This is a genomic window from Microbacterium sp. AC145 (assembly GCF_979258505.1).
In genome coordinates, this window is sequence record NZ_OZ409859.1 from 1 (window position 1) to 57,671 (window position 57,671).

The window sequence follows — 57,671 nt, forward strand, 5'->3', positions numbered from 1 at the left end:
GCGTAACTTATTACTTGTTCGCCCCACAGGGAAGCGGAGAGGCCGAGAGCCTTACCCCCCTCAAGCGGAGAACCACCTCCACTCGATCAGCTCCTCGGAGAAGATCGCAGACATACTTCTGTCTGACCTGGAGCATCCACATCGGAGCGGCAGTCGATTTGACAGCCACTGCGAAACGGATAAGCTAGTGAAGTTGCCTCGGCGGCCTTGAGCCCCGAGCTGCAGATCTGGTTCTGAGCCTCACGGCGTGTCGATTTGACAGGCTGAAAAGCACAGATAAGATAGAGAAGTTGCCCTTCGGGCCTGGTTGTGATGACTGGGTCGTGGGAGCATCCGATCCTTGAGAACTCAACAGCGTGCACTTGTCAAATGCCAAATAACCTCGATTCAGCTTCGGCTGGATGAGATTCCTTTGGATCAAAGACCAACCTCCTTGTGGGGTTGGCAACGGATAAAGTCAGCAATGATTTGTCTCTTTGGTCAGCATCAAACTCGCTGCGTCACCGTTTTCCCGGTGTCGTATGCATTTCTTTTTTACGGAGAGTTTGATCCTGGCTCAGGATGAACGCTGGCGGCGTGCTTAACACATGCAAGTCGAACGGTGAAGCCCAGCTTGCTGGGTGGATCAGTGGCGAACGGGTGAGTAACACGTGAGCAACCTGCCCCTGACTCTGGGATAAGCGCTGGAAACGGCGTCTAATACTGGATACGAACCACGAAGGCATCTTCAGTGGTTGGAAAGATTTATTGGTTGGGGATGGGCTCGCGGCCTATCAGCTTGTTGGTGAGGTAATGGCTCACCAAGGCGTCGACGGGTAGCCGGCCTGAGAGGGTGACCGGCCACACTGGGACTGAGACACGGCCCAGACTCCTACGGGAGGCAGCAGTGGGGAATATTGCACAATGGGCGCAAGCCTGATGCAGCAACGCCGCGTGAGGGATGACGGCCTTCGGGTTGTAAACCTCTTTTAGCAGGGAAGAAGCGAAAGTGACGGTACCTGCAGAAAAAGCGCCGGCTAACTACGTGCCAGCAGCCGCGGTAATACGTAGGGCGCAAGCGTTATCCGGAATTATTGGGCGTAAAGAGCTCGTAGGCGGTTTGTCGCGTCTGCTGTGAAATCCGGAGGCTCAACCTCCGGCCTGCAGTGGGTACGGGCAGACTAGAGTGCGGTAGGGGAGATTGGAATTCCTGGTGTAGCGGTGGAATGCGCAGATATCAGGAGGAACACCGATGGCGAAGGCAGATCTCTGGGCCGTAACTGACGCTGAGGAGCGAAAGGGTGGGGAGCAAACAGGCTTAGATACCCTGGTAGTCCACCCCGTAAACGTTGGGAACTAGTTGTGGGGTCCATTCCACGGATTCCGTGACGCAGCTAACGCATTAAGTTCCCCGCCTGGGGAGTACGGCCGCAAGGCTAAAACTCAAAGGAATTGACGGGGACCCGCACAAGCGGCGGAGCATGCGGATTAATTCGATGCAACGCGAAGAACCTTACCAAGGCTTGACATATACGAGAACGGGCCAGAAATGGTCAACTCTTTGGACACTCGTAAACAGGTGGTGCATGGTTGTCGTCAGCTCGTGTCGTGAGATGTTGGGTTAAGTCCCGCAACGAGCGCAACCCTCGTTCTATGTTGCCAGCACGTAATGGTGGGAACTCATGGGATACTGCCGGGGTCAACTCGGAGGAAGGTGGGGATGACGTCAAATCATCATGCCCCTTATGTCTTGGGCTTCACGCATGCTACAATGGCCGGTACAAAGGGCTGCAATACCGCGAGGTGGAGCGAATCCCAAAAAGCCGGTCCCAGTTCGGATTGAGGTCTGCAACTCGACCTCATGAAGTCGGAGTCGCTAGTAATCGCAGATCAGCAACGCTGCGGTGAATACGTTCCCGGGTCTTGTACACACCGCCCGTCAAGTCATGAAAGTCGGTAACACCTGAAGCCGGTGGCCTAACCCTTGTGGAGGGAGCCGTCGAAGGTGGGATCGGTAATTAGGACTAAGTCGTAACAAGGTAGCCGTACCGGAAGGTGCGGCTGGATCACCTCCTTTCTAAGGAGCATCTGACTCTTCGGAGTCCAGAACCCAGTTCGAAGGCATACGTTCTTCGCTGGGAGCTCATGGGTGGAACATTTGACATGACATCGAGATCTGATCTTGGAGCTAGTACGCAACTTCGGTTGTTGGAATGGTCTGGGGTTGGGGGCCGGTGTCTGCACGCTGTTGGGTCCTGAGGGACCGGATGCGAATCCTTTGGATTCGTTTCTGTACCTCTGGGCCTCTTGTTGTTTCCCCCGTGTGGGGTTGCGAGAAGGGGTACCGCCCGTACTTTGAGAACTACACAGTGGACGCGAGCATCTTGCAGCCGGCTTCGGTCGGTTGCACAAGATGATCTTAAAGATCATTAGTCAATTTCATGCCAGGCTTCGGCCTGGTGTCGATTCTGATTCAAACTCATGTGATTTCAAGTCTTTAAGAGCAAACGGTGGATGCCTTGGCATCTGGAGCCGAAGAAGGACGTAGCAATCTGCGATAAGCCTCGGGGAACTGATAAGCAAGTTTTGATCCGAGGGTGTCCGAATGGGGAAACCCCGCTGGGCGGCGTGCCGACCTAGTGACTCCCGCCTGAATATATAGGGCGGGTAGAGGGAACGTGGGGAAGTGAAACATCTCAGTACCCACAGGAAGAGAAAGCAACCGCGATTCCGTTAGTAGTGGCGAGCGAAACCGGAACAGGCTAAACCTAGCGTGTGTGATAGCCGGCAGGCGTTGCACGTTGGGGGTTGTGGGACTTTTCAGTCATCTCTGCCGAGATGGCGGCGTTACACGATGGTATAGACGAACGGTCTTGAAAGGCCGGTCATAGAGGGTGCCAACCCCGTAGTCGAAATGCCAACCGTGGCGCGAAGAGTATCCCAAGTAGCACGGGGCCCGTGAAATCCCGTGTGAATCTGTCAGGACCACCTGATAAGCCTAAATACTCCCAGATGACCGATAGCGGACAAGTACCGTGAGGGAAAGGTGAAAAGTACCCCGGGAGGGGAGTGAAATAGTACCTGAAACCGTTTGCTTACAAACCGTTGGAGCAGCCTTAGTAGCTGTGACAGCGTGCCTTTTGAAGAATGAGCCTGCGAGTTAGCGATATGTGGCGAGGTTAACCCGTGTGGGGTAGCCGTAGCGAAAGCGAGTCTGAATAGGGCGATTCAGTCGCATGTCCTAGACCCGAAGCGAAGTGATCTATCCATGGCCAGGTTGAAGCGACGGTAAGACGTCGTGGAGGACCGAACCCACTTAGGTTGAAAACTGAGGGGATGAGCTGTGGATAGGGGTGAAAGGCCAATCAAACTTCGTGATAGCTGGTTCTCTCCGAAATGCATTTAGGTGCAGCGTTGCGTGTTTCTTGCCGGAGGTAGAGCTACTGGATGGCCGATGGGCCCTACAAGGTTACTGACGTCAGCCAAACTCCGAATGCCGGTAAGTGAGAGCGCAGCAGTGAGACTGTGGGGGATAAGCTTCATAGTCGAGAGGGAAACAACCCAGACCACCAACTAAGGTCCCAAAGCGCGTGCTAAGTGGGAAAGGATGTGGAGTTGCCTTGACAACCAGGAGGTTGGCTTAGAAGCAGCCACCCTTGAAAGAGTGCGTAATAGCTCACTGGTCAAGTGATTCCGCGCCGACAATGTAACGGGGCTCAAGCACGCCACCGAAGTTGTGGCATTGACATTATTGGTAGGCCTTCGTGGTCCAGCCGTGTTGATGGGTAGGAGAGCGTCGTGTGGCCAGCGAAGCGGCGGTGTAAACCAGCCGTGGAGGCTACACGAGTGAGAATGCAGGCATGAGTAGCGAAAGACGTGTGAGAAACACGTCCTCCGAAAGACCAAGGGTTCCAGGGTCAAGCTAATCTTCCCTGGGTAAGTCGGGACCTAAGGCGAGGCCGACAGGCGTAGTCGATGGACAACGGGTTGATATTCCCGTACCGGCGAAGAACCGCCCAAGCTAATCCAGTAGTGCTAAGTGTCTGAATCCCACTGACTGATCCCTTCGGGGTGACGCGGTGGGCCTAGCGCACGACCCCATTCTGGTGCGGTTAGCGTATTAACAGGTGTGACGCAGGAAGGTAGCCCAAGCCAGGCGATGGTTGTCCTGGTGCAAGTGCGTAGGCCGAACGGTAGGCAAATCCGCCGTTCATACAGGCTGAGACACGATGCGGATAAAAAGTGGGTGATCCTATGCTGCCAAGAAAAGCATCGACGCGAGGTTCTAGCCGCCCGTACCCCAAACCGACTCAGGTGGTCAGGTAGAGAATACCAAGGAGATCGAGAGAATCGTGGTTAAGGAACTCGGCAAAATGCCCCCGTAACTTCGGGAGAAGGGGGGCCATCCACTTATACGGACTTGCTCCGAAAAGGGTGTGGTGGCCGCAGAGACTAGTGGGTAGCGACTGTTTACTAAAAACACAGGTCCGTGCCAAGTCGCAAGACGATGTATACGGACTGACGCCTGCCCGGTGCTGGAAGGTTAAGAGGACCGGTTAGCCGCAAGGCGAAGCTGAGAATTTAAGCCCCAGTAAACGGCGGTGGTAACTATAACCATCCTAAGGTAGCGAAATTCCTTGTCGGGTAAGTTCCGACCTGCACGAATGGCGTAACGACTTCCCAACTGTCTCAACCGCGAACTCGGCGAAATTGCATTACGAGTAAAGATGCTCGTTACGCGCAGCAGGACGGAAAGACCCCGTGACCTTTACTACAGCTTGGTATTGGTGTTCGGTGTGGCTTGTGTAGGATAGGTGGGAGACTGTGAAGCATGGACGCCAGTTCATGTGGAGTCATTGTTGAAATACCACTCTGGTCACTCTGGATATCTAACTTCGAACCGTAATCCGGTTCAGGGACAGTGCCTGGTGGGTAGTTTAACTGGGGCGGTTGCCTCCCAAAAAGTAACGGAGGCGCCCAAAGGTTCCCTCAACCTGGTTGGCAATCAGGTGTCGAGTGTAAGTGCACAAGGGAGCTTGACTGTGAGACTGACAGGTCGAGCAGGGACGAAAGTCGGGACTAGTGATCCGGCAGTGGCTTGTGGAAGCGCTGTCGCTCAACGGATAAAAGGTACCTCGGGGATAACAGGCTGATCTTGCCCAAGAGTCCATATCGACGGCATGGTTTGGCACCTCGATGTCGGCTCGTCGCATCCTGGGGCTGGAGTAGGTCCCAAGGGTTGGGCTGTTCGCCCATTAAAGCGGTACGCGAGCTGGGTTTAGAACGTCGTGAGACAGTTCGGTCCCTATCCGCTGCGCGCGTAGGAAATTTGAGAGGATCTGACCCTAGTACGAGAGGACCGGGTTGGACGAACCTCTGGTGTGTCAGTTGTTCCGCCAGGAGCACCGCTGATTAGCTACGTTCGGGATGGATAACCGCTGAAAGCATCTAAGCGGGAAGCCGGCCTCAAGATGAGATTTCCATACCTTCGGGTGAGAGGCTCCCAGCCAGACTACTGGGTTGATAGGCCAGATGTGGAAGTGCAGCAATGCATGCAGCTGACTGGTACTAATAAGCCGATGACTTGATAACACACCGTTTGTTGGTGCTACGCGTCCACTGAGTGGTTCTCGATGTACGGTCGAGAACCGCATGACAATGACTTTGTTATGTGTTTGATTGAAACATCAATAGTGTTTCGGCGGCCATAGCGTGAGGGAAACGCCCGGTTACATTCCGAACCCGGAAGCTAAGCCTCACAGCGCCGATGGTACTGCAGGGGGGACCCTGTGGGAGAGTAGGACACCGCCGGACTTCTTTTAAACAGAAAAGCCACCCAATGTTGGGTGGCTTTTCTGCGTTAACGCGATCGCGAGCGTCGTCGCGACGACAGCGAAAGGGCCCTTCCTCTGATGAGGAAGGGCCCTTCTGTGTATCTGAGGGTCAGCAGGTCACGAAGCGTTACGTCGTGCTTCCCAGCCGGTACGCACCATCTCGTCCACCGAGTAACGCATCTTCCAGTCGAGGTCGCGTGCAGCGAGCTCGCCGGTGGCGACGATGCGGTCAGGGTCACCCGCACGGCGGGGGCCGATCTCGGGCGTGAAGTCGATACCCGTCACTCGGGCGACGGCATCCATGATCTGCTTCACGCTGAGGCCGTCTCCGGAGCCGAGGTTGTACGCCGGCTCGATGGGCTCTCCGGCGGCAAGGCGCTGTGCGGCCGCCACGTGCGCTGCGGCGATGTCACCGACGTGCACGTAGTCGCGCACGTTCGTACCGTCTTCGGTGTCGTAGTCGTCGCCGTTGATGCGCGGGGTCTTGCCGGCCAGCAGCGCCTCGAACACGATCGGGAAGAGATTGTGCGGGCTCACGTCGTAGACCGTCGGGTCGGCGGAGCCCACCACGTTGAAGTAGCGCAGCGACGTGTGGCGCAGCGGCCGGGCGCTGTCGGCCGTGGCGACCGCCTGATCGCGGAGCAGCCACTCTCCGATGAGCTTCGACTCACCGTAGGGGCTGGCAGGCTTCTTCTCAGTGCTTTCGACGACGAGAGCCACGTCGGGGGTGCCGAACACCGCGGCCGACGACGAGAAGACGAGGTTCGTGACGCCTGCGGCATCCATCGCCTCGAGGATCACGCGGGTGCCCTCGACGTTCTGCGCGTAGGTGTGCAGCGGCCTCTGCACCGAGACGCCTGCGTACTTGAAGCCCGCGACGTGGATCACGCCTTCGGCGTCGTGGTCGCGCAGGGTCTTCTCGACGAGTTCGCGGTCGAGGATGCTGCCGTTCACGAAGGGCACGCCTTCGGGAATGAACGACGCGACTCCGCTGGAGAGGTCATCGAGGATTACGGGTGAGAGCCCCGCATCCGCCAGTGCACGAACGACGTGCGATCCGATGTAGCCGGCGCCGCCGGTGACGATCCAGGACATGGTGCTCCTCAGGTGTTTGAGAGTTCAGTATCTCAGGGGGCTCGGGAGGCGGCTGTACGAACGACGGACGCCGTCCCGATTTGCGTACTCATCCCGTGGATCAGTCCGCGAATCGGAACGACGTCCGCAGATCGGGGCCGCACTGGTTTGGGGGACAGCCGCCATGAAGGCGACAGGTCGACCGTCAGTTATCGCGGTGCGCGCCTGCCGCAGGCGTGACGGTGAAGATGACCGGCTCGGCGAATCCCTGGTCGGCGAACGCGGCGGTGACCGCATCCGACACCTGCTGAACGGCATCCTGCTCGACCAGCGCGATCGCGGCGCCGCCGAAGCCGCCACCGGTCATGCGTGCGCCGATCGCGCCGGATGCGAGTGCGGTCTCGACTGCGGTGTCGAGCTCGGGCACGGAGATCTCGAAATCATCACGCATGGATGCGTGAGAGGCGACGAGAAGATCGCCGATCGCGCGCGCTCCCTGCTCGCGAAGAACCCGAACCGTGTCGAGCACGCGCTGGTTCTCGGTCACGACATGGCGCACGCGGCGGAAGGTCACGTCGTCCATGAGTCCTTCGGCGCGAGCAAGGTCGTCGACCGATACGTCGCGCAGGCTCGGCACACCCATGATCGCTGCGCCGCGTTCACAGGCCGCGCGCCGCTCGCCGTAGCCGCCGGTGGAGTGCGCGTGCTTGACGCGCGTGTCCATCACGAGGATCGCGAGTCCGGCCTCCGCGATGCCCACGGGCACCAGCGAAGCGTCGAGCGAACGGCAGTCGAGGAAGATGGCGGCGTCGGGCTCACCCAGCATCGACGCCATCTGGTCCATGATGCCGGTGGGGGCGCCGACGGCTTCGTTCTCGGCGCGGCGGCCGATGCGTGCGAGTGCGATTCGATCGAGCCCGGCATCCCAGAGGTCGTTGAGCGCGGTGGCGGTGGCGCCCTCGATCGCCGCCGACGACGAGAGGCCGGCGCCCACGGGCACGTCGGAGGCGATCGCGATGTCGACGCCTGATCCTGTGATTCCCGACTGGCGCAGAGCCCACGCGACTCCCAGAGGGTATGCGGCCCACTCGGGCACCGCCGGGTGCGCGCCGGTCGCCGTCGGGAAGAGGTCGTCGAGCTCGTCGAGCGAGACCTCCACCGCCTCGTCGGCGAACGTCGATGCGACCCGGATGCGAGCATCCTCGCGGGTTCCCACGGCAGCCACGGTGCGGTGCGGGATGGCGAACGGCAGCACGAAGCCGTCGTTGTAGTCGGTGTGCTCGCCGATGAGGTTCACGCGACCGGGTGCTGACCAGACCCCGACCGGGGCGTTGCCCGTCAGATCGGTGAAGAGCGTCGTGGCGGTGTGCTGGGTGGTGGCGGTGGTCATGCGGATGCCTCTTCTGCGGTGGTGTCGGCGGTGACGCCTGTGATGTCGGTGCTGGTCACGACGGAGCCGGCGGCGTCTGCCTTAGCGATGGCCTCGCGGATGCGCGCGGCACCCTGCTCGGGGGTGACCTCGGCGGCCCACGCCCACATGGCGGCCTCGGAGCCGGCGAGGAACTTGAGTTTGTCGGCTGCACGCCGGGGGCTCGTGAGCTGCAGGTGCAGGCGCACGCTCTCGCGCCCGACGTTGACCGGAGCCTGGTGCCAGGCGGCGATGTACGGCGTCGGGGTGTCGTAGAGCGCGTCGACGCTCCGCAGTAGACGCAGGTAGAGGGGGGCGAGCTCGTCGCGCTCGGCATCCGTCGTCGCGGCGAAGTCGGGCACGTGACGGTGCGGCATCAGGTGAACCTCGAGAGGCCAACGAGCAGCGAACGGCACGAACGCCGTCCAGTGCTCACCGCGGAAGACGACACGATCAGAGCCCTGTTCGAACTCGAGGATGCGCTGGAAGAGATCCGGTGCGGTGCGGTCGATCGAATCGAGCACGCGGGTCGTGCGGGGCGTCACGTACGGGTAGGCGTAGATCTGACCGTGCGGATGCGGCAGGGTGACGCCGATGGCCTCGCCTCGGTTCTCGAACGGGAAGATCTGCTCGATACCCGGAAGCTTCGAGAGGGCGGCGGTGCGGTCGGCCCATGCCTCGATCACGGTGCGCGCACGAGTGACGGACTGAGTGCCGAAGGATCCGGTGTGCTCGGGACTGAAGCAGACGACCTCGCAGCGCCCGACAGATGTGCGGGCGCGGCCGAGACCGAGGGCCGCCAGATCGTCGAGCCCGCGCGGGGGGTTGCTCGCGGCCGGGGCGATGCCGACGGCCTCGGCGAGTGCGGGGCCGAAGGCCGGGGAGCGGTTCTCGAACACCGCCACGTCGTACCGCGACGGTACCTCGGAAGGGTTGGTGGGCGACTGCGGAGCGAGCGGGTCGGCATCGGCGCTCGGCATCATGACGCGGTTCTGCCGGTTCGCGGCCACCGTGATCCAGTCACCGGTCAGCACATCGAGACGCATCGAGGCGGTCTCGCCCCGCGGGTCGAGCGTGCGGACGTCCACCCCGCGCTCGTCTCCGAGCGTCGTGTCGGGGTCGTCGAAGTAGAAGAGCTCCCGACCGTCGGCGAGCGTCGTCGCTCGCTTGACCACTCCGGCCGTCAGGGTTTCGGTTCGCAACTCAGCAGCATCATGCGTGTTCACGTAAACATGGTACGCAGACCGCCGTGGTAACGTCAACACTGCCGAGTCGTGAACGCGTCTACTACTCCGGCCGGGGAGAGATGGAGGAGCCGATGACCGACGATCTTCTCTCCGGTTCCACACCCCGCTCGCCGCGTCGGGGGCGCCCGGCATCAGGACGCGTCTCGATGGCGATGGTCGCCGCACGCGCCGGAGTCTCGGGGCAGACCGTGTCGCGCGTCGTCAACGACAGCCCGCGCGTCGACCCCGCCACTCGCGAACGCGTCGAGCAGGCCATGGCCGAGCTCGGCTACCGGCCGCACCGCGCGGCGAGGGCACTCCGCACGGGCCGCTCCCAGACCATCGGGCTCGTGGTCACGACCCTCGCGACGGTCGGAAATTCTCGGATGCTGCAGGCCACCGCCGAGGCGGCCGCCGAGAGAGGGTACGCCCTCACCCTCGTGACGGCGGGCGAGAGCGTCGCCGGCGCATTCGAGCGATTGGCCGAGCAGGAGGTCGACGGGGCGATCGTGCTCAACGAGGCTTCGGCACTGGTGCCCGCGGCGCAGCGTCCGCCCGGGCTGCGACTCGTCGTGGTCGATGCGCCGGGCTCGGCAGGCCTCGCCGTCGTGCACAGCGACCATGTCGGCGGCGCTGCGGCGGCGACAGCGCACCTGCTCGGCAGCGGGCACGAGATCGTGCACCACCTCGCGGGTCCGGCCGACTCCTTCGCCGCCGCCGAGCGCGAACGCGGGTGGCGAGACACTCTCGTCGCCGCGGGCATCGAGCCCCCGCCCGTCGTGCGCGGTGACTGGAGTGCCGAAGCAGGACATGTCGCAGGGCTGGCGCTGCGCGACGCATCCGCCGTCTTCTGCGCCAACGATCAGATGGCGCTCGGCCTGCTGCGCGCGCTCGCCGAAGCCGGTCGGCGGGTGCCCGAAGACGTCAGCGTGGTCGGCTTCGATGACGTCCCGGACGCCGCCAACTTCCGGCCGCCGCTCACGACCATCCGCCAGGACTTCGCGACCCTGGCCCACCGTGCCGTCGATCTGCTCGTCGCCGAGATCGAAGGAACGCCGGAGGGCGAAGCATCCGCTGTGGTGCCGACGACTCTGGTCGCGCGCTCGAGCACGCGCTGAATCGGTCCCCTTCGCTGCCGCGCCCGCGCGCCGCCGCGCCGCGGCACCACGGGCTCGAGCGTGCGGCGGGCCTGTGCGGGGTCGAAATCGCACCGGGTGTGCGGTGCGGGGTCAGTTCGATATCGGAATCGGCTGTTTCGGATGCGGAAGTGGCCCCGCCTGGCGGGCGGGTGCGGAAGTGGCCCCGGCTGGCGGGCGGATGGATGCGGATGCGGAAGTGGCCCCGGCTGGCGGGCGGGCGGATTCCGAAGTGGCCCCGCCCCGCCCCGAACCGCGCCGCCGGGTCAGGCGGGAGGTGCCGAAGACTCCCTGGCGTGCATCGTCGGGCTCAGCGAGACTCGATGCACCGGACGCGTCGGGTCGGCGATGCGCCTGGCGAGGAGGTCGATCGCTGCGGCCCCCACGGCGGCGCGCGGCGGGCTGACCGCGCTGAGGGCGGGCGTGAAGAGCTGAGCGACCTCGTCGTCGTATGCGACGACCGAGAGATCCTCCGGGATCGAGAGTCCTCGGTTGAGGGCGATGTCGATGAACGCCATCGCCTCGGGGTCGGAGTGGATGAGCAGACCCGTGACGCCCGCATCGAGCGCCTTGTCGATGGCCGCGTTGACGGCCTTCGCGAAGCCGGGCCCGTTGCGATCGGGGAAGAGGCTCTCGAAGTGTTCGGACGGTGCGAGCCCGAGCTCTTCGCAGGCCGCCGCCCACCCGGTGACGATCTTGCGGCCGGTGGGCGACTCCCGCGACAGGATGAGGCCGATCCGCCGATGGCCGAGGCCGGCGAGGTGTCGCGCGGCGAGCACGGCGCCCAGGGCATGGTCGGTGGTGACGTTCTCGACGGGGGCCCGATGGGGGAGGACCACGGCGTCGCGCTCGACGAACACCGACGGGAGGCCGGAGGCGTCGAGCCACTGCACCACGTCCTGCGCGTGGGTCACATCGGGGTTGGGTGCGACGATCAGGCCGCGGATGTCGTCGGATGCGATCAGGCGCTCGAGCACGGGCCGTTCGTCCTGCAACTCGTACGAGGCGCCGCGCAGCACGAGGCGCAGCCCCTGCTTGCGTGCCTCGGCCTCCATCCCGCGCACGACGCCCGGCCAGTAGTAGGCGAGAGACGGGACCAGCACGCCGATCGCGCCGCCGGTCTGCGCCGGCGTCGGCTCTTCGGGAGCGGATGCCGGCAGCGACACCGCCCCGCCGTGCACGCGTTCGAGGCGACCTTCTTCCTCGAGCTGCTGCAGATCTCGGCGCAGCGTCACGGGGGCGACGCCCAGCTCGTCGGTGAGGCGCGAGACTCGCACGATCCCGTCGCGTTCGAGGGCGGCGAGGATGTGCGCGTGACGCGCGGGCGCCAGCGGGGCATGCTGCTGATCGGTCATCGGTCGTCCTCGCTGTCGCCCGTCGCCGCGGTGGCGTCGTCTCTTTCTACCGTGATCCACGCATGATCGCGCGCGCTCACGTCGAGTTCGAGGCGAGTCAGTCGCTCGCCCCACACCTCACTCAGCATCGGGTCGTCGAGAAGCCGTTCGGTGAGGGCTGAACGGATGCCGGCGGGCCAGCGGATCACGACGGGAGTCGCACCGTCGAGCGGCGTGACGCGTGCGCCGTCGTCGATCACCGTCACGCTGCCGGCGACGATGAGGTTGAGGGTGGTCGGCCCGACTGACGAAGCGCCAGTCCACGCATCCGAGACCCGGACGACCCCCGCAGCGCGGTCGAATGCGCCGACTCGTCGCCACGTCAGCCCGTCGATTCCGTAGGCGGCGCCCAGGTCGAGACTCAGGGACGACACTGCGTCGGTGACCGATGCCTCGACCTCGGATGCGGCGAATTCCCGCCCCGGCGACTGATCGACTCCGGCGATGGTGGGGGTGTTGTGCCAGGAGCTCTGCATGGTCCAGATCTCGTAGCGGTCGGGCCCGAACGTGGCCTTCGTGTAGGTCGGTCGCCCGGCGTCGACGATCACGGGCACTCCGTCGGAGGTGACGATGAACGAGCCGACGTCGTTGTGGTTGTGGTGCTCGGCGTTGTGCCCGCCCTTGATCACGAGGCCGAGACCTGTGGCCGATCCCGCCCGCTGGCGCGCGAGCAGCACCTGCGTCGAGGGCAGCCACACGTCTCGCGGAAGAGGAGAGGCGGCAGGTTCGGCGGCGAGCCAGTCGGCATCCGTCAGCCCGCGGACGAGGCGCCCGAGTCCCGCGAACTCCGACGGCTCGATCCCGCGGTGCGAGGCGGCGTGGGCGGCGGCACCCGCATCGCCGATCCGCCGGGCGGCGCGGTGCAGCGCGTGCCAGGGGAGATCCGCCGACGGTCGTGCCTGCCCATCGGCGAGGTTGGCGTACCAGTCGCCGCCGAGGTGGCAGCGGTGCGGAAAGGCCACGGTCTCGCGCAGACCGACGAGGTCGGGGCGCGATCGGTCCGTCGCGTACTCGAGCAGGTCGAGTGCCTCGAGCGCGCGGCATGCCCCGTTCCACCAGTAGGAGTAGCCCTCGTCGATCGCGCCGTCGTCGGGCAGCGACACGAGATAGCGGTCGAGCCCCTCGACGACCAGGTCGATGATGTGGTCGGGATCGTCGTGAAGCTGCACGACTGCGGTGAGGACTCCCGAGTGGATCCACGGATTCCAGTTGTGCACGTCGCCGTCGAGGCCCAGCCAGTGCCAGTCGCGGCGCTCGACGAAGGGGCGGAAGACGCGCACCTGCGCCTCATGCCGGATGCGGGAGCGGATGCCGGGAGCACGCGCATCGAGCTGCGTGCCGAGCACGTGATCGATCCACGCGAGCTGACTCACGACTTCGCCCGCGCCGAGATCGAGGTAGGGGTCGGTCACGGTCGCGAGCACGCTGCCGTGCCTGGTGAAGGTGTCGTCGTGGGCGGGCCAGCACCATGAGCTCTGCTCACACAGCAGCTGCACGCCGTCGACGACCTCGTCGATCCAGCGCTCATCGAGAGTGACGGCCGCGGCGACAGTTGCGCGGCTGAGGCGATGCTGCCGCGCGAACGCCGGATCCTCCCAGCCGACACGATCGCCGTCGCGGTGCACGCGGGCCGCCTGGCTGGCGAGAGTTTGGGGCCACGGCGTGCCGAGATCGGCCTCGGCGCGGGAGAGCAGCTCGGTCGCTGCGACGTGCGACCAGGCAGCGCGGTCGTCGGCGGTGGGCGCGGGAAGCTGATTCACAGAGCCAGCCTAGCTGATCGAAAATGATCGATCTAGCTATATTTACGTCTTGTCTTGATCGAAATGCGGTGATAATCTCCCAACGATCGCAAAGAGACGGCATCCGTCGCGGTCCACCTCGAAGCAGTCTTCAAAGGAGAACCCTGTGGCGTACGAGCGCACCGGTGCAGCGACCGCTGTGAGCCCCCGTGATTCGGAGTGGTCGCTGAACGCGGAGTGGTCTCGCGACGACCTGCTCGCGTACGCCGACCGACTGCTCGCAGCCGTGCGTCCGTGGGCCTCTGAGAACAACGCCCGCATCACACTGCCCGGTGCCTCGGGCGGATACGGCATCGACGTCGACGGCCTCGAGGGATTCGTGCGCACCTTCCTGCTCGCGGGCTTCCGCATCGCGGGTGCCCGTGGCGAAGGCGTCGACGATCTCATCGACTTCTATTCGCGCGGCATCACGGCCGGGGTCGATCCGTCGAGCCCCGACCGGTGGGTGCGACTCGACGAGCACGCGCAGGCCAAGGTCGAGGCGGCGTCGATCGCACTGATCCTCGACATGACCCGCCCCTGGATCTGGGATCGCCTCGGCGAGACCACTCAGCACCGCATGATCGACTACCTCGCCCCCGTCGTGGGCGACGACAGCTACCCCCGCAACAACTGGCTGTGGTTCCGCGTCGTGGTGCAGACCTTCCTTCGCTCGGTGGGCGGCCCCTGGTCGCAGGCCGACATCGATCAGGACCTCGCGCAGCACGACTCGTTCGTCCGCGAGGGCGGCTGGATCTCCGACGGAGACGACCGCTCGTACGACCACTACGTCGGCTGGGCCCTACACCTCTACCCGGTGCTGTGGTCGCGCATGCAGGGGGCCGCTGAGCTTTCGGGCGGCCGCACCGAGGGCGACCTGGCCCGCCTCGACACCTTCCTGCAGGACGCGATCGCGCTCGTCGGCGCCGACGGCTCCCCGCTGATCCAGGGGCGCAGCCTCGTCTACCGATTCGCAGCGGCGGCTCCGTACTGGGCGGGCGTCATCGCCGAGGTGCCGTCGGTGCCGGCCGCGCAGTTGCGCCGCGCGGCATCCGCCATCATCCGCCACTTCGCCGAGAACGGCGCCCCCAACGATCAGGGTCTTCTCGACCTCGGGTGGCACGACGAGTGGCGCCGGCTCGCGCAGAACTACTCCGGCACCGGATCGCCGTACTGGGCGTCGAAGGGTCTGCTCGGCATCGCGCTCCCCGCGGACCACCCGGTGTGGTCGGCCCCCACCGAACCTCTGCCGACCGGGACCGCAGACGTGCTCCGGGTCGTCGAAGCCCCGGCGTGGATCATCTCCGCGACCGCCGACGACGGCATCGCCCGGGTGATCAATCACGGAACCGACCACGCGCGACCCGGCGACCTCGTCGGCGACTCGCCGCTCTACACCCGCCTCGGATACTCGACAGCCGCGAGCCCGCTGCTCAACGGCGACGCCTGGGCCGAGCCCCTCGAGCAGTCGGTCGCACTGCTGCATGCCGACGGGCGCGCGACGCACCGCGCCGGCATGCGGGTGCAGCGCATCCGCCGTGACGGGGATGCCGCGATCGCCGGATCCGAGGCGACCGCGCACTGGATCGCTCCGGCCGCCACCCAGACCCGACACGGCTCCGGCATCACCGGAGACATCGAGATCGCCGGCAGCGTGACCACCTGGTCGATCGTGCGCGGCGCCTGGGAAGTGCGCCTCGTGCGCATCGACTCGCTCGAGGCGGATGCCGCCCCCACCGCGCTGCGTATCGGCGGCTGGGCGCTCGCCGCGGATGCCGTCGACGACACGGTCACCTCCGGGAGTGCCGCATCGTCTGCTGCCGGTCGTCACAGCAGCATCACCGCGCTCACGCCCGGCGGTGTGCCCTCGGTCGAGACGAGGCATGACGCGAGTCCCCTCGGTGCCACGGCATCCGTCCCCGTCATCACCTATCCGGTCTCGACAGGGGGGTGGATCGCGAACGCGGTGCATCTGTCCGACCGCGCCGCGGCATCCGCTCCGTCCGTCCGCATCGACGGCGACGACGTCGCCGTCGGGTGGCCCGATTCCTCCACCACCGAACACCGGCTCGCCTGAGCCGTATCCCGACCCGTCCTGGGCACCCGTCATTGCAAAGGAGCAGTACCCCATGAACCGCAGAATCCTCGCCGCCGGCAGCCTCGCCGCTGTCGCCGCACTCACTCTCGCAGGCTGCTCCGGCAGCAGTGACGCCGGAGAGAGCACCGACCCCGACGCCCCCGTCACGCTCACCCTCTCGGGGTGGAGCATCGACACGACCCCCGAGTTCCAGACGCTCGCCGACGCCTTCACCGAGGATCACCCGAACGTGAAGATCGAGCTCAAGGAGTACGACGCGGCCGAGTACAACACCCTCGTCACCGCCGACCTCGCCGCAGGCTCCGGCCCCGACATCATCACGCAGAAGGAGGTCAAGTACGTCACGACTTTCCAGGAGGGCGGCCAGCTGCTCGACGTCTCGGACGTGGCGCTGCCCGACGGCATCAGCGGTGCCGACTCCTACGAGGTCGACGGCGCCGCCTACGCCGTGCCGTACCGCCAGGACTCCTGGGTGCTCTTCTACAACAAGGCGCTCTTCGAGGCGGCCGGCGTCGCCGAGCCCGACGGATCGTGGACGTGGGACGACTACGCGGATGCCGCGGAGGCACTCACCACTGACGCCTCCAAGGGCACGTACCTGCACCGCTGGCAGTCGACCGTGCAGGGCTTCGCGAACGCGCAGACCGACACCAGCGTGCTCGACGGCGACTTCAGCAACATGAAGGACTACTACGACAACACGCTCGCGCTGCAGGATGCCGGCGACCAGGTCGACTTCAACACCTCGACCGCCAACCAGCTCACCTACCAGGGCGAGTTCGGCACGCAGAAGGCCGCGATGATGCTGATGGGCACCTGGTACACCGCGACGCTCATCGCACAGCAGGCCTCGGGCGAGGCGAACGACTTCGAGTGGGGCATCGCTCCCGCGCCGCAGCTCGATGCGAAGACCACCGGCACCGACAACACCCCGGTGACGTTCGGCGACCCGACGGGCTTCGGCATCAACGCGAACATCGACTCCGCCAAGGCCGACGCCGCCAAGCAGTTCCTCGAGTTCGCCGCATCCGAGGAGGGGGCGCAGGCGCTCGCCGAGATCGGGATCACCCCGGCGCTCACGAACGACGCCGTCGTCGAGTCCTACTTCGCGGTCGAGGGTGCGCCGACGGATGATCTGTCAAAGTTCGCCTGGTCGACGCACGACGTGCTCCCCGAGAACCCCACGTCGAGCAAGACGGCGACGATCCAGGGCATCCTCGCCGACCTGCACACCGCCGTCATGTCGGGCTCTGTGTCGGTGGACGACGCCATCAAGACCGCCGAGGACCGCGTGAAGAACGAGGTCGGCTGATCCACTCGGGGGCCGGCCGCCGGTCGGCCCCCGACATCGCCCTCGCGCAGCATCCAGGAGACGAGAGACATGACCACCACCGAGGCCCCGAGCCGCGACGCGGCCCCGCCGCAGACGAAACTGCCCCGCAGACGCTCGGCACTGCGTCGCCGCAATGCTCTGATCGGCTGGAGCTTCATCCTGCCGAACTTCATCGGGTTCGGGTTCCTGACCCTGCTCCCGGTGCTGATCCTCTTCTACATGGCGTTCACGAACTGGAACGTCTTCGGCAAGGCCGACTGGGTGGGGTTCGCGAACTTCCAGCGTCTGATGGGCGACGGCAGCTTCCACATCGCATTCTGGAACACCATCTACTACTCGGTGATGCACATCCCGCTGACGATCGTCGTCTCGCTCGGGCTCGCACTGCTGCTGAACAACAAGCTCCGCGGCGTCGCGTTCTTCCGCACCGCCGCGTTCTTCCCCTACATCACCTCGATCGTGGCGATCGCCGTGGTGTGGAACCTGCTCTTCAGCCCCGACTACGGACCCATCAACGAGGTGCTCCGGGCGATCGGCATCTCCGAGCCCCCGGGGTGGCTCACGTCGTCGGAGTGGGCGATGCCCGCCGTCGTGATCGTCAGCACCTGGCGTGACATGGGCTACTACATGATCCTCTTCCTCGCAGGGCTGCAGACCGTGCCGCGTGAGCTGCACGAAGCCGCGCGCGTCGACGGTGCCAGCATCTGGCAGCGGTTCACGAACGTCACGCTGCCGTCGCTGCGCCCGACCATGTTCTTCGTCACGGTGATGCTCACCATCAACTCCTTCAAGATCTTCGACCTGATCCTCGTCATGACCGACGGCGGCCCCGGGCAGTCGACCCTGGTGCTGTCGCAGTTCATCTACAAGAAGGGCTTCGAGGAGTCGCAGTTCGGCTACGCATCCGCCGCCGCGGTGGCGCTGTTCTTCCTCTGCATCCTCGTGACCATCGGCCAGTTCCTCTGGAACAAGAAGCGGAGCGCATGATGACCGAGACCCAGGTCCTCGTCACCGGGGGAACGCTGCGCAAGCTCAACGCCCCGGCACCCGCCGGCCGTGTGCGCACCAGGCTCACTGTCGGTCGCACCCTCGGCTACATCGCCCTGATCATCGCGGCGGTCGGCCTGCTCGCACCGTTCTTCTGGATGGTCATGAGCTCGCTGAAGAACGCCAACGAGGTGTTCTCGGTGCCCGTCGTCTGGGTTCCCGAGACGTTCGTGTGGCAGAACTACATCGACATCTGGACGAAGTCGAACATGCTCGTCTGGATCCGCAACACCCTGTTCCTGGCCGTGAGCGTGACGTTCCTGCAGGTGCTCACCGGGTCGTTCGCCGCCTACGGCTTCGCGCGCATGAAGTTCGCCGGCCGCGACATCCTGTTCCTCGTCTACATCGGCACGATCGCGGTGCCGTGGCAGTCGTACATGATCCCGCAGTTCATCCTGCTGTCGAATCTGAAGGTGTCGAACACGCTCTGGGCGATCATCCTGCTCCAGGCGTTCGGAGCCTTCGGCGTCTTCCTCATGAAGCAGTACTACGAGACGATCCCCGAGGAACTCAGCGAGGCCGCGCGTCTCGACGGGCTCAGCGAGTACGGCATCTGGCGGCGCATCATGCTGCCGCTGTCGGTGCCGGCCATCGCCAGCCTCACCCTGCTCACGTTCGTGAACACCTGGAACGACTACCTCGGGCCGCTCATCTATCTGCGAAACCCCGACCTGTGGACGATCCAGCTGGGCCTCAAGAGCTTCGTCTCGAACCTGTTCGACACGAACTACGCGCTGCTGTTCGCCGGACTCACGATCTCGGTCCTGCCGATCGCGATCATCTTCCTGCTCGGGCAGAAGTACTTCGTCGAGGGCATCGCCACCAGCGGGCTGAAGGGCTGACCGATGAAGCGCATCTCGCATGACGCCTGGGCAACGATCCTCGGCGTCGTCTACCTCGGCCTGATGGTCAATTTCCTCGTGCTCGTCGCAGCGTCGCCCCTCGTGGTGCTGCTGATGACCACTGACCCCGCACTGTCGTGGCCGCTGCTGGCCCTCGCCGCACCGCTGGTCGCGCCGGCGCTGACCGGCGCATTCACGGCGTTCCGCGAGTTCGGCCGTGGCGAGCCCCAGGTGGTGCGCTCGTTCCTGCGGGGCTGGAAGGCCACGGCACGCAAGGGCCTGGTGATCGGGGCGGTCGCATCGGCATCCGTCGTGGTGCTGCTCGTCGACGTGCGCGCGGTCAGCGCATCGCCGGCATCCGTCATGATCGTGCCCGTGCTCGCCCTGCTCACCGTGATCGCGCTGGCCACCGCCCTGGTGGCACTCGTCGCGCTGGCTGAGGAGCCGGGCGCGCGGATGCGCGACATCGTCAAGGCCGCGCTCTACCTGAGCGTGCGGCGGTGGTATCTCACCGCCCTGTCGTTCGCCGTGCTCGGAGTGCAGATCGGACTCTTCACCACGATGCCCGCGATCGCGATCGGCCTGACCTGCGCTCCCGCCCTGTACGTGGCGTGGGCGAACAGCCGGTACACGCTGTGGCCGGTGCTCGAGATCGACGAGGCGCGCGAGTCGGCGGGGGTGCGCGCGTGACGGTGCGCACGGCGATGAGCCCCGAGGTGTTCGACCTGCTCTTCGACGAGGCTCGACTGGCGCGCCTGAGTGCGCTCGCCCCGTCGCCGCGGCAGGGGATCGACGAGGGCGACATCTCCGACACCGAGATCCTGCTCACCTCGTGGGGGGCTCCGCGCCTCGACGCCGCACTGCTCGACCGCATGCCACGGCTGCGCGCCGTCGTGCACGCGGCGGGCAGCGTGCAGCAGCTGGTGTCCGACGAACTGTGGGAACGCGGCATCACTGTCACCTCCGCCGCCGATGCCAACGCCGTGCCGGTCGCCGAGTACACGTTCGCGACGATCATCCTCGCCTTCAAGCGCGCCTTCGTGCACATGCGCTCGCCGTCGACCGTGCTCGAGTGGCGTGACCTGGTCGGTTCGGCGCGATACGGAAGCCTCGGACGCACGGTCGGCGTCGTCGGCTTCTCGCGGATCGGACGCAGGGTGGTGCGGATGCTGGGTCAGCTCGACGGCATCCGGATCCTCGTCGCCGACCCGTTCGTCTCGCCGGAAGCGGTGGCAGAGGCCGGAGCCGAGCTGGTGCCGCTCGACGACATGCTCGGCCAGGTCGACGTGCTCTCACTGCACGCTCCCGCTCTGCCGGAGACCAGACACATGATCGGCGCGGCGGAGCTCGCGGCGCTCCGCGACGGGGCGACCGTGATCAACACCGCGCGCGGGTGGATCCTCGACCACGAGGCGCTGCTCGCCGAATGCGAGTCGGGGCGACTGGATGCCGTGCTCGACGTCACCGAGCCCGACCCGCTGCCGATCGACGCGCCGCTGCGTCGGTTGCCGAACGTCGCCCTCACCCCGCACATCGCCGGGTCGATGGGCACCGAGGCTCGGCGGCTCGCCGATTCGGCCCTCGACGACGTCGAGGCTCTGCTGCGCGGCGGTGTCCCGTCGCAGGTGATCACACGACTCGACATGGAGCTGAGCGCATGAGTGTGCCCGTCGACCCCCAGGAGTTCTCGCCCTGGGACTTCTGGCACGACGCCGATGCGGCTCAGCGCGAGGCGCAAATCGCCCGGCTGCGTGGCCTCATCGACGGGCATCCGGAACGATCCCTGGGCGAGCGGTGCTTCGTCTCTGAGCTCGCGTCGGTCGACAACGCGGTGCTCCGATTGGGCGACCGCACCTACGTCGCCGCCGGGGCGTATCTGACCGGCGAGCTCGTGGCGGGCGCCGACTGCAGCATCAATCCGTATGCGGTCGTGCGGGGCCAGGTGACGCTCGGCGACGCCGTGCGCATCGGCGCGCACACGTCGATCCTCGGCTTCAACCATTCGATGGAACCGGGCACCCCTGTGTTCCGGCAGCCGCTCACATCGGTCGGCATCGTGATCGCCGACGACGTATGGATCGGCTCGCACGCCGTCATCCTCGACGGGGTGGCCGTCGGATCGCACGCGGTCATCGCGGCCGGCGCGGTCGTGACCAAAGACGTTCCTGCGGGCGCGATCGTCGCGGGGAATCCCGCCCGCTTCCTGCGCTGGCGGGTCACGCCTGAGGGTGCCGAATCCCAGATCTCGGGAGGTTCCGGCGCTAGCGCGCGCGGGCTCGGCGAGCGAGCGGCTGAGTTCGGGGCGCGAGTGCGAGCGGAGGCGTCGTCGCTGCTCGCGCGCTCCTGGAACGATGACGCGGGGATGTTCGTCGATCGCCCCGGTGCTGCTCCGACAGTGCGGGCGCAGGCGGATGCGATCGAGATCGCCGATCTGCTCACGGACGCCGCTCCACCCCAGGCGTCGGCAGAGGCGCAGATCCGCCGTCTGCAGGCATGGCAGGACCCGTCGACCGGCGCCGTGGCGCCGCTCGGTGCCGACGGGCGCCAGATGCCTGGGACGGACTTCTCCGACGACGACGCGGCATATCACGTGCTGAGCACCGGGTATGCCCTCGACCTGCTGGGCTCGAAGTTCTCGGTCCCGCTCACCTGGGTGACGGATGCCACACCCGAGAGCGTCGTGGATCTCTGCCGGCGTCTGCCATGGGCGACGGATGCCTGGAACGCGGGCCACCACATCGACGGGTTCGGCACTGCGCTGCTGTGGTCGAAGAAGGCAGGCATCCCCATCCCCGACGGGGTGGAGGCGGCGCTGTTCGGCTGGCTGCTGCTGAATGTCGATCCCCATACCGGCATGTGGGGTTCGGCCACACGCGATCGAGGCCTCCTGCCCGTCGTGAACGGCTTCTATCGTGCATCCCGCGGCACCTTCGCGCAGTTCGGGGTGCCGTTGCCGCATCCTGATCGGGTCGTCGACACCGTTCTCGATCATGTGCGCGACCCGCGATGGTTCACGCCGGGAACGCGCAATGCCTGCAACGTGCTCGATGTGGCGCATCCGCTGTGGCTCGCCCGCGGCTCGGGCCACCGCTCGGCCGAGGTGCAGAGCGTCGCGGAGCGGTTGCTCTCCGACGCCCTGACGATGTGGGTGCCCGGTGAGGGCTTCGGCTTCCGGGAACCGTCGGCGACGACCCGTGGTCTCGCAGAGACCGAACCAGGACTCCAGGGCACCGAGATGTGGCTCGCGATCATCTGGTACCTCGCGGATCTCCTCGGCATCGCCGAGCATCTCGGCTACCGGCCGAGAGGCGTGCACCGGCCCGAGCCTGCCGCGGCCCTCGGCGACGCGTGATCGCCGTCGGGGGTGGGGCGCGGGGCGGGCAGCGAGCGGGGTCAATATCGCACCGGGCCCGTGGTGCGGGGTCAGTTCGGCACCGGAAACGGCTCTATTGGATGCACTTGTGACCCAGCCTGGCGTGCGGATGCTCAACTGACCCCGCCCGCGGCGCATCAGCCACGGCAGCCACGGCAGCCACGTCAGCACCGGGAGACGGGATGCTCGTAGGAGAGCGTTTTCCGCCCCCGCTTGCGCACCGGCCCACGGCATGGCATGCTGTCGGAAAGCGCTTACCCGCAAAGTTTCCCCGCAGATCGTGCGGGATCTGAGAGAAGAGAACGGACCAGCAATGTCACAGGCGACAACCCGCGAGATCGGGATCATCATGAACGGCGTCTCGGGGCGCATGGGCTACCGCCAGCACCTCGTGCGGTCGATCCTCGCGATCCGCGAAGAGGGCGGCATCGAGCTGCCCGACGGATCCCGCATCACAGTGAAGCCGCTGCTCGTCGGCCGCAACGAGGCCAAGCTCGCCGAGCTCGCAGCCAAGCACGGCATCGAGGACTACACGACCGACCTCGACGCGGCGCTCGCCGACCCCAAATGGGAGATCTACGCCGACTTCCTCGTGACCAAGGCCCGTGCCTCCGCCCTTCGCAAGGCGATCGCCGCCGGCAAGGCGATCTACACCGAGAAGCCCACCGCCGAGTCGCTCGACGAAGCCCTCGAGCTCGCGCGTCTCGCCGATGCGGCCGGCGTCAAGACCGGCGTCGTGCACGACAAGCTCTACCTGCCCGGCCTGCAGAAGCTCAAGCGCCTGATCGACTCGGGCTTCTTCGGCCGCATCCTCTCGGTGCGCGGCGAGTTCGGCTACTGGGTCTTCGAGGGCGACTGGCAGCCCGCGCAGCGTCCGAGCTGGAACTACCGCACCGAGGACGGCGGCGGCATCATCGTCGACATGTTCCCGCACTGGAACTACGTGCTCGAGAACCTGTTCGGCGAGGTCAAGAGCGTCTACGCGCAGGCCGCCGTGCACATCGCCGACCGCTGGGACGAGAACGGCGAGCACTACACCGCCACCGCCGAAGACGCCGCGTACGGCATCTTCGAGATCGAGGGCGGCATCGTCGCCGAGATCAACTCCAGCTGGACCGTGCGCGTCAACCGCGACGAGCTCGTCGAATTCCAGGTCGACGGCACCCACGGATCGGCCGTCGTCGGACTCTTCGGCGCCAAGATCCAGCCGCGCAACGCGACGCCGAAGCCCGTGTGGAACCCCGACCTCGAAGACACGCACGACTACGACGCCGATTGGCAGAACGTGCCCACGAATGAGATCTTCATCAACGGCTTCCGTCAGCAGTGGGAGGAGTACCTGATCTCGTTCGTCGAGGGAACGAAGTACCCCTTCGACCTGCTCTCCGGTGCCCGCGGCGTGCAGTTCGCCGAGGCCGGTCTGACCTCCAGCGCCGAAGGCCGCAAGGTCGCGCTCTCCCCGCTGACGCTGGGCTGAGCATGACGACTCTCCGACTTCTCGACGCCGCAGGCGTGGTGACGGATGCCGAGCTGCTCGAGGGCGGCGGGTATGTCCGTCCGGCCTCGCCGCTCGTGAGCCGTGTCGCCTACGCGGCCGCGCACGTGGTGCCGAAGGTGCACGCCGACAACACCCCGGGGCAGCCCGCCGACATCGACTGGGACTCGACGCTCGCGTTCCGCCGCAACGTGTACTCGTGGGGTCTCGGCGTCGCCGACGCCATGGACACCGCGCAGCGCAACATGGGGCTGGATGCCGCCGCGACGCGCGAGCTCATCTCGCGCAGCGCCGAGGTCGCCCGCGAAGAGGGCGGCTCGGTCGTGGTCGGTGTCAACACCGATCACGTCGCCGAGTCGCACATCTCGCTCGATCAGGTGATCGACGCCTACAAGGAGCAGCTGCACTTCACCGAAGAGCAGGGGCAGGTCCCGTGCTCATGGCCTCGCGCCACCTCGCTCGGGCGGCGAAGAACGCCGACGACTACCGTCGCGTCTACCGCGAGGTGCTCTCGTCGGCCACGGTGCCGGTCGTGCTGCACTGGCTCGGCACGGCCTTCGACCCCGAGCTCGCGGGCTATTTCGGTGCGGATGACTGGCAGACGGCATCCGCTGTGCTGCTCGACATCATCGCCGAGAACCCCGACAAGGTCGCGGGCGTGAAGATGAGCCTGCTGAACGCCGAGTCCGAGATCTCGGTGCGCGAGCAGCTCCCGCAGGGCGTGCGCATGTTCACCGGCGACGACTTCAACTACGTCGGCCTGATCGGCGGCGACACCCTTCGACAGGCTCAGGGACCCACCGAGACGAAACGCACACACTCCGACGCGCTGCTCGGGGCGTTCGCGGCGATCACGCCGGTGGCCTCCGCGGCGATCCAGGCACTGGATGCCGGAGATCCCGCGCGCTACCTCGAGATCCTCGGACCGACAGAAGAGCTCAGCCGTCAGGTGTTCGCGGCTCCGACGTTCTACTACAAGACGGGCGTCGCTTTTCTCGCGTGGCTCAACGGGCACCAGCCCGCGTTCCAGATGGTGGGCGGGCTGCACTCGGCGCGGAGCCTCGTGCACCTCAGCCGCATCGTCGAACTGGCGAACGCCTCGCTCGCCCTCGAGAACCCCGAGCTCGCGCGCGAGCGCTGGCACGGGATGCTGCGCCTGAACGGAGTCTCGCTGTGACCGTCGATCCTCGCCTGTCGATCAACCAGGCCACGATCAAGCACGCCGACCTCGCGACCGCGCTGCGGGTGACGGCGGATGCCGGCATCCAGGCGATCGGTCTGTGGCGCGAGCCCGTGAACGAGGTCGGACTCGACGTCGCCGCACGGATGCTCGCTGACTCGGGGCTGCGCTTCACGACTCACTGCCGCGGGGGATTCTTCACCCTCCCCGAGGGGCCGGAGCGCGTCGCGGCACTCGACGACAACCGCCGCGCGATCGAGGAGACCGCGACGCTCGCCGCCGCGGGTGCCGACGGATCCACGGCCGTGCTGGTGCTCGTCGCCGGCGGGCTGCCCGCCGGCTCGCGCGACCTGATCGGTGCGCGTGAGCGCGTGCGCGATGCGATCGGCGTGCTCGCGACCGACGCGAAGGCGGCGGGCGTGACGCTCGCGATCGAGCCGCTGCATCCGATGTACGCGTCCGACCGTGCCGTCGTCTCGACGCTCGGCCAGGCGCTCGACATCGCGGCGGACTTCGATGCCGACGTGGTCGGAGCCGCGGTCGACACGTTCCACATCTGGTGGGATCCGCAGGTGCTCGAGCAGATCGCGCGCGCGGGCCGCGAAGGGCGCATCGCGACCTACCAGGTGTGCGACTGGAAGACCCCGCTCGCCGCCGACGTCCTGCTGTCGCGGCACTATACGGGCGACGGCGTGATCGATTTCGACTCTCTCACGCGCGCGGTGATCGAGACCGGATACGACCGCGACATCGAGGTCGAGATCTTCAACGCCGACATCTGGGCGGATGCTCCCGAGAACGTCGTGCGCCGCACGGCCGAGTCGTTCGGCGCCGCGGTCTCGCCGCACCTGCGCTGATCGGTCGCGCGACAGCGACCCGCGGGCCGTCTGCAGGACGATGACCCGGATGCAGGACCGGAACCCGGTTTCCGCTCCTGCATCCGGGGTTCACTCCTGCATCCGGGCAGGACTCCGGCATCGCGCCCCGCCATCCGTGCTGCATGCATGAGGGCATAACGGATTCTCCGAGATATCGGTAGCCCCGTGAGACTCCGCCGTACCCCTGAGAGGATGACACCATGACGAAGATCCGGCCCGGGCTCTGCTCCGTGACGTTCCGCTCGCTCGACGCCGAAGAGGTCATCGGTCTCGCGGCAGAAGCCCAGCTCGAGGTCATCGAGTGGGGTGCCGACGTGCACGTGCCGGTGGGTGACATCGAACGCGCGGCGCAGGTCGCGACCGACACAGCGGATGCCGGGCTGATCTCCTGCTCGTACGGGTCGTATTTCCGGGCCGGTGCCGACGAACAGCTGGCACCGATCCTCGACAGCGCGGAGGCCCTCGGCGTCGATCGGGTGCGCATCTGGGCAGGGCGCCTCGGCTCGGACGAGGCATCGGCAGAGCACTGGGGCGAGATCGTCGCCCGGTTGCGCGATGCGGCGGCAGAGGCGGATGCCCGGGGCATCGGCCTCGCGCTCGAGTTCCACTCCGGCACGCTCGCCGACACGGCGCCGACCACGCTCCGGCTGCTCGCAGACGTGCAGCATCCCGCGCTCAGCACCTACTGGCAGCCGACGGTGGGGGCGAGCGTCGAGGCCGTGCTCGCCGAGTACCGCGCGCTCGCCGCGTACACGAGCGCCGCACACGTCTTCTCCTGGTGGCCCGCGCAGGAGCGTCTTCCTCTGAGGGCGAGGGATGCGCTGTGGACGCGCTTCTTCGCCGAGGCGGTCGGCCCTGCGACAGGCACAGTGGCCCACGGTGTGCGCGACGCCTTGCTCGAGTTCGTGCCGGGCGACGATCCTGCACTGCTGAAGAGCGAAGCCGCGGCGCTGCGCTCATACCTGTCGATCTGACGGCCCGATGACCGCCCTGACGCGCCCCTGCGCGATGCCTCTCGGCTCCCCGTTCTCGCGGTCCCACCGCAGTATGCTCGGGGCATGAGCCTGCCGGAAAGCCCTTCCCGCGTGCGCCAGCCGCGTCACGCGCGAGGCGCCGCCCCGACCCTGCACGACGTCGCCCGTGAGGCCGGTGTCTCCCTCGCGACGGCATCCCGCGTGCTCAACGGATCCGACCGCAAGGTCGCCGAGTCCTTCCGCGAGAAGGTCGAGCAGGCGGCCGCCGAGCTCGGCTACACGGCCAATGCGTCGGCGCAGGCCACCGCGCGCGGCACATCTCCGGTGATCGCGCTGCTGGTCGCCGACATCGCCGACCCGTACTTCGGTCTCATCGCCGCCGGCGTCGCCCGCGGGGCAGACGAGCAGGGACTCGTCGTCACGATCGCGATCACCGAGCGCGATCCGGTTCGCGAGGCACGCATCGTGCGGGCGCTGCGAGGGCAGCGACCGCAGGGGCTGATCCTCGCAGCATCCCGCACCGCACAGACCTCCGAATCCGACACGACGCGGGAGCTGGCCGAATACGCGCGCTTCGGCGGACGCGTCGTCACCTTCGGTGCGGGCAGCGCCGAGAACCGGCACGTCGAGATCGACAACCGAGCGGGGGCCGAACAGCTCGGTCGCCGCATGGCGGCGATCGGCTATCGCTCGGCCATCGCGATCGCGGCAGCCGAGGGCGTGCTGACCTCCGACGAGCGTCTCGCCGGCTTCCGCGCCGGCTTCGAAGCGCAGGGCGGCTCGCTCGATCGCGTGATCCGTGGCGACTTCCGCCGGGAATCGGGTGTCCGCGCGATGACCGCCGCACTCGCCGACGGTGTCGAGTCGGGGACTCTCGTGTTCGGCATGAGCGACGTGGTCGCGATCGGCGCGATGGCGGCGATCCGTGACGCGGGACGCGAGATCGGCACCGACATCGCGGTGTGCGGCTTCGACGACGTCCCGTCGAGCAGCGATGTGACACCTGCGCTCACGACCGTGCGCGTGCCGCTGAGCGAGGTCGGATACCAGGCGTTCCGCGCGACGGTGGACGCCGATTGGCAGCAGGCGGCGCTGCCGCTGGCGGTCATCGTGCGCGCCAGCACCCCGGGCGTCGACCGATGACGCGGGTGGTCCTCGCACCCGACAGCTTCAAGGGCACGATCACCGCGGCGGATGCTGCGGCATCCCTCGCCGAGGGCTGGGCCTCTGTCGATCCCGGCGCGACGTTCGTGCATCGGCCGATGGCAGACGGCGGGGAGGGCACGGTCGCGGCCTTCGAGGCCGCGGTGCCGGGGGCTCGTCGTGTGCCTGTGGTCGTCGACGGCCCGGCCGGCGCACCTGTCGATGCGAGCTGGCTGCTTCTTCCTCCGACCGACGGCAGCGTCGGCGGCACCGGAGTCGTCGATCTCGCATCGACCTCGGGTATCGAACTGCTCGATGAGCTGCGCCCGTGGGACGCCGACACCACCGGTTTCGGTCAGGCGATCGCCGCAGCCCTCGACCACGGCGTCTCCCGCCTCGTCGTCGGCATCGGATCGAGTGCATCGACCGACGGCGGCACCGGCATGCTGACCGCGCTGGGGGCACGCTTCCTCGACGCATCCGGAATGCCGGTCTCGCGCGGTGCGCGGGGTCTCGCCGACATCGCATCCGTCGACCTCTCGGGCCTCCGCGCGGCACCGGAGGTGCGCGTGCTCACCGATGTCACGAATCCGCTCGCGGGTCCACGCGGCGCGGCGGCGGTGTTCGGTCCGCAGAAGGGACTCGCGGGCGACGACATCGCCGCGGTGGATGCTGCGCTGGTGCGCTTCGCCGACATGCTCTCCCTCGATCCGGCGCAGCCGGGCACAGGAGCTGCGGGAGGAACGGGGGGCGCGCTCGTCGTCTGGGGCGCGACGCTCGCACCCGGCGCTGCCGAGGTCGCCGAACTCATCGGCCTCGCGGATGCGATCGCTCAGGCCGACGTCGTCATCACCGGCGAAGGCTCGTACGACGGTCAGTCCGGCGACGGCAAGGTGCCCTCGTTCATCGCGGGCCTCGCGGCATCCGCTCAGCTGAACGCGCTGCTCGCCGCCGGCCGCATCACGGCCGACTCCGACACGACCCTGTTCACGGCATCCGCCTCGTTGACCGATATCGCCGGGTCATCGGATGCCGCGCTGGCCGAACCCGCCCGCTGGTTGCGTGACGCCGGGGCGCTGCTCGCCCGGTCTGTCTGACCGCCTGCCCCGTGCGGGGTCGATTTCGCGTCCGCGCGGTCGGTGCGGGGTCACTTTCGCATCGCGGATGCCGGGCGGGGTCACTTTCGCACCGGGAACCGCGGTTTCGGGTGCGTTAGTGACCCCGGATGCGTGATCGACCCCGCATGGGCTATCGCCCCCAGGCACACTTCTGGCCCCGCACGGTCGAACTCGACGAACGGGGCCAGAAGCGACGCTCCAGAAGAGACGGGGCCAGAAGCGACGGACGAGCGGAGGTCAGCCCCCGAGGGCGGCCGACACCACGGCGCGCGCCTCGGCCTGCACCTCGGCGAGGTGCTCGGGGCCGCGCAGGCTCTCGGCGTACAGCTTGTAGACGTCTTCGGTTCCCGACGGGCGGGCGGCGAACCACGCGTGCTCGGTCTGCACCTTGAGGCCGCCGATCGCGGCGCCGTTTCCGGGAGCGTGCGACAGCTTGGCCGTGATCTCCTCGCCCGCGAGGGTCGTCGCCGAGACGGCATCCGGGGACAGTTTGCCGAGCGTCGCCTTCTGCTCGGGCGTCGCCGGGGCATCGACCCGCTGGTAGGCCGACGATCCGAAGGCCTGCTCGAGCTCGGCATACCGCTCCGACGGGGTCTTGCCCGTCACCGCGATGATCTCGGCCGCGAGCAGGCACAGCAGGATGCCGTCCTTGTCGGTCGACCAGACCGTACCGTCCTTGCGCAGGAACGATGCTCCTGCTGACTCCTCGCCGCCGAATGCCACGGATCCGTCGAGCAGTCCGGGCACGAACCACTTGAAGCCGACCGGCACTTCGAGCAGGCGGCGTCCGAGCGACTCGGCGACCCGGTCGATGATCATCGACGAGACCAGGGTCTTGCCGATCGCGGCGTCGCGCGGCCACTCGGCGCGGTGCGAGAACAGGTAGTCGATCGCGACGGCGAGGTAGTGGTTCGGGTTCATCAGCCCGGCGTCGGGGGTGACGATGCCGTGGCGGTCGGCATCCGCGTCGTTGCCGGTGAGCACGTCGTAGTCGCCCTTCTTGGCGACGAGCGATGCCATCGCCGACGGGGATGACGGATCCATGCGGATCTTCTCGTCCCAGTCGAGCGTCATGAAGCGCCAGGTCGGGTCGACCTCGGGGTTCACGACGGTCAGGTCGAGGTCGTAGACCTCTTTGATGAGCGCCCAGTATTCGACGGAGGCTCCACCGAGAGGGTCGGCACCGATGCGGACTCCGGCGGTGCGGATCGCGTCGATGTCGATGATGGTCGCGAGGTCGCGCACGTAGGCATCGCGGAAGTCGTACCCGGGGAGAGCGTCCCAGTCGATGTCGGCGAACCGCTCGCGCTTCACGTCGACGAGACCGCCGGCGATCAGCTCGTTGGCGCGGTCGGCGATCCAGCCGGTCGCGTCGGTGTCGGCGGGTCCGCCGTGCGGGGGGTTGTACTTGAAGCCGCCGTCACGCGGCGGGTTGTGCGAAGGGGTGACGACGATGCCGTCGGCACGGCCGGCAGCATCCGGTGCGAGGGCGCGGTTGAAGGTGAGGATGGCGTGGCTGAGCGCGGGCGTCGGCACCCACGCGTCGCGCGAGTCCACCCGCACGTCGACACCGTTGGCGACCAGCACCTCGATGGCGCTGCGCTCGGCGGGCAGCGACAGGGCGTGGGTGTCGCGACCGAGGAACAGTGGGCCGGTGATGCCCTGGCTCGCGCGGTAGTCGACGATCGCCTGGGTCGTGGCGAGGATGTGGTTCTCGTTGAAGCTCTTGGTGAGCGACGAACCGCGGTGGCCGCTCGTGCCGAACGCGACCCGCTCGGCGGCGATGCCGGGGTCGGGGACGCGGTCGTAATAGGCGGCGATCAGTTCGTCGACATCGATCAGATCGGATTCTTCGGCGGGAAGGCCGGCACGGCTCGTCATGCACACAGTCTGCCCCCATCTCGGCATCCGCGCATCTTCTGTCCCCAGCCGGTGCCCTAAGGTGAAACGCGTGACTGAACGCCGCACCTACAGCTATCTCGGCCCTGCCGGAACGTTCACCGAGGCGGCACTCGATCAGGTCGCCGACGCACGTGGTCAGGACCGACGTTCGGTGCACAACGTCGGAGAGGCGCTCGCCGACGTGCTCGAGGGGCGCAGCGACGCCGCCATGATCGCGATCGAGAACTCGATCGAGGGCGGTGTCTCGACCACGCAGGATGCTCTGGCCACGCTGCCGGGTCTGCGCATCGTCGGCGAGTACCTGGTGCCTGTGAACTTCGTGCTCGTGGCGCCGCGGGGAACGACGCTCGCCGACGTGCGGATCATCGCGGCCCATCCGGTGGCGTATGCGCAGTGCCACAGCTGGCTCGGCGCGAATCTGCCGACGCACTCGCACGTGCCTGCGGCGAGCAACGTCGCCTCGGCGATCGGTGTGCTCGACGGGTCGCTTCCGGCGCAGGCGGCCATCGCCGCCCCCGGCGTCGTGAAGCACCTCGACGTCGACGTGCTGGCCGAGGGCATCGGCGACAATGCGCAGGCGGTCACCCGCTTCGTGCTCGTCACCCGCACGACCACGGCCCCGGCTCCGACCGGCGCCGACAAGACCTCACTGATCGTCGAGCTGCCGAACGATCACCCGGGATCGCTCCTCGAGATGCTCGAGCAGTTCTCGACGCGCGGCATCAACCTGTCACTCATCCAGTCGCGTCCGATCGGCGACGAGCTCGGCCGCTACCGGTTCGTGATCGACGCCGACGGGCACATCGAGCACGAGCGCATGGCCGACGCGCTGCTCGGCATCCGCAGGTTCAGCCCGCGCGTGGTCTTCCTCGGGTCGTACCCGCGTGCCGACCGGCAGATCGTGCAGTACCCCGAGCGCTACGACGATGACGTCTTCGTCGAGGCGCGCGATTGGCTGCGCGGCATCCTCTCGGGCGAGCCCGAGGCCTGAGCTCGGGCGCCGACGCGCGCTCGGGGTCAGACCGCGCTGACCTGTACCAGCGCCCGCTTGAATTCGGGCATCGCCGAGTGTGGATCGACCCGGTCGTCGGTCAGCAGGTTGGCGCTCTCGGCATCCGGGTAGTGGAACGGCAGGAACACCGTGTCGGGCCTGATGTCGCCGCTCAGCTCGGCCCGCGCCTGCACCGCTCCCCGGGAGTTCGAGAGGCGGATGCCGTCCCCCTCGCCGATCCCGTGGCGCCGGGCCGTGGCGGGGTGCAGCTGGGCGACGAGACCGGGACGCTTCTCGGTCAGCTCGGGGATGCGGCGGGTCTGCGCGCCGCTCTGGTACTGCTCGAGCAGGCGGCCGGTGATCAGGGTGAGACCGTCGGCGCCGGGCGTCTCATGCGTGCGTGCGCGCACCGCCACCATGCGCGCGCGTCCGTCGGGATGCGCGAACCTGTCGGCGAACAGACGGGGCGTGCCGAGGCTCCCCACCGGGAACGGCCAGTACGCCTCGATTCCCACGCCCAGGTCGAGCAGCGCGTGGCTGAGCCCGGAGTAGTCGGCGCGGCCGCCGGCGGATGCTCGGGCGAGTTCGTCGAACACCTCTGACGGCTCGAGGCTCCAGATGCCGGGAGCATCGAGGCGGCGGGCGAGCTCAGCCATGATCCACAGTTCGCTGCGGGCGCCGGTGGGAGCGTCGACGGCTCGGCGGCGACGCAGCACTCGGCCCTCGAGGTTGGTCATGGTGCCCTCTTCTTCGGCCCACTGCAGCACCGGCAGCACGATGTCGGCCGCTTTCGCGGTCTCAGAGAGGAAGAAGTCCGACACGACGAGCAGATCGAGCCGGCCCAACGCCTCCCGCACTGTGGAGACGTTCGGCGCCGAGACGAAGACGTTCGAGCCGTGCACGAGCAGCGCGCGCACGCCACCGGGCAGCCCGGCGCTCTGCAGCAGCTCGACGGCGGGCACGCCGGGGCCGGGCAGGTCGTCGGGGTCGACGCCCCACACCGCCGCGACCGAGGCGCGGGCGGCCGGGTCGGTGATCGACTGATAGCCGGGAAGCTGGTCGGCCTTCTGGCCGTGCTCGCGCCCGCCCTGCCCGTTGCCCTGCCCGGTGAGGGTGCCGTAGCCGCAGCCCGGGGTGCCGGGCAATCCCAGCAGCAGGGCGAGGTTGATGGCCGCGGTCGCGGTGTCGGTGCCGTCGACGTGCTGCTCGACACCGCGACCGGTGAGGATGAACGTCGACCCCGAGCCCGCGATCGTGCGAGCGAGATCGCGGATGCTGCGGGCGGGCACTCCCGTGACGGTCTCGGCGCGCTCGGGCCACCACGACGCCACAGACCGACGGATCTCGTCGAGGCCGACCGTGCGCTGCCGCACATAGTCCGCGTCGTACAGCTCTTCGGAGAGAACGACGTGCGTGAGCGCGAGCAGCAGCGGAAGATCGCTGCCGGGGACGGGTTGCACGTGCACCCCTGCACCGTCGGCGCACAAGCGTGCGGTCGAGCTGCGACGCGGGTCGACCACGATCAGGCCGCCGCGCGCCCTGGCTCCCTGCAGGTGCGAGACGAAGGGCGGCATCGTGTCGCCGACGTTCGAGCCGAGCAGCAGCACGGTCTCGGCGGTGTCGAGGTCGGTGAGCGGGAACGGCAGGCCGCGGTCGAGGCCGAAGGCGCGGTTGGCGGCCGCCGCGGCCGACGACATGCAGAAGCGGCCGTTGTAGTCGATGCGTGAGGTGCGCAGGGCGATGCGCGCGAACTTGCCCAGCTGGTAGGCCTTCTCGTTCGTCAGGCCGCCGCCACCGAACACACCGATCGCGTCGTGGCCGTCTTCCGCCGCGATCTGACGGATCTGCGCGGCGATCAGGTCGAGTGCGGTGGCCCACTCCGCCGGATGCAGCTCGCCGTCGTCACCGCGCACCAGAGGCGTCGTCAGGCGACCGGTGTCGGCGAGCAGCTCGGCCGAGGTCCAGCCCTTCTTGCACAGCCCGCCTCGGTTGGTCGGGAACTCGCGACCGGTGACGGTCACCGGCAGGGTTCCTCCCACCGTCGGGGTGAGCGTCATCGCGCACTGCAGGGCGCAGTACGGGCAGTGTGTGTCGGTCATGCGACGGCCCCCTCGCGCAGGTGCAGCATTTCGGTGATGCGGGCGCGGCATCCTCCGCATCCGGTGCCGGCGCGTGTGCATTCGCCGACGGCGACGACCGACGAGCATCCGTCGTCGATCGCATCCTCTATCTGACCGACGGTCACCGCGTTGCAGATGCAGAGGGTGGCATCGCGGCCGGCGGGCGCCGCCGCGTCGGAATCCGGATCGTCGAGGCGCAGCAGCAGAGACCTGTCGGCCGGCAGCTCACCCCCACGCAGATACAGCACGCTCAGCTCGGCGGCGGCCCGAGGCATCCCGACCGCGACGAACCCGGTGAGGATGCCGTCTCGTGTCGCCATCTTCACGTACGTGCCGTGTTCGGGGTCCGCCCACACGGCGATACCGGGGGCGACCTCGCCGGAGGGGACAGGCGCGAACGGATCGGCCGAGACGTCGCCGGCGGAGGCGATGTCGACCAGCTCGCCCTTGAGCACGACGACCCCGGGATGCTCGTCGACGAACTCGTCGGCATCGTCGGCTCCGGTCAGCTCGGCGGCGATGAACGCTGCCAGCCAGCTCGCCTGACGCCAGCCGGGGCCGATCAGACCATGCGGGCCGCCAGGCACCTGTCGTTCGTGCAGGTACTCGGCAGGGTCGGCGACGTGGGCGCAGTCGCCGATCGCGTGGATGCGCGCATCCGACCACGACCGCAAGGCGCTGTCGACGAGCACGCCGTTGCCCACCCGAAGACCTGCGGCCTCAGCGAGTTCGGTGCGAGCGCGCACCCCGCACGAGAGCACGAGCAGGTCGCCCTCGATGCGCTTGCCGTCGGACGACACCAGGGCGCGGAATCGGCGGATGCCGTCGTCGCCTTCGACGCCGATGACCCCTTCTGCGCGGGTATGCGGCACCAGGGTGACGCCCGCCGTGCCGAGCGCCGTCGACAGGATCGATGCCGACCCGCGATCGAGCTGGCGCGGCATGGGCATCGGTCCGAAGTGCGCGACCGAGGGAATCGCACCGGCATCGGCGAGCAGCATCGCGAGCTCGATCCCGAGCACGCCGGCTCCCAGCACCACCACCCGGCCGCCGCGTGCGACCACGGTGCGCACCTGCTCGGCATCCGACAGGTCGCGCAGCACGCAGACCCCCGACGTGAGGCGCGTGTCGAGGCCGATGCCGTCGGGTCCGAGACGCTCCAGCCCGTCGAGGGCGGGGATGATCGGCCGGGCGCCGGTCGCGAGCACGAGTCGGTCGTACCCGACCTTCGACCCGTCGGCGAGCACGACGCACTGCGCGTCGCGGTCGATGCGCTCGACTCGAGCCCCCAGACGCAGATGCACTCCGGGCAGCGAGGACGCGGTCGCCAGCGTGATCTCGTCGGCGGTGGCCTCGCCGACCGCGAGCTCGGCGAGCAGCACCCGGTTGTAGGGATCGGCCGTCTCGGCGCCGAGCACGGTCACCGTCGCCTGCCCGCCGGAGACCAGCGGCAGGAGCTCTTCGGCGAATCGGATGCCGACAGGCCCCGCCCCGATGACGACGATGCGCTCGGGCATGATCAGATCCGGTGCCCGGCGAGCGACGCCCGAGGCATCAGGTAGACGAAGACGGTGATCAGCAGGAGCACCACGTAGGCGGCCACGAACCCGCCGAATGCCGGGGCGTACGATCCGGTGCTGCTCTTGGCGGCCGCGAGCACCTGCGGGATGACGAATCCGCCGTAGGCGCCGATCGCCGAGATCAGACCGAGGGCGGCGGCTCCCTTGCGCTGCGTGCTCACCCCGAGAGCGTCACCCGCGGTCGCGGCGCCTCGGGCGGCGAAGACGTTGGGGATCATCCGGTAGGTCGCTCCGTTGCCGACCCCGGCGGCGATGAACAGCAGCAGGAAGCATCCCAGGAAAAGGGCGAAGCTGTTCGCCTGCAGAGTGACCAGCAGCGAGAGAGCGCCGGCGATCATGAGCGTGAACGCGGCGATCGTCATGCGTGCCCCGCCGAAGCGATCGGCGAGCTTGCCGCCGTAGGGGCGGGCGAGCGAGCCGACCAGTGCGCCGAGGAACGCGAGCGAGAGCGAGGCGCTGCCGATCTGGAACGTCGAGAACTCGGGGAACGTGTCGGCGATGAGCTTCGGGAAGACGCTCGAGAAGCCGATGAACGATCCGAAGGTGCCGATGTAGAGCAGCGACAGCACCCAGAGGTGAGGTTCGCGGAGCGCTGCGGCGGCACCTGCGAAGTCGGCCTTGGCGGACGACAGATTGTCCATGTGGCGCCAGGCGCCCCAGACGGCCACGAGGATGAGGGGGATCCACATCCATCCGGCGAACGAGAGGCTGAGGGTCGAAGCCGCCGTGACCGAGACCACGATCGGCACGGCGAGTTGAGCGACCGAGGTGCCGAGGTTGCCGCCGGCTGCGTTGAGTCCGAGCGCCCACCCCTTCTCCTTCTGCGGGAAGAAGTAGGTGATGTTCGCCATCGAGCTCGCGAAGTTGCCGCCACCGAAGCCGGCCAGCGCGGCGACGGCGAGCAGCACGCCGAAGGGGGTCTCGGGATCCTGCACGACGATGCCGAGCAGGACCGCAGGGATCAGCAGCAGCAGCGCCGAGACGATGGTCCAGTTGCGGCCGCCGAAGCGGGCGACGAGGAACGTGTACGGGAACCGCAGGGTCGCCCCCACGAGACTCGGCAGTGAGATCAGCCAGAACGATTCCGTGGTGCTCAGCGTGAACCCGGCGGCGGGGAGCAGCACGACGACGATGCTCCAGAGCTGCCAGATGATGAAACCGAGGAACTCGGCGAAGATCGACCAGCCGAGGTTGCGTCGAGCGACGGCTCGTCCCTCGGATGCCCAGAACGCGGCATCCTCGGGATTCCACCCGTCGATCCACCGGCCCGGTCGTCGCGTCAGGGTGACGGCGGGGCTGTCGACGCTGCTTCTTCCGATGGTCTGCGACATCGTGACTCCTGGCGTTCGAGAGGGTGTATCTCTGAACGTAGGCGGCGGATGTTGCAGGGCCGCACGAGTGCGATTACCGGACGATTACTTCTCGATCACATCGGGGAGGTCCGAGATGTGAGAACTTCAGCGACGTGTCTCGTCTGCGCGCCAGGATGCTGCGAGCTCGGTGATGGTCGCGACCGCTTCTTCGGTGTCGTCACGACTGCCTCCGGCGCGTCCGGCGGAGAGCCCCGCGAGGTAGGCGCTGAGCGGAGCAGCGGGGCGGGCGACGCCGTGCGCGACATCTCGGGCGAGGTCGAGGAGCAGGGCGACGTCGACGGACTCGCGGTCGAGGTCGAGGGCTGCGCAGACGGCGGAGGTCCAGTCGTCCAGCGCTTCGACCGGAAGGTGCTTCGGGGCGTCGGTCATGTCGTCTCCTCGTCCGGTTCGTTCGTCGCGGCCATGCGTGTGGACGGTCGCGCGGGCCCGTTCGAGATCGTCCCACGTGTCGACGTCCGTCGCCAGGTCTCCGCCGGGAATCGCGGTGATGCGGAGCGGCGCGAGAAGGGAGCGGATCGAGGCGTCCCAGCCCCCGTCGGCCAGGGTCGCGGCGGCCGCGCGCAGGGCGTGGGTGCGGTAGCGGCCGATCAGCCACTGCATCCGTCCGGCCGCGTCGGCCAGGCAGACGCCGTCTTCGCCGTCGGACAGGGGCGGATGCTGCCGCAGCAGTCCGACCGCTTCCTCGGCGCTCGGCAGGTCGGCGGCGAGGACATAGACCTCGGCGCTGTCGACGAGGGCGAGCCCTGCGGCGATACCGGCGACCGGGCCGCCGAAGTCGGGGGTCTCGCGGGTCCAGACGGCGTGACGGTGCGTGGGCGCCGCCGGCCCGACGATGACGATCGGGTCGCAGGTGTCGACGGCCGCGACGGCGCGGTCGAGCAGAGTGCGTCCGCCGACCTCGAGCAGAGGCTTGGCGGCCCCGTCGAGGCGGGAGGCGCGTCCGCCGGCGAGGATGATCGCTGCGGTCGAGGTCTGCCCGGGCTCTGTCGCCGCGGTCATGAGAGCAGCATGACGTCGACCAGGTCGCCGGCCGCGACGGCGGACACCTCGGCGGGCACGACGACGTAGGCATCCGCCCTGGCGAGTCCTGCAGCGAGGTGTGCGCCGGACGATCCGTCGGCGGCTGCGGGACGCACCGACCAGGCGGCAGGATCGGATCGATCGAGAGTCGCCGGCACATACTGCTGTCGACTCGCCGGGCTGCGCCACCCTGCGCTCGTCGTGAGCCGCAGCACCGGGCGCCGCAGCGATTCACGTCCCTGGAGCGCGAGCAGCGCCGGCCGCACGAACGCCTCGAACGACGCGGCGACGCTCGCCGGGTTGCCCGGCAGGCCGAAGACGAGCGCGTCGTCGATGCGCCCGAAGGCCTGGGGTCTGCCCGGCTGCATGGCGACCGACACGAACTCGATACGATCGCGCAGCACGTTCTTGACGACCTCGTGGGCGCCTGCGCTGACCCCGCCGGAGGTGACGACGACATCGGCATCCCTGTCGTGGATCGCGCGATCGAGCAGAGCGGTGAAGGCGGCATCCTCATCGCTCACCGTGTCGACCGAGACGACCTCGGCGCCCGCGTCGGAGCACAGCGCTGCGAGCAGCACCGAGTTTGACTCGGGGATCTGTCCGCGGGTGAGTTCGGCGCCCGGGGCCGCGAGCTCGGTGCCGGTCGAGATCACGGCGACGCGCGGGCGGCGCCGCACAGCGACGGTGTCGATGCCGGTGGCGGCGATCGCTGTCAGCTGCAGGGGGCCGAGCACTGTGCCGGCCGCGGCGACGACGGAGCCTGCACGCAGCTCCTCGCCGCGGCGGCGGATGTTGGCACCTTCGCGGGGCGGGGCCGTGGTCACGATGACGGGGGCGTCCCACGCCTGCAGTCCGTCTCGGGTGTGCTCGAAGGGCACGACGGCGGTCGCCGTGCGAGGAACAGGAGCGCCCGTCATGATCCTGGCGGCGGATCCGGGGGTCAGCTCGGGCTCTCCGGCGGAGCCTGCGGGGAGATCGGCGATCACGCGGAGTTCCACCGGACTCTCCGTCGTGGCCGCTTCGACGTCGTCGAACACGACCGCGTAACCGTCCATCGCGGAGTTGTCGAACAGCGGCACATCGACCCTCGCATGCACGTCGGCGGCGAGAGTGCGACCGGCCGCCCGTGCGATCGACACCGACTCCGGGGCCAGTGGTCCCGCGGCGGCCAACACCTTCGCCCGCTGCTCCTCGACCGTCAGAACGACCGATGCAGCAGGGGGAGTGGCGATTCGCATGGAGTCAGCGTACGACGGTCGCGGGGATGTCCCCGCGACCGCGTCGCCCCTCTGCCCCTTGTTTCCCCGTCTTGTTCCCCGTCTTGTTTCCCCGCTTGCTCCCCGCTTGGAAGTCAGTGCTCTCGGAACATCGGCCAGCCACTGCCCGGCAGCATGTGCGAATGCAGTGCGCCCTTCGCCGACTCGAGGTTCGGGTAGGTGCCCGTGGCGGCATCCGATCCGGCCATCACGACGGTGTACCCCTCGTCGTCATGGCGGATGCTGCCGACGACTCCGTTCGTGCCGTACGCCACCCAGAGTGCCAGGGTCTTGGTTGTGCTCATCATCGAACCCCTTCTGTTGAGGGTCACGCTACGCCCACGCGCACCGGAATACCAGCCCATGATGTGGGGGTCTCGGGGGCTTCTCTGGGCCGCGATTCGTGTGTGCGGGGTCACTTGTTCATCCGGCGCCGCGAGCGGGGTCACTTGTGCATCCCAAATCCGTACTTCGGATGCGGAACTGGCCCCGCCTGGAGATCGGATGCGGAACCACCCCGCCCGCACCACCGCCCCCACCGCACGAAGGCGGACCGCGCCTACAGTGCGGCGGCGATGAGCTCCAGTGTCTGCGCACGCCCCGCGGCCGAGTCGCGAGGCTCGGACTCGTAGGCTCCGGCGACCGGAGACAGCATGACCTCGTCGACGCCGTACTTCGCGGCGAACTCGCGCACCTCCGCGGCGACGGACTCTCCGGTGCCGACGAACCACCGCGAGCGGGCGGCCTCGACGACCTGGTCTGTCGCGGCATCCGGCTCTGCAGCCAGCGCCTCCTCGACCGTCTCGAGGGCGATCAGCGGCTTGTTCAGGCGCAGGCGCGACATCATGCGCAGCTGCGGCAGGGCGCGCGCCTCTGCCTCTTCCTGCGTCGGCGCGGCCACCACGTTCACCGTCAGGAAAGTGCGGGGCTCGGGATGCTCCTCGCTCGGCTGGTAGCCGGTGCGGTACAGGTCGAGGGCGCGCTCGAGGCCCTGACCCGAGAAGTGGTTCGCGAACACGTAGGGAAGTCCGTGCGATGCGGCGAGCTGGGCCGAATAGTCGCTCGATCCGAGCAGCCAGACCTCGGGGCTTCCGGTCGCGGCGGGCGTCGCGTGCACGGTGTACTCGCCACCCGACGTGAACCGCACGGTCGCGCCCTCACCCGAGATGAGCGCCGCGATGTCCTGCACGTTCCGCGGGAACTGCTCGACGTCGCTCGTGGTGCCCGATCCGCGCAGCAGCTGGGTGATGACGGGGTCACTGCCGGGGGCGCGGCCGAGACCCAGGTCGATGCGCCCGGGGGCGATGGCCTCGAGGGCGGCGAACTGCTCGGCGACGATCAGCGGAGCGTGGTTCGGCAGCATCACACCGCCGGATCCGAGGCGGATCTGCGTCGTGCGCATCGCGGCCGCGGCGATCAGCACCGGCGGAGTGGTGGATGCCACGGCGGGCATGTTGTGGTGTTCGGCGAACCAGTAGCGGCGGTATCCGAGCCGATCGGCCGTCGCTGCGAGATCGAGGGAGGAGGAGATCGCCTCGGCGCTGGTCTGGCCGGTGCGAACCGGGACGAGGTCGAGAACGGAGAGCGCTGTGGAAGTCATCCCCGAATGCAACGGCGAGCGCAGGTCGGGCATTCCCACTCGCGCCCCGCAGTACCGTAAAGGCATGGATGCCGAGATCTTCTACGTGCTGGTCGGTGCTGTGGTCGTGGCGGCGATCGCCCGATGGCGCGGCTGGCCGGCACCGCTTCTCGTCACAGTCACGGCGCTCGCCGCATCCTTCCTGCCGTTCGTGCCCGACGTCGAGATCGACGGCCACCTGCTGCTGAACCTCGTGCTCCCGCCGCTGCTGTACTCGGCGGCGCTCGATGTGTCGTTTGTCGGCTTCAAGCGCAGCCTGCCGCAGATCCGTCGACTCGGCATCACCCTCGTGCTGCTCACCGCGGTCGCTGTGGGACTGGTGGCCTGGTGGATCCTGCCCTCACTGACCCTGCCGGGAGCCCTGCTGCTCGGGGCGATCGTCGCACCGCCGGATGCGGTCTCGGCCGCCGCGATCGGCCGCAAGCTCGGCCTGCCACGTCGCATCATGACAGTGCTGTCGGGGGAGAGCCTGATCAACGACGCGACGTCGCTCACCCTCTACCGGGTGTTCGCCGCGATCATCGCGGGTGCCACTCTCACGGTCTGGGACGGCATCTGGCAGTTCCTGCTGGCGGTCGGGGTGGGCGTCGCGGTCGGACTCGTCTTCGGCATCGTGCTGCATCAGCTGCGCATGCGCATCGGCGACCCTGTCGTGATCGGCACCTTCGGCCTGCTGGCGCCTTTCGGCGCATACGCGATCGCCGAGCACCTGCTCGGATCCGGTGTGCTGGCGGTCGTCGCGATGGGCCTCTACGTCGGCTACAACTCGCCCCGCACCGACTACACGACCCGTCAGCAGGAGGCGCCGCTGTGGCTGTCGGCCGACCTGCTGCTCGAGAGCTTCGTCTTCGCGTACATCGGCCTGCAGTTCCCGCGGGTGCTCAGCGACCTCGGGGGAGAGGAGGTCGGCCGCATCCTGATGCTGTCGGGCGTGGTGCTGCTCGTCGTGCTGATCGTGCGCCCGCTGTACGTGTATCCGACGAATATGTGGGCGAACTTCCAAGACCGCAAGCGCCTCGAACGCTGGGATCGCACGGTCGAGTCCGGTGCCTTCGACGAGAGGCGTCGGGAGTCGAAGCGCTGGAAGGACTTCAGCGCCGAGGAACTGCGATCGAAGATCGTGCGCGACCGCATGGCGGGCCTCCAACTGACCTGGAAGGACAACGCGGTCATCTCGTGGGCGGGCATGCGCGGTGTGGTGACGCTGGCGACCGCGCTCGCCGCAGCCGATCTCGCGGCCCTCGACACCGAGCCGTCGCACGCGATCGTCGTCGTCGCCTTCGTCGTGACCGTGGGCACGCTGCTGCTGCAGGGGCTGACTCTGCCGGTGCTGATCCGCGGTCTCGGGATCGCCAGCGACGTCGATGACCACGAGGACGAGAAGTCGATCGCCGAGGTCAAGGCGAAGAGCCGCGAGGCGGGCAAGGCGTTCCTCGCCGAGAAGCGCGTGGAGTGGGAGGCCAAGTACGGCACCGTCGACATCGGCGTGTTCGACTCGTTCACCAAGCGCATGACGCGGGTCGAGAAGGACACCGACGAGGCGCAGGAGGTGGAGGATTCCGTCGCCCGCCCCTCGTATGAAGATCTCGCCGCGCTGACCCGAGGGTGGCTGCAGGTGCGACGCGAGATCCTGCTCGCCGAGCGCGACGCCGGAAACCTCGACGAAGAGGTGATGCGCGAGCTCATGACGGCGATGGATGCCGAGGAGCTGGCGCTCGACACCCGCGCCGCCACGCGTCAGCCCGGTCGCGCCTAGCAGGAGATGCACGAGCGCCCCGCCCCGAAGAGGGGCGAGGCGCTCGGTCGTCGAGAGACGATGGGTCAGCGGGTGCTGGCGGGCTCCGGCTCGGATGCCGCGGCATCCGCAGCATCCGCCTCGTCGTCCGAGTCGTCGGCGAAGGGCAGGCCTTCGCGCGGCGCGTTGTAGAGCTCCTCGTCGAGGATGCCTTCGCGCTTGGCGACGATGGTCGGCACGAGCGCCTGCCCGGCGACGTTGACCGCGGTGCGTCCCATGTCGAGGATCGGGTCGATGGCGAGCAGCAGTCCGACGCCCTCGAGCGGCAGGCCGAGCGTCGACAGCGTCAGGGTGAGCATGACGGTCGCTCCGGTCGTGCCTGCTGTGGCCGCGGAGCCGACGACCGAGACGAGCACGATTAGCAGGTACTGCACGAGGTTCAGCTCGATGCCGAAGAACTGTGCGACGAAGATCGCGGCGATGGCCGGGTAGATCGCGGCGCAGCCGTCCATCTTGGTCGTCGCGCCGAACGGCACGGCGAACGAGGCGTACGAGCGGGGCACGCCGAGGTTGCGCTCGGTGACGCGCTCGGTCAGGGGCAGCGTGCCGATCGACGAGCGGCTGACGAAGGCCAGCTGCACGGCCGGCCACACACCCGAGAAGTACTGCTTGATCGACAGGCCGTTGGTCCTGACGATCACGGGGTAGACGACGAACAGCACCAGTGCGAGGCCGATGTAGACCGCGATCGCGAACCAGCCGAGCGAGGCGAGCTTCTCCCAGCCGTACTTGACGACCGCGGCGCCGATGAGGCCGAAGGTGCCGATCGGGGCGATGCGGATGATCCACCACAGCACGCGCTGGATGACCTTGAGCAGCGACTCGGTGAACGCGAGGAAGGGCTCGGCCTTCTTGCCGGCCTTGAGGGCGGCGATGCCCACGGCGACCGCGATCACGATGATCTGCAGGATGTTGAAGTTCACGCTCGACGAGAACGTGCCGTCCGTGGCGCCCGGGTTGGTGCTGACGCTGAGTCCGAGGAAGTTCTGCGGGATCAGGCCGAGCAGGAAGTTCCACCAGGTGCCGACCGTGTAGGGATCGCTCGGCTCGAGGCCGTCGCCTGCGCGCGAACCGGGCTGGATCACCAGGCCCAGCGTGATGCCGATGATCACGGCGATGAATGCGGTGATCGCGAACCACAGCAGCGTCTGGCCGGCCAGGCGCGCGGCGTTCTGCACGCGGCGCAGGTTCGAGATGCTGGCGACGATCGCGGTGAAGATCAGCGGTACGACGGCGGTGCGCAGCAACGTGACGTACGAGCTGCCGATCGTGTCGAGGGTCGCGGAGAGGCCGTTCGGGCTGTCGGCGGTCGCGCCGAGCTGACGGGCGATCAGACCGGCGGCGATGCCGAGTACGAGAGCCGCGAGGATCTGGAAGCCGAACGAGGTCAGCAGCTTCCGGACGGGTCCGCGGGTGTCGGGCGCCTTGGCGGCGCGGACGGTGGTGCTCATGGGTGGAACTCCAAGATCATTGCGCGCCGTGTGCGCGCGATGTCCTCCACGCTAGAAGTGCGGCCGACGACACGAGGCCGAGATGACGAAGGATGACGGATGCCGAAGCATCCGTCATCTTTGTCCATCCGGACCGAGTGCTACTTCGCGAAGCACTCCTCTTGCTTGTCGGTGAGGATCTGGGTGGTCATCGCCTTCTCCTCCTCGTTCTTCTGCTTGTCCTCGCCGTCGGCGATGTAGCCGAGGGTCTCGTCACTCAGCTCGGAGTCGACGAGCGCTTCGGCGAAGCAGATCGCGGCATCGTCTGAGATGGCGTCGGGGACGCCCTGGTCCTCGTACACCTGCTGGATGCCCTCGGCGACCTGATCGGCCGTGGGGCGGGCAGACCCTCCACACGCGGCGAGCGAGAAGGCGAGGGCGACGATGGGCAGAGCCAGCAGAATGCGGGAGCGGGTGCGCGGTGTCCGGTCAGTGGCGATCATGAGGGCGACGGTACAGCCTCATAGTGAATGCACAGAAGGGGTTGCGCGGCAGCGCCTGCGGTCGATAGTGCTCGCGATGTCACGCGAGCACGAGCAGTTCGCCCACCTCGCAGCCCAGCGCATCGCAGATCGCGCGCAGCGTCGAGTAGCGGATCGCCCGCGCCCGGTCGTTCTTCAGCACCGACAGGTTCACGATGCTCACTCCGACCCGGGCGCTCAGCTCGGTGAGGGTCATGCCACGCTCGGCGAGCAGCTCGTCGAGGCGGCAGTGGATGCCGGTGGCCTCGTCGTCGTTCTCCGCCGGAGTCATACGAGGCCTCTCGTGTCGTTCTCGAGAATCGCGTTGTCGCGCTGCAGGGCATCCCGTTCCTGCTGCAGCTTGAGGCCCTGGCGGAAGACGGCCGCGAGCGCTGCGAGCATCAAGGCTCCGATGAAGGGGAGTGGCGTCACGGTGAGCTGGAACTGCGAGGGATACCACTCACTGTCGCGTGTGAAGACCTCGCGGAGCCCGGAGGTGGCGGCGATGCTGCTGAGCAGCTCCGAGGCCACACCGAAGACGAGCACGGCGATCGCGCCACCGATGAGCGCGCGGGTGATGGTGCGTGAGAAGGCGCGACCGCGCAGCGTGTTGAAGCAGATCACAGCCAGGATGACCGCAGGCAGGGTCGCGAGTACGAGGCTGCTGAACTGGGCGGCACCCGCGAGAGCGCGGAGCCCGAGTGAGGCGTTCTCGACCGTGAAGTCGGTCAGCTCCGTGCCGCCGCAGGTGAGTGCCGCGCCAGATGTCGTACTGAGCGTCGGGTCGAGGCAGGGGAGAGATGCCGGCCGGTCCATCCACACCAGGGTGCGACCCGAGACTTCCGCCCAGTCGACCTGGAAGACCTTGAAGACGATGACGACGCCGCCGAGCGCGTTGAGGATGATCCACATTCCGCTGATCGTGAGCGCGGCGTCCAGCGCGATCGTCTTGCTGCCACGGCGGCGTCCGATCCATACGACCAGTCCGATCACCATGCCGATGACGGCGAGTGCGATGCCGATGGACCTCAGAGACTCCCAGGCCGATTCCCCTCCGAATGAGATCATCAGACCAGTCCTTTCGTCTCGTGCTCGAGAACCGCGTTCTCGCGCTGCAGGCGGATGCCTTGACGGAACGCGGCGGCGATGAGGCCCACCGCCACACCGGTCGCGAAGAGCGGGGCGATCGACCAGAACTCGATCGGGTGCGCGGGATCGCCCGATTCCGCGCCGATCGCGACGATCACTCCGTTGCGCCCCATGTTCTCGAGCAGCACGATCAGCAGAGGGGCGAGGGTGAGCGTCCACCCGATCGCGTCGAACGCTCGTACGTTGCTCTGCACGAAGAAGCTTCCGCGCAGGAGGTTCCAGGCCACGAGCATGACCCCGGCGATCACCACGAGGGGCGCGAGAGTCCACAGCGCGAGCGAGCCGATGATCGCCGCAGTCGAGACGGCATCCACTCCTGTGGCGAAGACCATCGCCTGCTGGGCGATGCCCTCGACCGAGGTCGCTCCGGAGTCGACGGTCGCGCTGATCGGCTGCTCGTCGATGGGGATCGACCAGGCGATGCCCTGGTCTCGGAACGTGCTGAGCACGCGCAGGATGCTGCTGATCGCGGTCACGACCGCGGCGGCTGCGCCGAAGAGGATCACCGTGATCGCATCCGCGCCCTGCGAGCGGGTCACCGTCGTGCCCATCAGACGAGACCCTTCGTGTCGCTCTCGAGTGTGGCGTTGTCGCGCTGCAGGCGGTCACCGATCGCGAAGACGGTGGCGATGAGGGCGACCACGAACGCGGCGAGAATGAAGGTGAACGGCTCGACGGTGATCACGGCGTTGTCGACGGTGTTGTCGGTCATGTGTGCGACCGTGGCGTTGGCGAGCATGTTCTCGAACAGGCGGATGGCCGAGAAGCCCACGAGCCCCGTGATCCCCGCGGTGGCGACGAGAGCCGTGTGCCCGCGGCTGAAGATGCGACCGCGCACGGTGCTGCGGGCGAGCAGGATGAGGCACCCGATCACGACGACGATCGTGACGATCTGCAGGACCTGGCCGATGATGCCGGGCACGGAGGCGATCGCCGGCAGCTGCGGCACGGTGATGGTGGCTCTGTCGACCCCGACGGGGATGCTGTCGCCCGTGCCGAGCGGCAGGTCGACCGGCGTGCGGGCGCCCACGAATTCCACCAGCACCGGCACGTTCACGCCTCCGGCCAGCTCGACGATCCGCATGACCGAGAACACCGTGATGTACGCGGCGATCACGGATCCCGCGATGCAGAAGCCGATCATGGCTCCCATGTCTCCGCGGCTGAGGGCGCGGTTCGTCTTCGTCGAGGTCATCATCCACTCCTTATCGATGGTCGATATTACCGATAGTCGTTAACATAACGAGAATCGATATGTTGCGTCAAGACCCCTGTCGGAAGAGCGCGGATCGCCCGGCGATCGAGGCGCTATGCCGACGGCGAACACGGGCATACGTCATCCGCACGGTGGTTACTCTCGATGTACAGGCGCGGAGACCGTCGCAGGACTCAGCGCTTCGCCCCAGTGCGAATAAGGAGTCACAGCATGTTCGAGAGATTCACGGACCGAGCCCGTCGAGTGGTCGTCCTCGCCCAAGAAGAGGCGAAGATGCTCAACCACAACTACATCGGCACCGAGCACATCCTGCTCGGCCTCATTCACGAGGGCGAGGGTGTCGCGGCCAAGGCGCTCGAAAGCCTCGGCATCTCGCTCGACGCCGTGCGCGAGCAGGTGCAGGACATCATCGGCCAGGGTCAGCAGCAGCCGACCGGGCACATCCCCTTCACGCCGCGCGCCAAGAAGGTGCTCGAGCTCAGCCTCCGCGAGGCACTGCAGCTCGGCCACAACTACATCGGCACCGAGCACATCCTGCTCGGCCTCATCCGCGAGGGTGAGGGTGTCGCCGCCCAGGTGCTCGTCAAGCTCGGCGCCGACCTCAACAAGGTCCGCCAGCAGGTCATCCAGCTCCTGTCCGGTGCCCCCGGGCGCGAGCCGGCAGCCGTCGGCGCGCAGTCGAACGACACCCCGAGCGCCCAGGGCGGCTCGCAGGTGCTCGACCAGTTCGGTCGCAACCTGACGCAGGCCGCACGCGACAACAAGCTCGACCCGGTCATCGGGCGCGAGAAGGAGATCGAGCGGGTCATGCAGATCCTGTCTCGTCGCTCCAAGAACAACCCCGTGCTGATCGGTGAGCCCGGCGTCGGCAAGACCGCCGTCGTCGAGGGCCTCGCCCAGGCGATCGTCAAGGGCGATGTGCCCGAGACGCTCAAGGACAAGCAGCTCTACTCGCTCGACCTCGGCTCGCTCATCGCCGGTTCCCGCTACCGCGGTGACTTCGAGGAGCGCCTGAAGAAGGTCACCAAGGAGATCCGCACGCGCGGCGACATCATCGTCTTCATCGACGAGATCCACACCCTCGTGGGTGCGGGTGCCGCCGAGGGCGCGATCGACGCGGCCAGCATCCTGAAGCCCCTCCTCGCCCGTGGAGAGCTGCAGACCATCGGTGCGACCACGCTCGACGAGTACCGCAAGCACTTCGAGAAGGATGCCGCTCTCGAGCGCCGCTTCCAGTCGATCCAGGTGAACGAGCCGAGCCTGCCCCACACGATCAACATCCTCAAGGGGCTGCGCGACCGCTACGAGGCGCACCACAAGGTGCAGATCACCGACGGTGCGATCGTCGCGGCATCGAACCTCGCAGACCGCTACGTCTCCGACCGGTTCCTGCCCGACAAGGCCATCGACCTGATCGACGAGGCTGGCGCACGCCTGCGCCTCAGCATCCTGTCGAGCCCGCCCGAGCTGCGCGAATTCGACGAGAAGATCGCCAAGGTCCGCGAGCAGAAGGAAGTCGCGTCGGAAGACCAGGACTTCGAGAAGGCCGCATCGCTGCGCGACGAGGAGAAGAGCCTCCTCGCCGAGCGCCTGCGCCTCGAGAAGCAGTGGCGTTCGGGTGACGTCGCGACCCAGGCGGTCGTCGACGAGGGCCTGATCGCCGAGGTGCTCGCACAGGCCACCGGCATCCCGGTCTTCAAGCTGACGGAAGAGGAGTCCTCGCGACTCGTCTTCATGGAGAAGGCGCTGCACCAGCGCGTCATCGGTCAGGAAGAGGCCATCGCCGCGCTCTCCAAGACGATCCGTCGTCAGCGCGCCGGCCTCAAGGACCCGAAGCGTCCCTCGGGCTCGTTCATCTTCGCCGGCCCCACGGGTGTCGGAAAGACCGAGCTCGCCAAGGCGCTCGCCGAGTTCCTGTTCGACGACGAAGCCGCTCTCATCTCGCTCGACATGAGCGAGTTCGGCGAGAAGCACACGGTATCTCGTCTGTTCGGTGCCCCTCCCGGATTCGTCGGATTCGAAGAGGGTGGCCAGCTCACCGAGAAGGTGCGCCGCAAGCCGTTCAGCGTGGTGCTGTTCGACGAGATCGAGAAGGCCCACCCGGACATCTTCAACTCGCTGCTGCAGATCCTCGAAGAGGGTCGACTGACCGATGGTCAGGGCCGCGTGATCGACTTCAAGAACACCGTCATCATCATGACCACCAACCTCGGTGCTCGTGACATCGCCGGTGGTCCTGTCGGATTCCAGATCGAGGGCGTCAACTCGACGAACTACGAGCGGATGAAGGGCAAGGTCAACGAAGAGCTCAAGCGCAACTTCAAGCCCGAGTTCCTCAACCGTGTCGACGACATCATCGTGTTCCCGCAGCTGTCGAAGGAAGAGCTCGTGCAGATCGTCGATCTGTTCACGAAGCGCCTCGGCGAGCGTCTGCTCGACCGCGACATGACGATCGAGCTCTCGCAGTCCGCCAAGGAGCGTCTCATCGAGATCGGGTTCGACCCGGCACTCGGTGCCCGCCCGCTGCGTCGCGCGATGCAGCACGAGGTCGAGGACCGTCTGTCGGAGAAGATCCTGCACGGTGAGCTGAACCCCGGCGACCACGTCAAGGTCGACTCGAAGGACGGCGAGTTCCTCTTCGAGCACGGCCCGCGCGGCGAGAAGGTCGCGGTCGGTGTCAACACTGGCGGCGGAGCCATCGCCGGCACCCCCGACCTGGCGGTCGCCAGCGGGGAGTAGTCCTTGAGACAGAAGGGGCGGATGCTGAGGCATCCGCCCCTTCTGCTTGCCCGAGACTTTCGTTCGAATCGCGCACCTTGCAGGTTTCGGGCCGGATTATCTGCAAAGTGAGCGATTCGAACGGTTGGGGGCTACTGCGGAGGTGACGGGTTCTAGGCTTGACGATGTGAGCGAGTACATCGTCCGTCCGGCGCGGAGCGCAGACATCGTCGGCATCCGCGCCCTTCTGCAGCCGATGGTCGAGCAGCGCATCCTTCTCGGCAAGGATCTCGCCGTGCTCTACGGTGCCGTGCAGGAGTTCGTGGTCGCCGAGGCCGACGGGCAGCTGATCGGATGCGGTGCGCTGCATGTGTTCTGGGAGGATCTCGGCGAGGTGCGCACGCTGATGGTGCGTGGTGACTGGCTGCACCACGGTGTGGGCGGTGCGATCGTCGGCCACCTCGAGCAGAACGCCCGCGTGCTCGGGCTGAGCCGCCTGTTCTGCCTGACCTTCGAAGTGGAATTCTTCGGTCGTCGCGGGTACACGCCCATCGGCGAGCAGGTCGTCGACCCCGACGTGTACTCCCAGCTGCTGCGCAGTGGCGACGCCGGTGTCGAGGAGTTCCTCGACCTCGCGCACGTGAAGCCGAACACCCTGGGCAACACCAGGATGATCAAGAGCCTCAACTAACCTGGACACATGCCCCGTCAGTCTGCCGCCGTCTATCGTCGTCGGCGACTGGTGACCCTGGTCGCGCTGATCCTGGTGCTCGCCGTCGTCGGCGTCTCGGTGTGGCTGCTGGTCGCGAAGCCATGGGCCGCAGCGACCGAAGCCTCGCCGGTGCCGACGTCCTCGTCGACGCCGGCGACGACACCGCCAAGTGAAAGCGAATCGCCGTCGCCGTCACCCGAGCAGACGCAGGCGGGGGAGACGCCGACCGATGGACCGAGCGTCGAGGAGACCCCCGGCATCGTCGCGTGCCAGGCCGGCGACGTCGAGGTCGCAGCCGTCACGGATGCCGAGTCGTACCCCGCGGGCGCTTTGCCCAATCTGTCGATCTCACTGACGAACCGCGGGTCGGCCGACTGCACGATCGATGTCGGATCGACCACCCAGCGGTTCACGGTCTCGAGCGGCGCCGACGTGTGGTGGCGCTCGAGCGACTGCCAGGAGAACCCGAGCAGCATGATCGCCACGCTCGCCGCCGGCGCCACGGTGACGAGCAAGGTGCCCGTGGTGTGGGATCGCACCCGCTCGAGCGTCGACACCTGTGCGCAGGAGAACCGTCCGCGCGCTCCCGGCGGCGGCTCGTCGTATCACGTGTCGGTCGAGATCGGCGGGTTCCCCGCAGCGACCACCGCGCAGATCCTGCTGTACTGACCGCTGGGATCGTCGTCTGAAACGTGCGCGGGAGCGCCTGTGCTGACACCACCCGTTCTTTGGGATACCATAGAGATGGCTCTCTTGATCTTTGCGGCGCATGCCATCCCCAGTGGCGTCGAACCATAGCGTCCCCAGCGCTTCGACACTGCCGCTCGAGAGCCCCAGGGCCCTTTCGACTGTCTCCATCCCCAATGGACCTTCGCGAGGGCCCTATTTCTTTGCACGCCCACGGCGGCTCCGTCCCTCGCGCGGACGATCGCGCTCGCGTCGCGAATAAGCTGGAGTCATGGCATCGAAGAAGGCGAAGTCCGGCAAGAACAAGCCCGCGCCCGAGGACTTCCGCTCGGATGCTCTCGCGCAGGCGCTCGAGAAGCAGGACATTGCCGCGGTCGCCCTGGCGCTGCGTCACGGCACGACGGTCGTGCCACTGATCAAGCCCGGCGCGCGCGACAACCCGCTCGACAGCGGTGAGGTGTGGACGTACCGCGACCCGAACTCGGGCGATCTCGCCCTGCTGCTGTTCAGCGACGCGAAGAACAAGCCGGAGAACCTGCCTCCGGGCGTCGGGATCTACACCGCCGACTGGCTGCGGAAGTTCCTCGCCACGCATCCGATCACGACGGTGTTCCTCGACATCGCCGGCCCGCATCCGATGCAGGCGTCTCCCGAAGAGATCCTCAAGGCCCTCGACGCCTGATCCGGGGTGGGAACGTTGCCGCGTTTCGTCTCGGGGCTTCGCTCCTCGCTCAACGACCGGGACGAGGCGCGACTCCCGGGGTGCGGTGATTCGTTCGTTGAGCGAGGACGGCGGAGCCGACCGAGACGAAACGATCAGAAGGGCGGGATGTCGCGCTCCGAGCGCCGCGAGGTGTTGCGGGAGCGGACGTCGTTCAGCGCAGCCCGGAGTGTCTTCGAGCGGTCGTCGACGACTTGGTCGTAGCCGAGTCGCGAGGCCTCGGACCGACGCTGGGCCGACTGCGTCACCGGGCGTATCTCACCGGCCAGACTGAGCTCGCCCACCGCGGCGACCGTGCGGGGCACGGAGATCTGCTGGATCGACCCCGCGACGGCGACGGCGATCGCGAGATCGGCCGCGGGCTCGGTGAAGCGCACCCCTCCGACGGTCGACACGTACACGTCGAGGTTGCTGGTCTTGATGCCCGCGCGTCGCTCGAGGATCGCGAGCACCATCGCCACACGCGACGCGTCGAGTCCGTGCACGACGCGGCGAGGGTTGGGCGCGGAGGTGGTGATCGTGAGCGCCTGCACCTCGACGGGCAGCGCGCGACGGCCTTCGAGCGAGATCGCGACGCAGGTGCCCGGTTCGGTCTCGCCCTGCGAGAGGAAAAGTCCCGAAGGGTCGGGCACTTCGGCGATGCCTTCGCCGGTCATCTCGAAGCATCCGACCTCGTCTGTCGGTCCGAAGCGGTTCTTGAGCGCCCGGATGAATCGCAGCGAGGTCTGCCGGTCGCCCTCGAAGTGGCAGACCACGTCGACGAGGTGCTCGAGCACGCGAGGTCCTGCGACCGTGCCGTCTTTCGTGACGTGCCCGACGAGGATGACCGGCAGTCCGCGGTCCTTCGCGACGCGGATCAGCGTCGCCGCCACTTCGCGCACCTGGCTGGGCTGGCCTGCCGCACCGTCGATGAGCGACGACGACACCGTCTGCACCGAGTCGACGATCACGAGCTGCGGCTGCACCGCATCGATGTGGCCGAGGATCGTCGCGAGGTCGGTCTCGCTCGCGAGGTACAGCTCGTCGTGCAGCGCTCCGGTGCGTTCGGCGCGCAGGCGCACCTGACCGGGCGACTCCTCGGCGCTCGCATAGAGCACGCGTCGGCCGCCCCGTGCCGCCTGCGCCGCCACCTCGAGCAGCAGCGTCGATTTGCCCACGCCGGGCTCGCCGCTCAGCAGGATCGCCGCACCCGGCACGATGCCCCCGCCGAGCACCCGGTCGAACTCGCCGACTCCGCTCGTGCGTCGCGGTGCATCGGCCGTCGTGATCTGGGTGATGGGACGCGCGGCACGGTCGGCCGTCGGGGCGAGGGCGGTGACGCGGTTCAGGATGCCGGTCTGCGCGCCCTGCTCCTGCACTGTTCCCCACTGCTGGCACTCGCCGCACCGACCCACCCATTTGGCGGTCGTCCAGCCGCATTCCGTGCAGACATAGGCAGGGGGAGCGGGTTTGCGGGTGGCCATGCAGCCAGGCTATCGCCGGTATCCGACATCCCTATTGCGGGGCGCATTATTCACGGCCGAACCACTCCCGATGGCGACAGCACAACGGGATACTGGGTTCATGGCCAACGGCGGGCCCGTCTGCGGGCCGATCTCGACCTTCTCGCGCGTGCGGATCCTGCACGCGCTGTTCGAGGGCGGCACCGGACTCGAGACCACCACCGGACTCGAGGCCACCACAGGGCAGACACGCGCGGAACTCACCATCGGCGAGCTGTGCGCGGCCACAGGCCTTCACCCCAACACGGTGCGCGAGCACCTGCAGCGTCTGATCGAGGGCGGCTACGTCATCCAGGCCAGCGAGCACCGCACCACCCGCGGGCGCCCGCGCACGCTGTACAGCGCGGCGACCGGAACAGCGGATGCCTCGAGCCCCATCGCCCGGAACAAGGCGAAGGCCGCCGCCGAGCGCGGCGATCTGCTGCGTCGGGTGCACCCTGCCTCGGCATCCGCCCTCGGTCGTGACGCGACCTATCAGCTGGATGCCCTGATCGAACACCTGGAGGAGAGCGGCTTCGAGCCCGTCGTCGATGACGAGCAGCTCACCGTCGATCTCAGCCCGTGCCCGCACGCCGCGGGTCGCGCCGAAGACCGTCCGATGCTGTGCTCCGTGCACCTCGGCCTCATGCAGGGGGTGCTCACCGAAGCCGGTGGGCCGCTCGCTGCCGAGGCCGTGCGCACCCCCGCCCTCGCGGCGGACTGCGCTGTGCCTGCGGAATGCGTGGTGCAGCTGCGTCTGACGGAGATGACCGCCGCCTAGGCGAGCATCTGTCTTATTCACGGCCGGCGGCCCCGCGGGGGCTGAGGGCCAGTGGTTAGCGTGACCCCCGGGACACGGAAGCAATCGGGGCACGGAAGAAGGAGTCGCTCATGGAATGGCTAGACCCGCTGGTCCTGTCTCGATGGCAGTTCGGTCTGACGACCGTCTACCACTACCTCTTCGTGCCGCTGACGATCGGCATGGCGCTCGTCGCCGCGATCTTCCAGACCGCGTGGGTGCGCACCGGCAAGGTGCAGTACCTGCATCTCACGCGCTTCTTCGGCAAGATCTTCCTGATCAACTTCGCCATGGGCGTCGTGACGGGCATCGTGCAGGAGTTCCAGTTCGGCATGAACTGGTCGGACTACTCGCGCTTCGTCGGCGACGTCTTCGGAGCCCCGCTCGCCTTCGAGGGTCTGCTCGCCTTCTTCTTCGAGGCGACGTTCATCGGCCTCTGGATCTTCGGCTGGGACAAGCTGCCGCAGAAACTGCACCTCGCCACGATCTGGTGCGTCTCGATCGGCAGCATCCTGTCGGCGTACTTCATCATCGCCGCGAACGCCTTCATGCAGAACCCGGTCGGCTACGTCTTCAACCCCGAGACCAACCGCGCCGAGCTCACCGACTTCTGGGCGCTGCTGACGAACCCCGTAGCGCTCGCCGCCTTCCCGCACACGATCTTCGGTGCGCTGATGTTCGCCGCCGGTGTCGTGATCTCGGTGTCGGCCTGGCACCTGGCCCGCGGCCAGCACTTCGACACGATGCGCATCTCGCTGAAGTTCGGCCTCTGGGCGATGATCGTCTCGACCGCCGGCGTCGTGCTCACCGGCGACCAGCTGGGCCTCGCGATGTACGCGGCGCAGCCGATGAAGATGGCCGCCGCCGAGGCGACCTTCAACACGGTGTGCGGACCGGATGCCTCGTTCAGCCTCTTCACGCTGGGCACCCCCGACGGCAGCTCTGAGCTGTTCTCGATCCGCGTGCCGTATCTGCTGTCGCTGCTCTCGACGCACACGTTCGACGCGTGCGTGCACGGCATCAACGACCTCAATGCCGAGTACGCCACGACCTTCGCCGACACCGGCCTGACCGAGTTCGCCCCGGTTCTCTGGGTCACGTACTGGGCGTTCCGCTGGATGATCGGCCTCGGCATGGCCGCAGCCCTCGTCGCCGTCGTCGGCCTCTGGGTCACCCGCAAGGGAGCCAAGAACCCGCCCGCACCGTGGATGTGGAAGCTCGCGATCTGGTCGTTCCCGCTCGCGCTCGTCGCCAACATCATGGGCTGGGTCTTCACAGAGATGGGCAGGCAGCCCTGGATCGTGTTCGGACTCATGACCACGCAAGACGGTGTCTCGCCGGGTGTCAGCGGCGTCGAGGTGCTGATCTCGCTGATCGCCTTCACCGCCATCTACGCCGCTCTCGCCGTGGTCGAGATCCGCCTCATCATCAAGGCGGCCCAGAAGGGCCCCGACACCGAAGAGCAGCCCCACGAGGAGACGGCCCAGCTGCCGTCCGTCGTGTACTGAGAAAGGGAACAGTCATGGAATACATGTGGTTCTGGATCGTCGCCTTCCTCTTCGTCGGCTACTTCGTGCTCGACGGGTTCGACTTCGGCGTGGGCATGTCGCTGCCGTTCCTCGGCAAGAACGACGTCTCGCGTCGCCAGGTCATCAACACGATCGGCCCGATCTGGGATCTCAACGAGACCTGGGTCATCGTCGCCGGTGCCTGCCTGTTCGCGTCGTTCCCCGAGTGGTACGCGACGCTGTTCAGCGGGTTCTATCTGCCGCTGCTGCTGATCCTGCTCGCGCTGATTCTGCGAGGAGTGTCGTTCGAGTACCGCCACCAGCGTGAGTCGGCGAAGTGGAAGCGCGGCTTCGACCGGATGATCGTGATCGGCTCGGCCGTGCCCGCGCTGCTCTGGGGCGTCGCCTTCGGCAACATCGTGCAGGGGGTGGCGATCGATGAGAACCACATCTATGTGGGTGGGTTCTTCGCGCTGCTGAACCCGTACGCGCTGCTCGTCGGCGTGACGACGCTGCTGCTCTTCTTCCTGCACGGCGTGCTGTTCGTCTCACTCAAGACCGACGGGCAGGTGCACACGGATGCTCGTCGCCTGGTGAAGCTCGCCGCAGGGCCGACCGTGCTCGCCGCCGCCGGCACCGTGGTCTGGACGTTCGTCATGGCCGCCGGGCGCGAGGCGCCGCTGCTGTGGATGGTCGTCGGATGCGGGCTCGTCGCAGCTCTCGCCCTCGTGTCATCGGTGCTGTTCTCGCTGCGCGGCCGTGACGGACGGGCGTTCACGGCGGGGGCTGTGACCGTGGCATCCGCTGTGGTGATGCTGTTCGCGGCGCTGTTCCCCTACGTGATGCCGTCGACGATCGACCCGGCGTTCAGCCTCACGATCGAGAACGCATCGAGCACGCCGTATACGCTGACCATCATGAGTTGGACCGCGCTGATCGCCCTGCCCCTCGTGCTGGCGTATCAGACGTGGACCTACTGGATCTTCCGCAAGCGGGTCACCCGCAGCTCGATCGAGGGGGCTCCGGCGCACGCGTGAGAAACGGTTTCTGCTTCGCCCGCTCAACGACCGAATCCCGGTCGTTGAGCGAGGCCGCGCAGAGCGTGGTCGGGCCCCGGTCGTTGAGCGAGGCCGCGCGGAGCGTGCCCGAATCCCGGTCGTTGAGCGACGCCGCGCGGAGCGTGGTCGGGCCCCGGTCGTTGAGCGAGGCCGCGCGAAGCGTGCCCGAGACGAAACGCGCTGACGTATGAAACCGGTCGACGTCCGCCTGCTGCGCTACGCCAGCGCGGCGCGCGGATTCCTGCTGCTGTCGGGCGTGATCGGTGTCGCGCAGACCGCGGTCACCATCGCCTTCGCCTGGATGTTGACGGATGCCGTCACCGGCGCCCTCGCGGGTCGTGATGTCACGGCATCCCTGTTGTGGCTGCTCGGGCTGGCGGCGCTTCGGGGCGTGCTGATCGCCGCCTCGGATGCCGCCGGAACCCGCGCTGCGGCGAAGACCGGCATGCAGCTCCGCGCCGCGCTGATCGCGGCCGTCGGGCGGCTCGGACCCGGCTGGCTCGCGCAGCGTAATCAGGCAGGGCTCGCTGTGACCGCGGGCCACGGGCTCGAAGCTCTCGACGCGTACTTCGCCCGCTACATTCCGCAGCTCGTGCTCACGGTCGTCGCGACGCCTGTGCTCGTCGCCGTGATGTGGTGGCAGGACTGGCCGAGCGGATTGACTGCGATCGTCACGCTGCCG

General features: G+C 67.4%; 42 protein-coding genes, 3 rRNA genes and 2 pseudogenes (1 of these 47 running past the window's edge). 27 read left to right on the top strand and 20 right to left on the bottom strand.

Going from position 1 to position 57,671, the window contains the following annotated elements:
* Nucleotides 1-533 precede the first annotated feature (533 nt).
* The 3 genes from ACZZZN_RS00005 (at nt 534) to rrf (ending at nt 5,793) form a co-directional block, all read left to right on the top strand.
* Nucleotides 534-2,056: ribosomal RNA gene (locus ACZZZN_RS00005) — 16S ribosomal RNA — on the top strand.
* A gap of 410 nt (nt 2,057-2,466) precedes the next feature.
* A 23S ribosomal RNA gene (locus ACZZZN_RS00010) occupies nt 2,467-5,571 on the top strand.
* A 105-nt stretch (nt 5,572-5,676) separates the two neighbouring features.
* Nucleotides 5,677-5,793, top strand: a 5S ribosomal RNA gene (gene rrf / locus ACZZZN_RS00015).
* The 16S, 23S and 5S rRNA genes sit together here, the layout of an rRNA operon.
* A gap of 137 nt (nt 5,794-5,930) precedes the next feature.
* Here rrf and galE read toward each other — a convergent pair.
* The 3 genes from galE to galT form a co-directional block, all read right to left on the bottom strand.
* Nucleotides 5,931-6,908 (bottom strand): UDP-glucose 4-epimerase GalE, encoded by a 978-nt coding sequence (gene galE / locus ACZZZN_RS00020; protein WP_463503217.1) that lies wholly within the window; start codon nt 6,906-6,908, stop codon nt 5,931-5,933.
* A 184-nt stretch (nt 6,909-7,092) separates the two neighbouring features.
* Entirely contained in the window at nt 7,093-8,277 is a 1,185-nt protein-coding gene (gene galK / locus ACZZZN_RS00025) for a galactokinase (RefSeq protein WP_463503218.1), read from the bottom strand.
* Nucleotides 8,274-9,521 carry a galactose-1-phosphate uridylyltransferase gene (gene galT, locus ACZZZN_RS00030; RefSeq protein ID WP_463503219.1) on the bottom strand — a complete coding sequence of 416 codons (1,248 nt, stop codon included), beginning with the start codon at nt 9,519-9,521 and terminating at the stop codon, nt 8,274-8,276. Before galT ends, galK begins: the two co-directional genes overlap by 4 nt.
* A 167-nt stretch (nt 9,522-9,688) precedes the next feature.
* Between galT and ACZZZN_RS00035 the strand changes: the two genes are divergently transcribed.
* Nucleotides 9,689-10,639: a LacI family DNA-binding transcriptional regulator gene (locus tag ACZZZN_RS00035; RefSeq protein WP_463506519.1), complete on the top strand. Its 951-nt coding sequence runs from the start codon at nt 9,689-9,691 to the stop codon at nt 10,637-10,639.
* A 284-nt stretch (nt 10,640-10,923) separates the two neighbouring features.
* Here the strand turns inward: ACZZZN_RS00035 and ACZZZN_RS00040 are convergent, their stop codons facing one another.
* Together ACZZZN_RS00040 and ACZZZN_RS00045 are read right to left on the bottom strand one after the other, a co-directional pair.
* Nucleotides 10,924-12,012 (bottom strand): LacI family DNA-binding transcriptional regulator, encoded by a 1,089-nt coding sequence (locus ACZZZN_RS00040; RefSeq protein ID WP_463503220.1) that lies wholly within the window; start codon nt 12,010-12,012, stop codon nt 10,924-10,926.
* Complete coding sequence (locus tag ACZZZN_RS00045) at nt 12,009-13,811, bottom strand: heparinase II/III domain-containing protein (RefSeq protein ID WP_463503221.1); 1,803 nt, start codon at nt 13,809-13,811, stop codon at nt 12,009-12,011. The genes ACZZZN_RS00040 and ACZZZN_RS00045 overlap by 4 nt, the downstream gene beginning before the upstream one ends.
* A 145-nt stretch (nt 13,812-13,956) precedes the next feature.
* Between ACZZZN_RS00045 and ACZZZN_RS00050 the strand changes: the two genes are divergently transcribed.
* The 13 genes and pseudogenes from ACZZZN_RS00050 to ACZZZN_RS00110 all read left to right on the top strand — a co-directional run bounded on the left by ACZZZN_RS00050 (nt 13,957) and on the right by ACZZZN_RS00110 (nt 29,289).
* Nucleotides 13,957-15,906 carry a DUF2264 domain-containing protein gene (locus ACZZZN_RS00050; RefSeq protein WP_463503222.1) on the top strand — a complete coding sequence of 650 codons (1,950 nt, stop codon included), beginning with the start codon at nt 13,957-13,959 and terminating at the stop codon, nt 15,904-15,906.
* Between the two features lie 52 nt (nt 15,907-15,958).
* Nucleotides 15,959-17,239 (top strand): extracellular solute-binding protein, encoded by a 1,281-nt coding sequence (locus ACZZZN_RS00055; protein WP_463503223.1) that lies wholly within the window; start codon nt 15,959-15,961, stop codon nt 17,237-17,239.
* Nucleotides 17,240-17,308: 69 nt separating this feature from the next.
* Nucleotides 17,309-18,247 (top strand): carbohydrate ABC transporter permease, encoded by a 939-nt coding sequence (locus ACZZZN_RS00060; RefSeq protein ID WP_463503224.1) that lies wholly within the window; start codon nt 17,309-17,311, stop codon nt 18,245-18,247.
* Nucleotides 18,244-19,149 carry a carbohydrate ABC transporter permease gene (locus tag ACZZZN_RS00065; protein ID WP_463503225.1) on the top strand — a complete coding sequence of 302 codons (906 nt, stop codon included), beginning with the start codon at nt 18,244-18,246 and terminating at the stop codon, nt 19,147-19,149. Before ACZZZN_RS00060 ends, ACZZZN_RS00065 begins: the two co-directional genes overlap by 4 nt.
* A gap of 3 nt (nt 19,150-19,152) precedes the next feature.
* Nucleotides 19,153-19,839: a DUF624 domain-containing protein gene (locus ACZZZN_RS00070; RefSeq protein WP_463503226.1), complete on the top strand. Its 687-nt coding sequence runs from the start codon at nt 19,153-19,155 to the stop codon at nt 19,837-19,839.
* Entirely contained in the window at nt 19,836-20,810 is a 975-nt protein-coding gene (locus ACZZZN_RS00075) for a hydroxyacid dehydrogenase (RefSeq protein ID WP_463503227.1), read from the top strand. Before ACZZZN_RS00070 ends, ACZZZN_RS00075 begins: the two co-directional genes overlap by 4 nt.
* A gap of 395 nt (nt 20,811-21,205) precedes the next feature.
* Nucleotides 21,206-21,364 (top strand): annotated as a pseudogene (locus ACZZZN_RS00080) (DapH/DapD/GlmU-related protein); the annotation flags it as partial.
* Between the two features lie 1,471 nt (nt 21,365-22,835).
* Nucleotides 22,836-23,999 carry a Gfo/Idh/MocA family protein gene (locus ACZZZN_RS00085; protein WP_463503228.1) on the top strand — a complete coding sequence of 388 codons (1,164 nt, stop codon included), beginning with the start codon at nt 22,836-22,838 and terminating at the stop codon, nt 23,997-23,999.
* Between the two features lie 2 nt (nt 24,000-24,001).
* Nucleotides 24,002-25,194, top strand: a pseudogene (locus ACZZZN_RS00090) (dihydrodipicolinate synthase family protein).
* Entirely contained in the window at nt 25,191-26,054 is an 864-nt protein-coding gene (locus ACZZZN_RS00095; RefSeq protein WP_463503229.1) for a sugar phosphate isomerase/epimerase family protein, read from the top strand. The pseudogene ACZZZN_RS00090 and the gene ACZZZN_RS00095 overlap by 4 nt, the downstream one beginning before the upstream one ends.
* 221 nt (nt 26,055-26,275) lie before the next feature.
* Nucleotides 26,276-27,049 (top strand): sugar phosphate isomerase/epimerase family protein, encoded by a 774-nt coding sequence (locus ACZZZN_RS00100; RefSeq protein WP_463503230.1) that lies wholly within the window; start codon nt 26,276-26,278, stop codon nt 27,047-27,049.
* 84 nt (nt 27,050-27,133) lie between these two features.
* Nucleotides 27,134-28,192 carry a LacI family DNA-binding transcriptional regulator gene (locus tag ACZZZN_RS00105; protein WP_463503231.1) on the top strand — a complete coding sequence of 353 codons (1,059 nt, stop codon included), beginning with the start codon at nt 27,134-27,136 and terminating at the stop codon, nt 28,190-28,192.
* A complete protein-coding gene (locus tag ACZZZN_RS00110) occupies nt 28,189-29,289 on the top strand; it encodes a glycerate kinase (protein WP_463503232.1) in 1,101 nt (366 codons plus the stop codon). Before ACZZZN_RS00105 ends, ACZZZN_RS00110 begins: the two co-directional genes overlap by 4 nt.
* Nucleotides 29,290-29,547: 258 nt before the next feature.
* Here the strand turns inward: ACZZZN_RS00110 and pgm are convergent, their stop codons facing one another.
* A complete protein-coding gene (pgm, locus tag ACZZZN_RS00115) occupies nt 29,548-31,191 on the bottom strand; it encodes a phosphoglucomutase (alpha-D-glucose-1,6-bisphosphate-dependent) (protein WP_463503233.1) in 1,644 nt (547 codons plus the stop codon).
* Between the two features lie 61 nt (nt 31,192-31,252).
* Here pgm and pheA point away from each other — a divergent pair, with 61 nt between their 5' ends.
* Nucleotides 31,253-32,203 carry a prephenate dehydratase gene (gene pheA / locus ACZZZN_RS00120; RefSeq protein WP_463503234.1) on the top strand — a complete coding sequence of 317 codons (951 nt, stop codon included), beginning with the start codon at nt 31,253-31,255 and terminating at the stop codon, nt 32,201-32,203.
* 26 nt (nt 32,204-32,229) lie between these two features.
* On the opposite strand, the gene ACZZZN_RS00125 is transcribed toward pheA, so the two are convergent.
* The 7 genes from ACZZZN_RS00125 to ACZZZN_RS00155 all read right to left on the bottom strand — a co-directional run bounded on the left by ACZZZN_RS00125 (nt 32,230) and on the right by ACZZZN_RS00155 (nt 41,155).
* Nucleotides 32,230-34,302, bottom strand: a complete 2,073-nt coding sequence (locus tag ACZZZN_RS00125; protein WP_463503235.1) for a molybdopterin oxidoreductase family protein — start codon at nt 34,300-34,302, stop codon at nt 32,230-32,232.
* Entirely contained in the window at nt 34,299-35,840 is a 1,542-nt protein-coding gene (locus ACZZZN_RS00130; RefSeq protein ID WP_463503236.1) for an FAD-dependent oxidoreductase, read from the bottom strand. The genes ACZZZN_RS00125 and ACZZZN_RS00130 overlap by 4 nt, the downstream gene beginning before the upstream one ends.
* Nucleotides 35,841-35,842: 2 nt before the next feature.
* Nucleotides 35,843-37,234, bottom strand: a complete 1,392-nt coding sequence (locus ACZZZN_RS00135) for an MFS transporter (RefSeq protein ID WP_463503237.1) — start codon at nt 37,232-37,234, stop codon at nt 35,843-35,845.
* 126 nt (nt 37,235-37,360) lie between these two features.
* A complete protein-coding gene (locus tag ACZZZN_RS00140) occupies nt 37,361-38,275 on the bottom strand; it encodes a DUF6457 domain-containing protein (protein WP_463503238.1) in 915 nt (304 codons plus the stop codon).
* The gene (locus ACZZZN_RS00145) at nt 38,272-39,537 is read right to left on the bottom strand and encodes a molybdopterin molybdotransferase MoeA (protein ID WP_463503239.1); all 1,266 of its coding nucleotides are present in this window, start codon (nt 39,535-39,537) and stop codon (nt 38,272-38,274) included. Before ACZZZN_RS00145 ends, ACZZZN_RS00140 begins: the two co-directional genes overlap by 4 nt.
* Nucleotides 39,538-39,650: 113 nt before the next feature.
* On the bottom strand, nt 39,651-39,860 hold the full coding sequence (locus ACZZZN_RS00150; protein WP_140038123.1) for a methyltransferase: 210 nt from the start codon (nt 39,858-39,860) through the stop codon (nt 39,651-39,653).
* A 254-nt stretch (nt 39,861-40,114) separates the two neighbouring features.
* Nucleotides 40,115-41,155 carry an LLM class flavin-dependent oxidoreductase gene (locus tag ACZZZN_RS00155; protein WP_463503241.1) on the bottom strand — a complete coding sequence of 347 codons (1,041 nt, stop codon included), beginning with the start codon at nt 41,153-41,155 and terminating at the stop codon, nt 40,115-40,117.
* 64 nt (nt 41,156-41,219) lie between these two features.
* Between ACZZZN_RS00155 and ACZZZN_RS00160 the strand changes: the two genes are divergently transcribed.
* Nucleotides 41,220-42,950, top strand: coding sequence for a cation:proton antiporter domain-containing protein (locus tag ACZZZN_RS00160; protein ID WP_463503242.1), 1,731 nt, complete (start codon nt 41,220-41,222; stop codon nt 42,948-42,950).
* Between the two features lie 65 nt (nt 42,951-43,015).
* Here the strand turns inward: ACZZZN_RS00160 and ACZZZN_RS00165 are convergent, their stop codons facing one another.
* The 6 genes from ACZZZN_RS00165 to ACZZZN_RS00190 form a co-directional block, all read right to left on the bottom strand.
* On the bottom strand, nt 43,016-44,440 hold the full coding sequence (locus ACZZZN_RS00165; RefSeq protein ID WP_463503243.1) for a dicarboxylate/amino acid:cation symporter: 1,425 nt from the start codon (nt 44,438-44,440) through the stop codon (nt 43,016-43,018).
* 140 nt (nt 44,441-44,580) lie between these two features.
* Nucleotides 44,581-44,922 (bottom strand): hypothetical protein, encoded by a 342-nt coding sequence (locus tag ACZZZN_RS00170; RefSeq protein ID WP_463503244.1) that lies wholly within the window; start codon nt 44,920-44,922, stop codon nt 44,581-44,583.
* Nucleotides 44,923-45,001: 79 nt separating this feature from the next.
* Nucleotides 45,002-45,232: a helix-turn-helix domain-containing protein gene (locus tag ACZZZN_RS00175; RefSeq protein ID WP_312171626.1), complete on the bottom strand. Its 231-nt coding sequence runs from the start codon at nt 45,230-45,232 to the stop codon at nt 45,002-45,004.
* The gene (locus ACZZZN_RS00180; protein ID WP_463503245.1) at nt 45,229-46,008 is read right to left on the bottom strand and encodes a hypothetical protein; all 780 of its coding nucleotides are present in this window, start codon (nt 46,006-46,008) and stop codon (nt 45,229-45,231) included. Before ACZZZN_RS00180 ends, ACZZZN_RS00175 begins: the two co-directional genes overlap by 4 nt.
* Complete coding sequence (locus ACZZZN_RS00185; protein WP_463503246.1) at nt 46,008-46,640, bottom strand: DUF2975 domain-containing protein; 633 nt, start codon at nt 46,638-46,640, stop codon at nt 46,008-46,010. The genes ACZZZN_RS00180 and ACZZZN_RS00185 overlap by 1 nt, the downstream gene beginning before the upstream one ends.
* Nucleotides 46,640-47,284 carry a DUF2975 domain-containing protein gene (locus ACZZZN_RS00190; RefSeq protein ID WP_463503247.1) on the bottom strand — a complete coding sequence of 215 codons (645 nt, stop codon included), beginning with the start codon at nt 47,282-47,284 and terminating at the stop codon, nt 46,640-46,642. The genes ACZZZN_RS00185 and ACZZZN_RS00190 overlap by 1 nt, the downstream gene beginning before the upstream one ends.
* Nucleotides 47,285-47,515: 231 nt before the next feature.
* On the opposite strand from ACZZZN_RS00190, the gene ACZZZN_RS00195 reads away from it, so the two are divergent.
* The 4 genes from ACZZZN_RS00195 to ACZZZN_RS00210 all read left to right on the top strand — a co-directional run bounded on the left by ACZZZN_RS00195 (nt 47,516) and on the right by ACZZZN_RS00210 (nt 52,104).
* A complete protein-coding gene (locus ACZZZN_RS00195; RefSeq protein WP_463503248.1) occupies nt 47,516-50,044 on the top strand; it encodes an ATP-dependent Clp protease ATP-binding subunit in 2,529 nt (842 codons plus the stop codon).
* A 166-nt stretch (nt 50,045-50,210) separates the two neighbouring features.
* Entirely contained in the window at nt 50,211-50,714 is a 504-nt protein-coding gene (locus ACZZZN_RS00200; protein ID WP_463503249.1) for an amino-acid N-acetyltransferase, read from the top strand.
* A gap of 9 nt (nt 50,715-50,723) precedes the next feature.
* Nucleotides 50,724-51,404, top strand: a complete 681-nt coding sequence (locus ACZZZN_RS00205; RefSeq protein ID WP_463503250.1) for a hypothetical protein — start codon at nt 50,724-50,726, stop codon at nt 51,402-51,404.
* Between the two features lie 289 nt (nt 51,405-51,693).
* Nucleotides 51,694-52,104, top strand: coding sequence for a dehydrogenase (locus ACZZZN_RS00210; RefSeq protein ID WP_463503251.1), 411 nt, complete (start codon nt 51,694-51,696; stop codon nt 52,102-52,104).
* 134 nt (nt 52,105-52,238) lie between these two features.
* Here the strand turns inward: ACZZZN_RS00210 and radA are convergent, their stop codons facing one another.
* Nucleotides 52,239-53,606 carry a DNA repair protein RadA gene (gene radA, locus ACZZZN_RS00215; RefSeq protein WP_463503252.1) on the bottom strand — a complete coding sequence of 456 codons (1,368 nt, stop codon included), beginning with the start codon at nt 53,604-53,606 and terminating at the stop codon, nt 52,239-52,241.
* Between the two features lie 100 nt (nt 53,607-53,706).
* Here radA and ACZZZN_RS00220 point away from each other — a divergent pair, with 100 nt between their 5' ends.
* From ACZZZN_RS00220 to cydD, 4 genes are all read left to right on the top strand, one after another.
* Nucleotides 53,707-54,405: a helix-turn-helix transcriptional regulator gene (locus ACZZZN_RS00220; RefSeq protein WP_463503253.1), complete on the top strand. Its 699-nt coding sequence runs from the start codon at nt 53,707-53,709 to the stop codon at nt 54,403-54,405.
* Between the two features lie 110 nt (nt 54,406-54,515).
* Nucleotides 54,516-55,931: a cytochrome ubiquinol oxidase subunit I gene (locus ACZZZN_RS00225; protein ID WP_463503254.1), complete on the top strand. Its 1,416-nt coding sequence runs from the start codon at nt 54,516-54,518 to the stop codon at nt 55,929-55,931.
* A 14-nt stretch (nt 55,932-55,945) separates the two neighbouring features.
* Nucleotides 55,946-56,968, top strand: a complete 1,023-nt coding sequence (gene cydB, locus ACZZZN_RS00230; protein WP_463503255.1) for a cytochrome d ubiquinol oxidase subunit II — start codon at nt 55,946-55,948, stop codon at nt 56,966-56,968.
* Nucleotides 56,969-57,176: 208 nt separating this feature from the next.
* Nucleotides 57,177-57,671 carry the 5' end (the start) of a thiol reductant ABC exporter subunit CydD gene (gene cydD, locus ACZZZN_RS00235; protein WP_463503256.1) on the top strand. The gene runs 1,173 nt beyond the window's last position, so only the first 495 of its 1,668 coding nucleotides appear in the window; the start codon lies at nt 57,177-57,179; its stop codon lies off the right edge, out of view.

Coding starts and splice junctions, on each gene's coding strand:
- galE (WP_463503217.1), bottom strand. CDS start 6,908: ATGTCCTGGATCGTCACCGGCGGCGCCGGCTACATCGGATCGCACGTC.
- galK (WP_463503218.1), bottom strand. CDS start 8,277: ATGACCACCGCCACCACCCAGCACACCGCCACGACGCTCTTCACCGAT.
- ACZZZN_RS00035 (WP_463506519.1), top strand. CDS start 9,689: ATGGCGATGGTCGCCGCACGCGCCGGAGTCTCGGGGCAGACCGTGTCG.
- ACZZZN_RS00040 (WP_463503220.1), bottom strand. CDS start 12,012: ATGACCGATCAGCAGCATGCCCCGCTGGCGCCCGCGCGTCACGCGCAC.
- ACZZZN_RS00055 (WP_463503223.1), top strand. CDS start 15,959: ATGAACCGCAGAATCCTCGCCGCCGGCAGCCTCGCCGCTGTCGCCGCA.
- ACZZZN_RS00060 (WP_463503224.1), top strand. CDS start 17,309: ATGACCACCACCGAGGCCCCGAGCCGCGACGCGGCCCCGCCGCAGACG.
- ACZZZN_RS00065 (WP_463503225.1), top strand. CDS start 18,244: ATGATGACCGAGACCCAGGTCCTCGTCACCGGGGGAACGCTGCGCAAG.
- ACZZZN_RS00070 (WP_463503226.1), top strand. CDS start 19,153: ATGAAGCGCATCTCGCATGACGCCTGGGCAACGATCCTCGGCGTCGTC.
- ACZZZN_RS00085 (WP_463503228.1), top strand. CDS start 22,836: ATGTCACAGGCGACAACCCGCGAGATCGGGATCATCATGAACGGCGTC.
- ACZZZN_RS00100 (WP_463503230.1), top strand. CDS start 26,276: ATGACGAAGATCCGGCCCGGGCTCTGCTCCGTGACGTTCCGCTCGCTC.
- ACZZZN_RS00105 (WP_463503231.1), top strand. CDS start 27,134: ATGAGCCTGCCGGAAAGCCCTTCCCGCGTGCGCCAGCCGCGTCACGCG.
- ACZZZN_RS00110 (WP_463503232.1), top strand. CDS start 28,189: ATGACGCGGGTGGTCCTCGCACCCGACAGCTTCAAGGGCACGATCACC.
- pgm (WP_463503233.1), bottom strand. CDS start 31,191: ATGACGAGCCGTGCCGGCCTTCCCGCCGAAGAATCCGATCTGATCGAT.
- ACZZZN_RS00125 (WP_463503235.1), bottom strand. CDS start 34,302: ATGACCGACACACACTGCCCGTACTGCGCCCTGCAGTGCGCGATGACG.
- ACZZZN_RS00130 (WP_463503236.1), bottom strand. CDS start 35,840: ATGCCCGAGCGCATCGTCGTCATCGGGGCGGGGCCTGTCGGCATCCGA.
- ACZZZN_RS00135 (WP_463503237.1), bottom strand. CDS start 37,234: ATGTCGCAGACCATCGGAAGAAGCAGCGTCGACAGCCCCGCCGTCACC.
- ACZZZN_RS00140 (WP_463503238.1), bottom strand. CDS start 38,275: ATGACCGCGGCGACAGAGCCCGGGCAGACCTCGACCGCAGCGATCATC.
- ACZZZN_RS00145 (WP_463503239.1), bottom strand. CDS start 39,537: ATGCGAATCGCCACTCCCCCTGCTGCATCGGTCGTTCTGACGGTCGAG.
- ACZZZN_RS00150 (WP_140038123.1), bottom strand. CDS start 39,860: ATGAGCACAACCAAGACCCTGGCACTCTGGGTGGCGTACGGCACGAAC.
- ACZZZN_RS00155 (WP_463503241.1), bottom strand. CDS start 41,155: ATGACTTCCACAGCGCTCTCCGTTCTCGACCTCGTCCCGGTTCGCACC.
- ACZZZN_RS00160 (WP_463503242.1), top strand. CDS start 41,220: ATGGATGCCGAGATCTTCTACGTGCTGGTCGGTGCTGTGGTCGTGGCG.
- ACZZZN_RS00165 (WP_463503243.1), bottom strand. CDS start 44,440: ATGAGCACCACCGTCCGCGCCGCCAAGGCGCCCGACACCCGCGGACCC.
- ACZZZN_RS00170 (WP_463503244.1), bottom strand. CDS start 44,922: ATGATCGCCACTGACCGGACACCGCGCACCCGCTCCCGCATTCTGCTG.
- ACZZZN_RS00175 (WP_312171626.1), bottom strand. CDS start 45,232: ATGACTCCGGCGGAGAACGACGACGAGGCCACCGGCATCCACTGCCGC.
- ACZZZN_RS00180 (WP_463503245.1), bottom strand. CDS start 46,008: ATGATCTCATTCGGAGGGGAATCGGCCTGGGAGTCTCTGAGGTCCATC.
- ACZZZN_RS00185 (WP_463503246.1), bottom strand. CDS start 46,640: ATGGGCACGACGGTGACCCGCTCGCAGGGCGCGGATGCGATCACGGTG.
- ACZZZN_RS00190 (WP_463503247.1), bottom strand. CDS start 47,284: ATGACCTCGACGAAGACGAACCGCGCCCTCAGCCGCGGAGACATGGGA.
- ACZZZN_RS00195 (WP_463503248.1), top strand. CDS start 47,516: ATGTTCGAGAGATTCACGGACCGAGCCCGTCGAGTGGTCGTCCTCGCC.
- ACZZZN_RS00205 (WP_463503250.1), top strand. CDS start 50,724: ATGCCCCGTCAGTCTGCCGCCGTCTATCGTCGTCGGCGACTGGTGACC.
- ACZZZN_RS00210 (WP_463503251.1), top strand. CDS start 51,694: ATGGCATCGAAGAAGGCGAAGTCCGGCAAGAACAAGCCCGCGCCCGAG.
- radA (WP_463503252.1), bottom strand. CDS start 53,606: ATGGCCACCCGCAAACCCGCTCCCCCTGCCTATGTCTGCACGGAATGC.
- ACZZZN_RS00220 (WP_463503253.1), top strand. CDS start 53,707: ATGGCCAACGGCGGGCCCGTCTGCGGGCCGATCTCGACCTTCTCGCGC.
- ACZZZN_RS00225 (WP_463503254.1), top strand. CDS start 54,516: ATGGAATGGCTAGACCCGCTGGTCCTGTCTCGATGGCAGTTCGGTCTG.
- cydB (WP_463503255.1), top strand. CDS start 55,946: ATGGAATACATGTGGTTCTGGATCGTCGCCTTCCTCTTCGTCGGCTAC.